General features: G+C 54.6%; 55 protein-coding genes and 1 pseudogene (1 of these 56 cut by a window edge). 23 read left to right on the forward strand and 33 right to left on the reverse strand.

All coding sequences use genetic code 11. The features are described 5' to 3' along the window. Positions 1-27: 27 nt before the first annotated feature. Genes ACHZB8_RS21135 through ACHZB8_RS21155 form a run of 5 tightly spaced genes read right to left on the reverse strand, consistent with a single transcriptional unit; the run spans position 28 to position 4,187 of the window. Entirely contained in the window at positions 28-822 is a 795-nt protein-coding gene (locus tag ACHZB8_RS21135; RefSeq protein WP_316863216.1) for a transporter substrate-binding domain-containing protein, read from the reverse strand. 23 nt (positions 823-845) lie between these two features. After that, entirely contained in the window at positions 846-1,496 is a 651-nt protein-coding gene (locus ACHZB8_RS21140) for an amino acid ABC transporter permease (protein WP_316863217.1), read from the reverse strand. Positions 1,497-1,506: 10 nt separating this feature from the next. Next, on the reverse strand, positions 1,507-2,178 hold the full coding sequence (locus ACHZB8_RS21145) for an amino acid ABC transporter permease (RefSeq protein WP_316863218.1): 672 nt from the start codon (positions 2,176-2,178) through the stop codon (positions 1,507-1,509). A gap of 21 nt (positions 2,179-2,199) precedes the next feature. Further along, entirely contained in the window at positions 2,200-3,240 is a 1,041-nt protein-coding gene (locus ACHZB8_RS21150; RefSeq protein WP_316863219.1) for a tagatose 1,6-diphosphate aldolase, read from the reverse strand. Then, a complete protein-coding gene (locus ACHZB8_RS21155; RefSeq protein WP_316863220.1) occupies positions 3,237-4,187 on the reverse strand; it encodes a PfkB family carbohydrate kinase in 951 nt (316 codons plus the stop codon). The genes ACHZB8_RS21150 and ACHZB8_RS21155 overlap by 4 nt, the downstream gene beginning before the upstream one ends. A gap of 332 nt (positions 4,188-4,519) precedes the next feature. On the opposite strand from ACHZB8_RS21155, the gene ACHZB8_RS21160 reads away from it, so the two are divergent. After that, positions 4,520-5,314: a FadR/GntR family transcriptional regulator gene (locus tag ACHZB8_RS21160; RefSeq protein ID WP_316863221.1), complete on the forward strand. Its 795-nt coding sequence runs from the start codon at positions 4,520-4,522 to the stop codon at positions 5,312-5,314. Between the two features lie 355 nt (positions 5,315-5,669). On the opposite strand, the gene ACHZB8_RS21165 is transcribed toward ACHZB8_RS21160, so the two are convergent. Continuing rightward, a complete protein-coding gene (locus ACHZB8_RS21165; RefSeq protein WP_394706243.1) occupies positions 5,670-6,818 on the reverse strand; it encodes an alkene reductase in 1,149 nt (382 codons plus the stop codon). Positions 6,819-6,857: 39 nt separating this feature from the next. On the opposite strand from ACHZB8_RS21165, the gene ACHZB8_RS21170 reads away from it, so the two are divergent. The 3 genes from ACHZB8_RS21170 to ACHZB8_RS21180 all read left to right on the forward strand — a co-directional run bounded on the left by ACHZB8_RS21170 (position 6,858) and on the right by ACHZB8_RS21180 (position 9,705). After that, on the forward strand, positions 6,858-7,415 hold the full coding sequence (locus ACHZB8_RS21170; RefSeq protein WP_316863223.1) for a helix-turn-helix domain-containing protein: 558 nt from the start codon (positions 6,858-6,860) through the stop codon (positions 7,413-7,415). A 224-nt stretch (positions 7,416-7,639) separates the two neighbouring features. After that, positions 7,640-8,182, forward strand: coding sequence for a TetR/AcrR family transcriptional regulator (locus tag ACHZB8_RS21175; protein WP_316863225.1), 543 nt, complete (start codon positions 7,640-7,642; stop codon positions 8,180-8,182). Then, positions 8,179-9,705 carry an MFS transporter gene (locus ACHZB8_RS21180; RefSeq protein WP_316863226.1) on the forward strand — a complete coding sequence of 509 codons (1,527 nt, stop codon included), beginning with the start codon at positions 8,179-8,181 and terminating at the stop codon, positions 9,703-9,705. Before ACHZB8_RS21175 ends, ACHZB8_RS21180 begins: the two co-directional genes overlap by 4 nt. A 4-nt stretch (positions 9,706-9,709) precedes the next feature. Here the strand turns inward: ACHZB8_RS21180 and ACHZB8_RS21185 are convergent, their stop codons facing one another. The 5 genes and pseudogenes from ACHZB8_RS21185 to ACHZB8_RS21205 all read right to left on the reverse strand — a co-directional run bounded on the left by ACHZB8_RS21185 (position 9,710) and on the right by ACHZB8_RS21205 (position 17,370). Continuing rightward, positions 9,710-10,630 (reverse strand): calcium/sodium antiporter, encoded by a 921-nt coding sequence (locus ACHZB8_RS21185; RefSeq protein ID WP_316863227.1) that lies wholly within the window; start codon positions 10,628-10,630, stop codon positions 9,710-9,712. 194 nt (positions 10,631-10,824) lie between these two features. Continuing rightward, entirely contained in the window at positions 10,825-11,415 is a 591-nt protein-coding gene (locus ACHZB8_RS21190; RefSeq protein WP_316863228.1) for a ClbS/DfsB family four-helix bundle protein, read from the reverse strand. A gap of 333 nt (positions 11,416-11,748) precedes the next feature. Next, a pseudogene (locus ACHZB8_RS21195) lies at positions 11,749-14,819 on the reverse strand (efflux RND transporter permease subunit). Beyond that, entirely contained in the window at positions 14,816-15,871 is a 1,056-nt protein-coding gene (locus tag ACHZB8_RS21200; RefSeq protein ID WP_394706244.1) for an efflux RND transporter periplasmic adaptor subunit, read from the reverse strand. Before ACHZB8_RS21200 ends, ACHZB8_RS21195 begins: the two are co-directional and overlap by 4 nt. Before the next feature lie 56 nt (positions 15,872-15,927). Next, entirely contained in the window at positions 15,928-17,370 is a 1,443-nt protein-coding gene (locus tag ACHZB8_RS21205; protein ID WP_316863230.1) for an efflux transporter outer membrane subunit, read from the reverse strand. Between the two features lie 149 nt (positions 17,371-17,519). Between ACHZB8_RS21205 and ACHZB8_RS21210 the strand changes: the two genes are divergently transcribed. The 3 genes from ACHZB8_RS21210 to ACHZB8_RS21220 are packed head-to-tail and all read left to right on the forward strand — an operon-like array spanning position 17,520 to position 19,811. Next, positions 17,520-18,206 (forward strand): response regulator transcription factor, encoded by a 687-nt coding sequence (locus ACHZB8_RS21210; RefSeq protein WP_316863231.1) that lies wholly within the window; start codon positions 17,520-17,522, stop codon positions 18,204-18,206. Next, the gene (locus ACHZB8_RS21215) at positions 18,203-19,474 is read left to right on the forward strand and encodes a HAMP domain-containing sensor histidine kinase (protein ID WP_316863232.1); all 1,272 of its coding nucleotides are present in this window, start codon (positions 18,203-18,205) and stop codon (positions 19,472-19,474) included. The genes ACHZB8_RS21210 and ACHZB8_RS21215 overlap by 4 nt, the downstream gene beginning before the upstream one ends. A gap of 4 nt (positions 19,475-19,478) precedes the next feature. Beyond that, positions 19,479-19,811 (forward strand): hypothetical protein, encoded by a 333-nt coding sequence (locus ACHZB8_RS21220; RefSeq protein ID WP_316863234.1) that lies wholly within the window; start codon positions 19,479-19,481, stop codon positions 19,809-19,811. Positions 19,812-20,076: 265 nt separating this feature from the next. Here the strand turns inward: ACHZB8_RS21220 and rraA are convergent, their stop codons facing one another. From rraA to acnA, 3 genes are read right to left on the reverse strand one after another with little or no spacing between them, the layout of a single operon-like run. Further along, entirely contained in the window at positions 20,077-20,577 is a 501-nt protein-coding gene (gene rraA, locus ACHZB8_RS21225) for a ribonuclease E activity regulator RraA (RefSeq protein WP_316863236.1), read from the reverse strand. Further along, positions 20,574-21,725, reverse strand: a complete 1,152-nt coding sequence (locus ACHZB8_RS21230; RefSeq protein ID WP_316863238.1) for a PrpF domain-containing protein — start codon at positions 21,723-21,725, stop codon at positions 20,574-20,576. The genes rraA and ACHZB8_RS21230 overlap by 4 nt, the downstream gene beginning before the upstream one ends. Further along, positions 21,722-24,307 carry an aconitate hydratase AcnA gene (acnA, locus tag ACHZB8_RS21235; RefSeq protein WP_316863240.1) on the reverse strand — a complete coding sequence of 862 codons (2,586 nt, stop codon included), beginning with the start codon at positions 24,305-24,307 and terminating at the stop codon, positions 21,722-21,724. Before acnA ends, ACHZB8_RS21230 begins: the two co-directional genes overlap by 4 nt. 92 nt (positions 24,308-24,399) lie before the next feature. Here acnA and ACHZB8_RS21240 point away from each other — a divergent pair, with 92 nt between their 5' ends. Beyond that, positions 24,400-25,080, forward strand: a complete 681-nt coding sequence (locus tag ACHZB8_RS21240; RefSeq protein ID WP_316863242.1) for an IclR family transcriptional regulator — start codon at positions 24,400-24,402, stop codon at positions 25,078-25,080. A 74-nt stretch (positions 25,081-25,154) separates the two neighbouring features. Here the strand turns inward: ACHZB8_RS21240 and otnC are convergent, their stop codons facing one another. From otnC to ACHZB8_RS21270, 6 genes are all read right to left on the reverse strand, one after another. Further along, on the reverse strand, positions 25,155-25,793 hold the full coding sequence (otnC, locus tag ACHZB8_RS21245; protein WP_316863244.1) for a 3-oxo-tetronate 4-phosphate decarboxylase: 639 nt from the start codon (positions 25,791-25,793) through the stop codon (positions 25,155-25,157). Beyond that, entirely contained in the window at positions 25,780-27,072 is a 1,293-nt protein-coding gene (gene otnK, locus ACHZB8_RS21250) for a 3-oxo-tetronate kinase (RefSeq protein WP_316863246.1), read from the reverse strand. The genes otnC and otnK overlap by 14 nt, the downstream gene beginning before the upstream one ends. A 60-nt stretch (positions 27,073-27,132) precedes the next feature. Then, a complete protein-coding gene (locus ACHZB8_RS21255) occupies positions 27,133-27,795 on the reverse strand; it encodes an aspartate/glutamate racemase family protein (protein WP_316863248.1) in 663 nt (220 codons plus the stop codon). A gap of 82 nt (positions 27,796-27,877) precedes the next feature. Beyond that, the gene (locus ACHZB8_RS21260) at positions 27,878-28,813 is read right to left on the reverse strand and encodes a TIM barrel protein (protein WP_316863249.1); all 936 of its coding nucleotides are present in this window, start codon (positions 28,811-28,813) and stop codon (positions 27,878-27,880) included. Continuing rightward, entirely contained in the window at positions 28,810-29,826 is a 1,017-nt protein-coding gene (locus ACHZB8_RS21265) for a 4-hydroxythreonine-4-phosphate dehydrogenase PdxA (RefSeq protein ID WP_316863250.1), read from the reverse strand. Before ACHZB8_RS21265 ends, ACHZB8_RS21260 begins: the two co-directional genes overlap by 4 nt. 41 nt (positions 29,827-29,867) lie before the next feature. Continuing rightward, complete coding sequence (locus ACHZB8_RS21270) at positions 29,868-30,587, reverse strand: FCD domain-containing protein (RefSeq protein ID WP_316863252.1); 720 nt, start codon at positions 30,585-30,587, stop codon at positions 29,868-29,870. Between the two features lie 350 nt (positions 30,588-30,937). Between ACHZB8_RS21270 and ACHZB8_RS21275 the strand changes: the two genes are divergently transcribed. The 4 genes from ACHZB8_RS21275 (at position 30,938) to ACHZB8_RS21290 (ending at position 35,136) form a co-directional block, all read left to right on the forward strand. Further along, positions 30,938-31,912 carry a tripartite tricarboxylate transporter substrate binding protein gene (locus ACHZB8_RS21275; RefSeq protein ID WP_316863254.1) on the forward strand — a complete coding sequence of 325 codons (975 nt, stop codon included), beginning with the start codon at positions 30,938-30,940 and terminating at the stop codon, positions 31,910-31,912. 78 nt (positions 31,913-31,990) lie between these two features. After that, a complete protein-coding gene (locus ACHZB8_RS21280; protein ID WP_316863255.1) occupies positions 31,991-32,491 on the forward strand; it encodes a tripartite tricarboxylate transporter TctB family protein in 501 nt (166 codons plus the stop codon). Between the two features lie 78 nt (positions 32,492-32,569). Beyond that, the gene (locus ACHZB8_RS21285) at positions 32,570-34,090 is read left to right on the forward strand and encodes a tripartite tricarboxylate transporter permease (RefSeq protein ID WP_316863257.1); all 1,521 of its coding nucleotides are present in this window, start codon (positions 32,570-32,572) and stop codon (positions 34,088-34,090) included. 11 nt (positions 34,091-34,101) lie between these two features. After that, complete coding sequence (locus ACHZB8_RS21290) at positions 34,102-35,136, forward strand: AbrB family transcriptional regulator (protein ID WP_316863260.1); 1,035 nt, start codon at positions 34,102-34,104, stop codon at positions 35,134-35,136. 43 nt (positions 35,137-35,179) lie between these two features. Here the strand turns inward: ACHZB8_RS21290 and ACHZB8_RS21295 are convergent, their stop codons facing one another. Next, positions 35,180-35,491, reverse strand: a complete 312-nt coding sequence (locus tag ACHZB8_RS21295) for a hypothetical protein (protein ID WP_316863261.1) — start codon at positions 35,489-35,491, stop codon at positions 35,180-35,182. Between the two features lie 40 nt (positions 35,492-35,531). Here ACHZB8_RS21295 and ACHZB8_RS21300 point away from each other — a divergent pair, with 40 nt between their 5' ends. Beyond that, positions 35,532-36,947, forward strand: coding sequence for a Glu/Leu/Phe/Val dehydrogenase (locus tag ACHZB8_RS21300; RefSeq protein WP_316863263.1), 1,416 nt, complete (start codon positions 35,532-35,534; stop codon positions 36,945-36,947). 235 nt (positions 36,948-37,182) lie between these two features. Here ACHZB8_RS21300 and ACHZB8_RS21305 read toward each other — a convergent pair whose 3' ends face one another. The 6 genes from ACHZB8_RS21305 to ACHZB8_RS21330 form a co-directional block, all read right to left on the reverse strand. Continuing rightward, complete coding sequence (locus ACHZB8_RS21305; RefSeq protein WP_316863265.1) at positions 37,183-38,130, reverse strand: 2-hydroxyacid dehydrogenase; 948 nt, start codon at positions 38,128-38,130, stop codon at positions 37,183-37,185. Positions 38,131-38,325: 195 nt separating this feature from the next. Beyond that, on the reverse strand, positions 38,326-39,534 hold the full coding sequence (locus tag ACHZB8_RS21310; protein ID WP_316863267.1) for an aspartate transaminase: 1,209 nt from the start codon (positions 39,532-39,534) through the stop codon (positions 38,326-38,328). 28 nt (positions 39,535-39,562) lie between these two features. Next, entirely contained in the window at positions 39,563-40,867 is a 1,305-nt protein-coding gene (locus ACHZB8_RS21315; protein ID WP_316863268.1) for a TRAP transporter large permease subunit, read from the reverse strand. A 4-nt stretch (positions 40,868-40,871) separates the two neighbouring features. Further along, positions 40,872-41,477 (reverse strand): TRAP transporter small permease, encoded by a 606-nt coding sequence (locus tag ACHZB8_RS21320; RefSeq protein ID WP_316863271.1) that lies wholly within the window; start codon positions 41,475-41,477, stop codon positions 40,872-40,874. A 2-nt stretch (positions 41,478-41,479) separates the two neighbouring features. Beyond that, complete coding sequence (locus ACHZB8_RS21325) at positions 41,480-42,484, reverse strand: TRAP transporter substrate-binding protein (protein WP_316863273.1); 1,005 nt, start codon at positions 42,482-42,484, stop codon at positions 41,480-41,482. 116 nt (positions 42,485-42,600) lie between these two features. After that, complete coding sequence (locus ACHZB8_RS21330) at positions 42,601-43,347, reverse strand: SDR family oxidoreductase (RefSeq protein ID WP_316863275.1); 747 nt, start codon at positions 43,345-43,347, stop codon at positions 42,601-42,603. Between the two features lie 222 nt (positions 43,348-43,569). Here ACHZB8_RS21330 and nac point away from each other — a divergent pair, with 222 nt between their 5' ends. From nac to ACHZB8_RS21370, 8 genes are all read left to right on the forward strand, one after another. Beyond that, entirely contained in the window at positions 43,570-44,508 is a 939-nt protein-coding gene (gene nac, locus ACHZB8_RS21335; protein WP_316863276.1) for a nitrogen assimilation transcriptional regulator NAC, read from the forward strand. Between the two features lie 105 nt (positions 44,509-44,613). Next, positions 44,614-45,288 (forward strand): 4-carboxy-4-hydroxy-2-oxoadipate aldolase/oxaloacetate decarboxylase, encoded by a 675-nt coding sequence (locus ACHZB8_RS21340; RefSeq protein WP_316863278.1) that lies wholly within the window; start codon positions 44,614-44,616, stop codon positions 45,286-45,288. Between the two features lie 39 nt (positions 45,289-45,327). Beyond that, positions 45,328-45,780, forward strand: coding sequence for a biotin/lipoyl-containing protein (locus ACHZB8_RS21345; RefSeq protein ID WP_316863279.1), 453 nt, complete (start codon positions 45,328-45,330; stop codon positions 45,778-45,780). Then, entirely contained in the window at positions 45,777-47,123 is a 1,347-nt protein-coding gene (locus ACHZB8_RS21350; RefSeq protein ID WP_316863281.1) for an acetyl-CoA carboxylase biotin carboxylase subunit, read from the forward strand. Before ACHZB8_RS21345 ends, ACHZB8_RS21350 begins: the two co-directional genes overlap by 4 nt. Next, complete coding sequence (gene pxpB, locus ACHZB8_RS21355; RefSeq protein ID WP_316863282.1) at positions 47,120-47,806, forward strand: 5-oxoprolinase subunit PxpB; 687 nt, start codon at positions 47,120-47,122, stop codon at positions 47,804-47,806. The genes ACHZB8_RS21350 and pxpB overlap by 4 nt, the downstream gene beginning before the upstream one ends. Further along, entirely contained in the window at positions 47,803-48,804 is a 1,002-nt protein-coding gene (locus ACHZB8_RS21360; protein ID WP_316863283.1) for a biotin-dependent carboxyltransferase family protein, read from the forward strand. Before pxpB ends, ACHZB8_RS21360 begins: the two co-directional genes overlap by 4 nt. Continuing rightward, entirely contained in the window at positions 48,801-49,250 is a 450-nt protein-coding gene (locus tag ACHZB8_RS21365; protein WP_316863284.1) for a hypothetical protein, read from the forward strand. The genes ACHZB8_RS21360 and ACHZB8_RS21365 overlap by 4 nt, the downstream gene beginning before the upstream one ends. Positions 49,251-49,304: 54 nt before the next feature. Beyond that, a complete protein-coding gene (locus ACHZB8_RS21370) occupies positions 49,305-50,072 on the forward strand; it encodes a 5-oxoprolinase subunit PxpA (RefSeq protein WP_316863286.1) in 768 nt (255 codons plus the stop codon). Positions 50,073-50,153: 81 nt separating this feature from the next. On the opposite strand, the gene ACHZB8_RS21375 is transcribed toward ACHZB8_RS21370, so the two are convergent. The 3 genes from ACHZB8_RS21375 to ACHZB8_RS21385 form a co-directional block, all read right to left on the reverse strand. Then, positions 50,154-51,203, reverse strand: coding sequence for a LacI family DNA-binding transcriptional regulator (locus ACHZB8_RS21375; RefSeq protein ID WP_316863287.1), 1,050 nt, complete (start codon positions 51,201-51,203; stop codon positions 50,154-50,156). A 192-nt stretch (positions 51,204-51,395) separates the two neighbouring features. Further along, positions 51,396-52,823 carry an NADP-dependent phosphogluconate dehydrogenase gene (gndA, locus tag ACHZB8_RS21380; protein WP_316863288.1) on the reverse strand — a complete coding sequence of 476 codons (1,428 nt, stop codon included), beginning with the start codon at positions 52,821-52,823 and terminating at the stop codon, positions 51,396-51,398. A 116-nt stretch (positions 52,824-52,939) separates the two neighbouring features. Further along, the gene (locus ACHZB8_RS21385) at positions 52,940-53,971 is read right to left on the reverse strand and encodes an L-idonate 5-dehydrogenase (RefSeq protein ID WP_316863289.1); all 1,032 of its coding nucleotides are present in this window, start codon (positions 53,969-53,971) and stop codon (positions 52,940-52,942) included. Between the two features lie 142 nt (positions 53,972-54,113). Between ACHZB8_RS21385 and ACHZB8_RS21390 the strand changes: the two genes are divergently transcribed. Beyond that, a complete protein-coding gene (locus ACHZB8_RS21390) occupies positions 54,114-54,884 on the forward strand; it encodes an SDR family oxidoreductase (protein ID WP_316863290.1) in 771 nt (256 codons plus the stop codon). Further along, entirely contained in the window at positions 54,853-55,395 is a 543-nt protein-coding gene (locus ACHZB8_RS21395; RefSeq protein WP_316863291.1) for a gluconokinase, read from the forward strand. The genes ACHZB8_RS21390 and ACHZB8_RS21395 overlap by 32 nt, the downstream gene beginning before the upstream one ends. 187 nt (positions 55,396-55,582) lie before the next feature. On the opposite strand, the gene ACHZB8_RS21400 is transcribed toward ACHZB8_RS21395, so the two are convergent. The 3 genes in view from ACHZB8_RS21400 to ACHZB8_RS21410 are tightly spaced (at most 25 nt apart) and all read right to left on the reverse strand, a layout consistent with a single transcriptional unit that may run on beyond the window. Beyond that, positions 55,583-56,350, reverse strand: a complete 768-nt coding sequence (locus ACHZB8_RS21400; RefSeq protein WP_394706236.1) for a tripartite tricarboxylate transporter permease — start codon at positions 56,348-56,350, stop codon at positions 55,583-55,585. Between the two features lie 25 nt (positions 56,351-56,375). Next, the gene (locus ACHZB8_RS21405) at positions 56,376-57,122 is read right to left on the reverse strand and encodes a tripartite tricarboxylate transporter permease (RefSeq protein WP_316863293.1); all 747 of its coding nucleotides are present in this window, start codon (positions 57,120-57,122) and stop codon (positions 56,376-56,378) included. Between the two features lie 5 nt (positions 57,123-57,127). Beyond that, on the reverse strand, positions 57,128-57,479 hold the 3' portion of the coding sequence (locus ACHZB8_RS21410) for a tripartite tricarboxylate transporter TctB family protein (RefSeq protein WP_316863294.1). It continues 191 nt past the right edge of the window; the window shows 352 of its 543 coding nt (coding positions 192-543); its start codon lies beyond the right edge, outside the window — the gene reads right to left on this strand; it ends in the stop codon at positions 57,128-57,130.

A 57,479-nucleotide genomic window follows, 5' to 3' on the forward strand; every position in this document is an offset into this window, starting at 1 on the left:
CGCAAGCAGTTTGGGACAAGTATTTCACTAGAAGCGTGGCAACTCTTCGTTGACAACACCCAGCCATTCTTTCTGAGCGGCTTGCAATTCGCCCGAATTCCAGAGCATCAGCAGGTCAGTGTTGAGCCATTGACGCAGATTGAATTCACCGTGACGAACGCCGATTGCCATCGGAGACTGACGGACCGCAAATTTACGATCGAATTTATCAGTATGTTTGCTGATCGCGATAGCTGCGGCAACGCCGGATACGATCGCATCAACCTTGCCGGTGAACAGGGCCTGGTTGGTCGCTGCATCATCTTCGAAGCGCTGAATGATGGTGCCTTCAACTGCCCGTTCGGTGATCAGTGTGTCATTTGTGGTTGATCTGGTCACGCCAACGCGTTTACCAACAAGATCTTTGAGATTTTTGAGATCAGCTTTTGCCGGAGCAAGGATCATCTGTTCGTCAACATAGATCGAGTTGGTATACATGACCGTTTTCGCGCGTTCCGCAGTGACCCCGAAAGAAGAGATCAGAATGTCGACTTTGCCGCTGGTCAGGTTTGGAATGCGGGCCTGGGAAACCTGGTCAACAATTTCAAGCTCGACGCCAAGGTCGCGAGAAATCAGTTTGGCCATGGCGACGTCGAAACCGGCAGGTTTCATGTCTTTGTCGGTCATCCCGTATGGGGGTGTAGAGAGCGAAATACCAACAATCAGTTTTCCGCGCTGAATGATTTTCTGTAGTGACTCGTCCTGGACTTGAGCCAACCCGGCGGTGCAAAGCAGGGCCGTTGCGACCACACTTGCCAAAGCGGTTTTTACGAATTTGATCATCTGTTAAACTCCTCCTACGATAATCAAGATTTGTGGAGCCGACGTTCGAGCTTGCGGCTAACGATCGTCAGCGGAAAGCACACAAGGAAATAGAACAAAGCAGCAAGAAGATAGACTTGAAGAGGCTTGAAGGTTGCGTTGCTTACGATCTGGGCCGTGCGTGTCAATTCGGTGATGCTAACAACAGAGGCAAGAGACGTGTTCTTGATGAGCATCACGAAAAAGCCAACTGTTGGTGGGGTTGCGATCTTAACGGCCTGAGGAATGATGATATATCTCATCGCATCAAACCGGCTGAGCCCCAAGGCATGAGCCCCCTCGCTTTGTCCAATCGGAACAGAATGGATCGAACCACGCCATATCTCTCCCAGAAAGGCGGCGGCATAAAATGAGAAGGCTATTGATATCGCCACAAGTGGCGGTACTTCGAAACCAACATAGTTGGCACCGAAATAGGCGATGAACAGGGTAACCAGCAGGGGCGTTCCCTGAACGACAAAGATATAGAGTTTGGCAACTCTGCGAACCCAGCGGTTCCGCGACACTGCCATGAGGGCAAGGAGCGACCCTGCGATAGATCCACCGGTCAAGGCGATGACAGCCAGTCCTATGGTCCATGCAAGACCTTGGAGCATAAAGTAAACATGCGGCAGGCTGAACTCTTGGAACATCATGACAGCGTCCTTACCCCTTTAGGAATTTGAAAGGAAAAACTCTGCGCTCAATAAGCGTCAAGCCACCTTTGAGCAGGGCGACAAGCGCGACATACATCGCCGCGATCACCAGATAGACTTCCATGTTGCGCAGCGTGATGCCCTGGATGTCGTTACCAATTCCGGTCAATTCGGGAACAGAAATGGCCGAGACCACGCTCGACGACAGAAGCAACAGAATGAACTGCGATACCATGGATGGATAAACCGCTGCGATTGCCGGCTTGATGATGATGTAGCGGAAAATGTCGAGCGTCGACATGCCAAGCGATTTTCCCGCTTCAATCTGGCCTTTGGAAACGGCCTGAATGCCGGCCCGAATGATCTCCGAGGTGTAGGCACCACCATAGAATGTCATCGCCAGAATGGCAGAAGGCAGCGGTTCAAGGCTCATGCCGATCGCGGGCAAACCGAAATAGATGACGAACAGCTGGACAATGAACGGTGTATTTCGGATGGCTTCGATATAGGCCACTGCGACAAATCGAACAGTCGCAAACCGACTGAGCTGCATGACCGCAACAAGCGTTGCCAAACACAGCGCAAACAGCATCGCAAGAAGCGAAACCTGCATCGTCAGGATTGCACCCGATATCAGCAAATCCATTCGAGAGAAAACACCGCCAAAGTCCAGATAGTTCATTCCATCTACTCCGATCCAGTTTTAGAAACCTGCCGCCAGTCGGCTGGAATAGTCATTCGCGAAAGTTTCCCCACCGGGAGCCATCTCGACCTTGCCATTCCATGGAGCGGCTTCTGTCCATGGCGTTGCCATTTCATCGGTCATCGCGTTGAGTTGATCCATCAGGGCAGGAGCGGTTTCTGAAAGTTCCTTTTCCATCTTGGAAATATCAGGGAAGTTGGAGAAAGGTTGCAACCAGATCGCCCGACCTGCAAGATATCCATTGGCCCCGGCGCGATAGGCATAGGTCAGCAACCGAACGAAATCTTCCGGTGTGGAACCGGCGCTCAGCAGCACCCAGGGCCGCCCCAGATCCTTGGCCATATCATCAAATCTGGCCTGAATTTTTGATGCTTCGGGTCCGTCAGGATCCGGCACATTGATGGTTTCGGTTGGCGGTTCAAGCTTGAAGACATCCACGCCTTCCGGATCCATGATCGCCTTGTCAGCCAGAGACCCCTTTACGAGTTCAATACGCTTTGCCAGAAACTCCTCCTGACTTTCGGAGGGGAAAGGATAGACCAGATATTCGAGAATGAACGGGATATCATTCTCCCGGCAGGCTTTTTTCACGCCGTTCAAGTAGCACAACTGATGCTGTTTGACATCTTCGGAAGCATCGGCGCGATACCAGAGATTGACTTTTACACCATCGCCACCGATTGTGCGGATGACGCTGGGATCCCAACCCGGAACGTTCGAGGATTTGCGGCCCGTTTCCAGTGTTTGCCAAGTCGCCCACTCGGTGCCGATCAGAAGGCCGGTACGGGCTGGTATGTCCGCAATCGTGGGCGCATAGCCGTACGGAGCGTCAACCAGCACCGCCGACGCCTTGGGAGCAAGATAGCGGCCAAGCATGGATTTGACAGCTGACACATCGGCAAATGGCGCCTTGTCGGTTTTACGGATCTCTTTGATTGGATTGACGATGGGCCCGGTCTGGTCCATGGCCAGCATCTTGAAGCGACCATTGTCATCCGCCAAACGGCGCATTCTCCAATATTTACCAGGGGTGATAGTCATGCTTGTCCTCCGTTAAGAAATGCTTCGACCTGTGAACGGTCAGGAATGCTTTCCCAGCCACTGCCATGCGCACATTTGAGTGCGGCAGCGGCGCTTGCAAATCGCGCTGCGTCCTGAATTGACATGCCTTCGGCAAGAGCCAGGGTGAAAGCGCCATGAAAGATGTCACCTGCACCATTGGTGTCGACTGCTGCCACTTCAAACGCAGGCACATGGTTGATTGAGCCTTGCTCGCACCAGAAAAATCCTCTCGCCCCATCCGTGACAGAAACCGTGCCGCGGCTCATGTCATCTGCGACCTGCAAGGCGTCGCCGAGGTCATCCCGGTCGGTAAGGCGTCTCAGACACGCGGCGGAAAAAACGAGATGATCGGGGTAGGCAAGAAGATTGTGAACCGCGTCGAGGTCGCCCACATCGGCATCAAGCACCGAAACGATCCCTTTCTCCGAAGCGGCTTCAAACAAGGCGCGCGCCCCTTGCCACCAGCTGTAATCGGCAAGCACCGCCGAAACGTCATCCAGACGGCCAAGAGGCAACCATTCGGCTTCGTCACCCAGATCAGCACCAATGAAACCCAGAGCTGTACGCTCTCCGTCAGGCGCCACCAGAATCGTGCCCATCGGGCTTCGCCCTCCTTGCACGCGGGAGACAAAATCTGTCCTGACCTTGAATTGAGTAAGGCGATCAATGATGCGATCCCCGATGTCATCAACCCCCAACCGACCCCAGTAGGTGACATCTGCACCCAGCTGTGATGCAGCACAGGCAGCAGTGGCCGCAATGCCTCCACCTGTAAACTTAACATCCAGGACGCGCATTTTCAGAGGCTTGTCAGGAAGCTCCGGCAGAAAGAGAATTGTGTCCAGAAATGCATTTCCGAGCGTTACGATACGCTTGGGTTGCGAACAGTCAGACAGAGGGGAATTTTCAATTTCTGGCGGATTCATTGGCCTTCCTTCATGAACGAGTTTGGGTTCAAGCATATTTTGTTCATGCTTGATCTGTTCATTTGTCGTTAGGCCAGAGCTTAGTCCGAACTTGACTTGTTGTCAAAATAATTTACAAGTTACTTGTAAAATAAATTATCAAGTTAAGAAAAGGCAGGCGAATCCTACACCTTCACTTGTGGGAAAGAAAGGTCGACTTTCGGTGAGAGCGAGGACCTCGACCTTGAAAATCCGAAGGCCCGAAAGAGACCGCTTGTCATTTGAGTTATCAACTGACCGGCTTTCGCTCTGGCCTAAAAAATGGATTTCAACTAAAAGGAATGACCTTCTCGATGTCGAACGCTTCACACAACCAGATGGGATTGAGAAAAGCAATCATGGCCAAGATACCTGTTGTTCCTGCACGCAAGCAAAAACTGTCTGACACCATTTACGCTCAGATCCTTTCGCAAATAACGACAGGTGAATATTCGGCAGGAGACAAGTTGCCCTCTGAATCAGAGTTGTCGAGCGCGTTCCATGTCTCTCGTCCGATCGTAAGGGAGGCTTTGTCCCGCCTGTCGACCGATGGCCTGATCTACTCAAAAAGAGGGCTGGGCTCCTTCGTGGCACTCAAACCCTCCAAACGCCTGACCGATTTTGCCAACGTGTTTGATCTGTCACGTTTCATTCGATCTTTCGAACCCAGAATGGTTTTGGAAATAGAAGCCACAAGGCTTGCTGCGACAAGACGCTCCCGGGCTCAGGTGGAGGAAATCGCCGATGCGGTCGATGCTCTGGACAACGCAATTGCCAAGGGCGAATTGGGTCAGGACGAGGATATTGCCTTTCACGACGCCATCGCACGTGCTTCCGGCAACGACTTTTTCGTGCAGCTGCTGACAGATCTTAGACTGCCCGTTCAGGAGACCATGCATATCGGTCTTGAACTTGCGCGCGAGGGAGCCCCTGCCCGCCGCATTCGTATCATCGAAGAGCATTCGCGCATTCGCGATGCCATCGACACCAAAGACAGCGATGCGGCCGCCGGATACATGAAATATCATCTGTTGCAAGCCCGCGCCGCCATCTTGGACGCCCAGCATCTGGAAACCAGTTTTTCTGTAGACAAGAAGGATCAGGACTAGCAATCAAGCCAGCCCCCCAACTCGCTTGCCCTCCCAAAGAGGAGGGAGGAGCAACATCAGAGATGCAGGGCATATCGATAGAAAAGGCCGTGTTTCTCGCCTGACGAGGCAACTCGTTCAAAGCGATCCTCGCAAAATCAATCAGCAGATCGATCGGTCCCGCCCCTTGTATTTGGCAGTCAAATACAAGGGAACGAGCATGAGGGATTGGGCCGATGACGTGCCAGATATCAAATCTGCGTTCGCAGCCGCCTCCCCTGTTGTCCAACAGGATCTCCGCTGAGAGGTGTAGTCTCCGATCAGGTGCAGAGCTCACCCCTTATTGCATTTGTCCAATATCCAGCTTTTCATGGTCTTAGGCATCAGACGTCATGAATGGATAGTCGGTGTATCCCTTTTCGCCTCCTCCATAAAGGGTTGCCTGATCAAGGTCCGTCAGACTTGCGCCAGATTTGAGGCGGGCGACAAGATCGGGGTTGGCAATGAAGGCACGACCGAAGGCGACGAGGTCAGCGTCGTTTGCTGCCAAAGCCTTGTCTGCCAGAGCAAGATCATAGCCGTTGTTGGCAATATAGGTGCCATGGAAACGGGAGCGCAGCGCCCCGAAATCGAACGGTGCATTGTCCCGAGGACCACCCGTTGCCCCTTCGATCACATGCAGATAGGCAAGCTTCAGACCGTCCAGCTGCTCGGTGATGTAATTGAACAACGGCTGCGGATTGCTGTCGGAAATGCCATTGGCCGGCGTCACGGGAGAGAGGCGAATGCCGGTGCGCCCTGCTCCGATTTCATCGACGACGGCTTTTGTGACGTCAAGCAACAGACGGGCGCGGTTCTCGATACTGCCACCATAGGCATCCGTACGATGGTTCGAGCCGTCTTTGGAGAACTGGTCAAGCAGATAGCCATTGGCTCCGTGCACTTCCACACCGTCGAACCCTGCCTCGATGGCATTGCGGGCTGTGCTGCGGAAGCTCTCGATGACGTCAGGAATTTCGGAAAGCTCCAACGCGCGTGGCATTGACGTGGGCACGAAGCTGTTATTCACGAAGGACATGGTCTCGGCCTTGATCGCGGAAGGTGCGACGGGAGCCTTGCCGCCCAGCAAGTCGGAATGGCTCACGCGCCCGACATGCCAGAGCTGCACAAAGATCTTGCCGCCCGCGTCATGAACGGCGTCCGTCACCTTGCGCCAGCCTGCGATTTGCTCGGCCGTATAGAGGCCGGGTGTATTCTGATAGCCTTGCGCCATTTCAGACACCTGCGTTGCTTCAGTGATGATCAGGCCCGCTGTGGCCCGCTGGCCATAGTAGAGCGCGGCCAACGGATTGGGGACCAGACCTTCCACCGCACGACTGCGGGTAAGAGGCGCCATGACAACGCGGTTGGAAAGGCTGATATCGCCCAGAGAATAGGGTTCAAAGAGTTTGTTTGTCACATCAGGCTCCAGAGAGTAGGGTTTTCTTACATGATACTCATCATTTTCAGTATAAATGATAGCCATCATGTAAAATTCAAGGGCACTTGAGAAGGAAATGTCGGAATGAGAGTCTCGCGGGAAAAAATGGCAGAGAACCGCCAGCGCATCCTCGCCGAAGCGGCAAGATTGTTTCGAGAAAAGGGTGTCGATGCGGTTTCTGTCGCAGAGATCATGCAAGCGGCAGGGCTTACCCACGGCGGATTCTACGGTCATTTCCGGTCCAAGGACGAGCTTGTTTGCAAAACGATGGAGCAAATGACGGATCAGGAAGAAACTTATCCCTCTTTCGAAGAATTTACGAAGCACTATCTCTCTTGCGAGCACAGGGACAATGCTGGTGAGGGGTGTGCCACTGCCGCGCTCGGGCTGGAATTCCGCCATCAAACCCAGGAAGCACGTGCAGAACTGACCCGTGTCATTGAGACGCAACTGGCCCGCCTGACCGATGCGCTTGCCAAAGAACAGGGCGAGGAGACTGATCCCGCACAGGTGCGGCGCGAAGCGATTGCCACATGGTCAGCCATGGTCGGCGCCCTGATCTTGGCGCGCGCCGTCAATGATACCAGTCTTTCGCAGGAATTCCTGGAATCGACACGGGACTGGATCATGCGCAAGGATTAGCTGCTGCTGTCGTCCCCATCCAACTCATGACTATCATAATATCGTCAAGGGTATTCGAATGGTGAACCGATTGCAAAACCCATTGCTTTCGCACTGTCCGAGCCTTCATCCAATTCCAATTTCAGCAACGTGCCACCCTTCAAAAAGAGCCCTGCGAGTGAGACCAATAGAACCTCATGAGAAAAATGTGTTGACTCAAAAATACCAATCGGTATGTTTCCGTCATGACAAAAGCACATCATCGCGAAAAGAACCCGCAAAAGGTTCGTCGTCTCCTCATTGAAAACGCGTTAAAGCTGGCCTCGGAAAAGGGGCTGGCTCTGGTAAGCATACAACAGGTCTGTCGCGCTTCAGGTGTTACGAAGGGAGCGTTTTTCCATCATTTCACCAACAAGCAGAGCCTGCTCGATGCGGTGTTTGCCGAAATGATTGATGAACTGGACAGGGAAATTGACGCATATATCGAGGATGATCCCGTCCCCCATGGGCAGTTTACCCGTGCCTACCTTCAATCTGTGAAGGCAAGCGTAAAAGATAGTCCTTCGGCGGCCATCTGGATTTCAGCCATCACCGATGCGTCGCTGCAATCGGTCTGGAACAATTGGCTGAACCAGCGACTTGTCCGCCACCGGCAAACAGATGATGGCGAAGTGCTGCATGCGGTGAGAATGGCCGCAGATGGCATCTGGTTTGCGGTGTTCACCGGAAGCGATGCAAACCAATTCTCGACGCTTTATACCCAATTGTTCAAGATGACACAGCAATGAATAATCCATCCTCTCTGAATGCGGCCAATCCCTGGACGGGGCTTGCTGTCATTTCACTGGCACTGCTGCCCATTGGCATCGACATGACCGTGCTGAATGTTGCCCTGCCACGCCTGACCATCGAGTTGGGATCGACCAACGCCGACAAACTCTGGATGGTCAACGCTTACAGTCTTGTCATGGCCGGACTGTTGCCGGGATTTGGCGCCCTGTCAGACCGGATCGGCCACAGGACACTCCTGCTGATCGGCCTGGCCCTGTTCGGAATGGCATCCCTGGGCGCAGCTTTTGCGCCAACAACTGGCTTGTTCATCGTGTTGAGAGGGACGCTGGCCGTTGGGGCTGCCATGATCCTGCCATCCACCATCTCCATTGTTCGGCTCATCTTCACCGAGGACAGCCAAAGGGCAACCGCCATCGGGATCTGGGGTGGCGTTTGGTCGGGATGCGCGGCTCTCGGGCCAATCGTCGGCGGGCTTTTGCTCAATCATTTCTGGTGGGGATCGGTATTCCTCATCAATCTTCCAATCGTTCTGTTGACGATGATTCTGACGCTGGCAAAGATACCTCATTTACCTGCCAACAAAGACAGGCATTGGGATCTGTTGACATCCCTCTATTTGATGGTCAGCCTGATCGGTCTGCTTCTGGCAATCAAGGGAGCGCTCAAGGCTGATGCTGTCTGGAGCCATGTCACGCTGGCCTTTGTCCTTGGGTGTCTCTTCGGCTTCCTATTCTTGCGTCGCCAGGCGCATTTGCCCTCTCCACTGGTCGACTTTTCGCTCTTCCGGAATACCCGCTTTTCCGCCGGAGCCTGCATTGCGGTTCTTGCCACTTTCGCACTGATGGGGATGCAATATATCGTCAGCCAGGAATTGCAGTTGGTCAGGGGCTTCTCGCCGCTCACCGCCGGTATTTATCTGCTTCCCGTTGCCATCGCTTCATTCTGTTCTGGGCTGGGGGCTGGCAAACTCATGATGGGCTTTGGCATTGAGCGGATGATGGTCGCGACATGTGCCCTTGGGGCCTTCGGTACCATCCTCTATCGCTTTGGCGGACATATGTCGCAGCCGTGGCTGGAACTGACCACCCTTGCCCTCATCGGCTTTGCTGCCGGAGGAGCCATGGCAGCAGCCTCCACGGCCATCATGATCAGTGCCCCCAATGACAAGGCGGGCATGGCTGGTGCCATCGAATCCGTCGCCTATGAGTTGGGTGGTACGCTTGGGGTGGCTATTCTGGGCAGCGTGATGGGCTACATCTATAGCAGCACTCTGTCCACCGCAGCATTGCCTGTTCTGCCGCAAGCTGCCCGGACGAGCATGGAGGAAGCGATAGGGGCGGCCGCCCATCTGCCTCCCGATGCGGGAGAGGCATTGATCACGTCGGCCAAGACCGCCTATCTCAGTGGTGTCAATGCCAGCCTCGCACTGGCCGCCCTCGTGATGGCAATTCTGCTTGTGATGATGACAGGTCTGGTCATCAGAAATGAGAGGAAAAGCCCTGCTTCAGGAGGTCGTTGATGGCTTACATCATCGAGATCACATACGCTATGTATGCAACAAGAAACCCGCCTCCGACCACTCGACCAATCCGGCGACAAGAGAACAGCAGAACAAACAGCAACAATGTACTTCCAAGCATCACCCAACCATCAATCTGTGCAAATCGGTCCGCAACCGGGATGGGGCAAATCAACGAGGTGAGCCCTAGAATTCCAAGAATATTGAATATGTTGGAGCCAATGATGTTGCCGATGGCAATGTCAGACCTGCGATGCACGGCCGCCACTACGGACGTGGCCAATTCGGGGAGACTGGTTCCCACAGCCACCACTGTCAGCCCGATTACGGCAGACGATACTCCCAGATCCTGAGCAACGATTGTAGCCCCCCTCACAAGCAGATCTGCACCGACGACAAGCAAAGCGAGCCCAAAAACCAGCAAAGCCAAAACAAGGTACGGAGAAACGGGCAATGCCAGCTGGTCACTTTCGCAACAGCCAGCGTTTTTGTCCTGCATGTAAGCCATCGCAAGATAGGCAACCAAAGCCAGCAGCATCAACACGCCAATCAGCGGCGAGATCGTTCGGAAAATGAGCACAATCACAAGCACAATGGCTGATAGGACCATGGTCACCGCATCCCGTCCGGACATGCTCCGTATCACCTGAATGGGGGCGATCAAAGCTGCCAGTCCCACGATCAGCAGGATATTGGCGATGTTCGAGCCTACGACGTTGCCAAGAACAATACCCGGATACCCTCCGATCGCCGCTTTCAATGAGACGAGCAGCTCGGGCATCGACGTGCCAAACCCAACAACAGTCAGCGATATCAGGAAAGCTGGTAATCCAAGCTTGCGTGAAACCCCGATTGCCCCCTCGACCAGCCATTCCCCACCGAAATAGAGACATACGAGACCGGCTACGACAAAAAGATATTCCATATATTCTCCAATGGCATCTCTCGTCTGGCAACCATTGCAAGAGGTGAGAAATACTCGATGATATATGGAGAGAGAGCGTTTGTTTGCAATGCCTGACGTGAGTCTTTATTTGACCGGACAGATTTGCCGTTGCCATGGCCCTCATTCAGCTTTCCGGCATCCGGATATCCAATTGCAGGCAATTGACCGTCAGCTCAGTTTTTGCCCCTTTGCCCGGCGCGGTCTTGAAGTGCGGTGCGCTCACCTTCTGCTTTCAGGGCTTTGATATGCGCCCGGAGTTTCTTCATCGCCCAATCGTAATGGCTTGATGTAGCCGATATGCAGTAAGAACCGAGCGTTGTCGTACCGGTCCAGGTAAAACAGCCCTTTTCGAAAAGCTCTTTGTCGCTGAAGCTCTTGATGAGTTCCATGACCTGATCATGGCTCTTGCAGACCATTTCCATGGACTTGTCATAAGGGGTGTCCTGGTGCTTGCGCCAGAATACGACATTCAGCTCGCCATAGGTCTTCCAGTTATAAGGAGCAGGCAAAAAGGGCTGACTGGGCCCAGTCCGGTTTGCGTCAACCCAATCGAGCAAGAGCTGATGCCATTCATACAAGTGCACCAGAATGTCTCGCAGATTTTTGTCACGAGCCCAATGGGCTTCCTTCCCGACAAAACCGGGGCCATAAAACAGAGCCGCATTGCGCGTGCCAGCCTCCATCGAATGGATCAAATTCAGCAATTTTGCAAACTGGTTGTCGGCTGCATCAATCAGTTCGCATTTGGATTTTGGTCTTGCCATCCTGCTTTTCTTCCAAGTGTCCAATGCCTGAGAATTATGCGCTACCATATCACCCGGCTTTGGTCTCGTGCTCGCCAGATCGAATCCACAATGTTCTCAAGCAGGCTTTTGGTCAATCCTGACCCAACGAACTTTGCGGGCGAAAGGTCTCGTTGCTCAGGGATAGATGATCGATTGCCCGACATACATACCCAGCAAGAGACACAAGACAGACAAAAAAACAAAAAGTAGGATCTCTTTTCTCATATTCCTCCAAACAGCAAACGCGCCTCCTGATCTGACCGGCGCATTTGCCAACTTGCGACACCTGTTTCGCTGGATGCTCGGGAAAATTCACTCTGCTTCCGTTTGCGGGTGCCTCAACATGATCCGTTTCAGAAAGATCAGAAAATCATCAACAAAGGTGAAGATGACTGGGATCACGATCAGGCTGAGAAAAGTGGAAGCCATAAGCCCGCCGATGACAACCGTTTTGCCATTGGTTGACGGAAGCTGGGATCCCCTCCTGTCATGTTGAGAGCCGCCGGAGCCATTCCACAGCCCATCGCAATACTGGTCATGATGATGGGCCGGGCCCGTTTGTGACAGGCATCGACAAGAGCCTCAATCCGCAGCTTGCCGGCACGAATAGCCATGATCCCATATTCCACCAGCAGAATGGAATTCTTCGTCACCACCCCCATCAGCATCAGCAGGCCAATGACCGCAGGCATCGAGAAGCTTGTCCCCGTCAGGACAAGTGGCATCAATGCACCTCCTAGAGACAGTGGCAAGGCCATGAGAATGGTGAAGGGTTGCAGAAAGTCATGAAACAGCAGCACCAGAACCGCATAGATACAGAAGATGCCAATCGCCATTGCGGTTCCGAAGCTGCTGAATAGCTCGGAGCTACGCTGAAGGTCGCCTTGCTCAACCATCCGGACGCCTTTAGGCAAATTTTGCATTGTGGGGAGGAGCTTGGCTTCCTTGTAAACATCGCCGAGAATAAGCCCGTTGAGTTCCACCGACAAGGTTACATTGCGAGACCTGTCAATGCGGTCGATTTCTGACGCGCTGCCACCAATCGAAATGTCGGCAATTGCGCCCAGATTGACAGCACCATTGTTGCCGTTCACCCTGAGATTCATGATGTCATCGAATGATGAGCGGATTTTCGGATCGAAGCGGACTCGGATGGAGATCTGACGCTGTGGTAGGTTCAGCTTTGACATCGAGGCTGAATAGTCGCCATTCGTTGCGACCCTGATCGCCTCGGAAATCGCTTCGGAGGTGATGCCAAGTGCAGCTGCGCGGGCAAAATCGGGCTTGATCTGCAATTCAGGTGCCTGAAGAGATGCGCTGGACGTGACAGCTCCTATGCCAGACAGGGTGCGCAATTCCATTTCCAGTGAGTTGGCTGTCTGCTCAAGGGTACCGCTGTCATCACTGGCGAGGGTAATGTCCAGTGCCGTTCCGGTTCCCCCAGAGCCAACCTCGATTCGCACACCGGGCAGCACAGAAAGAGCGTGGCGGATATCATTCTCGATCGCGGACTGTTTACGATCCCTCTCATCAATCTGGGTCAGATCCACAACAAGCGTTGCCGTCTTGACGTCACTTGTCATTGAAGAATCCATCCCCATTCCTGATGAAGAACTGCCGACTTTTGTGAATACGCTGGTTACATCGTGCAGTTTGGCAATGATATTTGCAGCCTTGCTTGCAGCTTCGCTCGTCTGCTCGATCGTGCTGCCCGGTTGCAGCGTCAGGGTAACCTTCGTTTGAGCCTCGTCCGATGCTGGAAAGAACCCCGTGCTGAGAAGCGGAATGGTTGAAAGTGAAAGCCCGAGAAAAATGAACACGCCAAGCAACGTCAGTTTTCGATGGGACAGGCAGGCCGTGACAAGCTTCAAATAGCTCCTCATAATCCAGCCGTCGCCTTTTTCCTCGATTGGCTTAGACTTCATCATGTAGGCCGCCATCATCGGGGTCAACAGGCGGGCAACAAGCAGGGAAGCCAGGACCGCAACAGATGCGGTAATGCCGAACTGTCGGAAGATCAGCCCCGGAATGCCTGCCATGAAGGCCGTCGGAAGGAAAACGGCAACAAGCGTGAAGGTGGTTGCGATAACCGCCAGTCCGATTTCGTCTGCCGCAACAAGCGCGGCTTCCTTGGGCGATTTGGCCGACTTGAGGTGACGTGAAATATTCTCGATTTCAACAATCGCGTCATCGACAAGAATCCCAACCACCAGCGACAGGGACAGAAGCGTGACCGTGTTGAGAGAAAATCCCCAAAGATAGATCGCAAGAAAGGTCGGGATGACCGAAAGAGGCAGGGCTGTTGCTGCCAAAATGGTAGCGCGCCAGTCTCTCAAGAAGACCCAGACGACGATAACGGCAAGCAAAGCGCCCTCATAGAGCATGTGCATGGAGCCGTTGTAATTCTCGATGATCGGGCCAACCGTACTATATGCTTCAACGATCTCGATATCAGGATTGCTCTGCGAAAAACGCGTCATGGCAGCGCGAATATCGGCAGCGACACCCGTATCAGAGAATCCATTGGAACGTTTGACCTCAACGCCAATAACAGGCTGGCCATTCAAATAGGCAATGGATGACTTGTCTGAAAAGCTGTCATAGATCTTGCCGATCTCATCAAGACGCACGAGCTGTCCATTGGAGAGAGGGATCTTGATCGTCTTGAGTTGATCAATCGAGGCAACCGCTCCGAGAGTCCTGATGGTCTGCCGACTGCCACCAATCTCGGTTCGCCCACCAGAGGCATTTTTCTGCACGGACTTGAGCTTGGAAGAAACGGATTCGGCCGTTAAGCCCAAAGACGTCATGAGCCTTGGATCAAGATCGACATGCACTTCACGGTCTATGCCGCCAACGCGCGAAACGTCACCGACACCTGAAACCGAAAGCAACGCTTTTGTCATTTCGTTGTCGACAAACCAGGACAGTTCCGTTTCGTTAAAGCGAGTGGATTTCACGGCAAAGGTGACAAGGGGCGAGTTCTGAATCGTGACCTTGGAGACACTTGAAGACTCCATCTCCGAAGGCAGATCAGTTGTGCTGTCAACTGCATTGCGAACCTCGTTGAGCGCCTCATCACTGTCCTTCTCGAGCTCGAAAGACACACTGATCGAAACAGCACCGTCCGTAATGGTTGTAGTGATGTGATCCAGAAGACTGAGCGAAGCCAGATTGTCCTCGATCTTGCGGGCAACTTCGGTTTCCAACTGGGCTGGCGCCGCCCCTTCCAGAGAGGCTGATATGCTGATCGTCGGCAGGTCCATGTCTGGAAAATTCTGCACAGCCAGTCTATCGAAGGCCAGAAGACCACCAATTGTCAGCAGAGCAAAAAGCAGGATGGGCGGGATCGGATTATGGATTGACCATGCTGAGAAATTCACTGGGCTTCTCCCACGACCTTGACAAGAGCACCATCGGACAGGAACGCCCCGCCGGACTCGACAATATTGGCTGCATCTTCAATTCCGGAAAGAATTTCCACCTCCTCGTCAAAACGTCGTCCTGTCTTGACGAGAAGCCGTTTGGTACGTTTGTCGGGCCCGACCGAGAAGACATAATTGATCCCATCGCGGAAAACCAAAGCAGACTCGGGCACAGTCAGGGCATCCTTGGAGCCCAGAAGGATCACCCCTGAAGCATATAACCCCACACGCGGACTGCTCTCCGGAGGCAGGGACACATAAATGATGGCGCGCCCGGTATCCGTATTGATGGTCGGACCCACAAGTCTTACCGTTCCCTTGATTTCGTTCCCATCCGGTCCTTCGATGACGGCATCAAGACCCGACCTCAGGCGCGGGAGATAAAGCGCCGGGACTTCTGCCTGCCACTCGACCTTGTTCTGACGCAGCAGGCGAAACAGCTCGGTCCCGGAGGAAACAACTTGCCCCAATTGTGCCGAACGGGACGTGATCTGACCATCATCCACCGCCCTGATCGTTGTATGATCCACCTGAATGCGCTGGTTTTCCAGATCCGCCCTTGCCGATTCAAGGCTGGCCTGGGCAGTTTGTTCCGCGATCAGATATTCTGTTACCTTTTCATCCGAGAGCGCGCCGCTACCCTGAACCTTTCTTGCCCGATCCGCATTCGTTTTCGCTTTTGCCAGATCGGCTTCGGCAGATTTCAGTTGAGCTTCCTGCTTCTTGAGATCTGCCAGTACGCTCTCCCTGGCCAGAAAGGCAAGCGGATCACCCTTCTCGACGTCCGAACCGACGTCAACCACCAGGTCATCGATACGCAACCCGCCGATTTCCGAGGCAATGATTGCCTCATGCCACGGCTTGAGCCAACCGCCAGCGGGGACGGATTCCGGCCAGTTGCGAACCTGCGGGTGAACCAGTGATACACTAAGCACGACGGCTTCTTCCACTTTGGCGTTTGCAGCCCCTTGAGCCAATGCAGGAACGCTAGTGGCAAAGTTGGAGACCATCGCTCCGGCAAGACATGCCGCGACCATTATTTTGTAAGACATGATTGCCTCTATCCTTATTTTTGACGGGAGCCGATATTCTTCTCTGGGAATGCGGAATCCTTGCCCGATTGCCATCCTCCCCCTAGAGCCTTGTAGAGAGAAATCCAGTAACGGGTCGCATCTCGGCGTATCTCGATAAGTGTCACTTCCGCAGACAGGGCCGAACGTCGGGCATCTTCGCGATCCAGAAGGCTGGCATTTCCGGCTTTCCAGTTCGTGTCGATGGCAGTGAAGTGGGAGCGATAATTCTCTGCTGCATCCTTCACATCGCTCATGCGCAGGCTTGTACTATTGACATGGACAAGCGCTGTCTCCACTTCCCGAACAGCGCTGAGCACACCAGACTTGTAAGAGGCAACAGCAGAATGATAGTCGGCGATCGAACTTTTGACAGCGGCTCTGCGGGTTCCTCCATCAAAGAGGGGCAGCGACAAGGCCGGTCCGAACGACCATGGCGCGGATTGCCCGATCAGTGTTGAAGTTGAAAGTGTAATTGATCCTCCCAAGGTGAGACTGGGATAGAGATCGGCATTTGCTGCACCGACTTCGGCCATCGAGGCAGCAACCTCTCGCTCGAGCGACTGGATGTCCGGCCTCTGCCGCAAGGCATCTGCGGGCACTCTGTTCACGTTGAAAGTCTTCGGATGCGGGATTGACGAGCGCCCCTTGTCCAGCAGGCGGATCACCCTGGTCTCATCACCACCGGTAAGCTGGGCGATTGTCTTGACCAGAATCTTGCACTCGGCTTTCTGCTCGGTGAGCGTCGAGGCGGAAGAGGCGGCACTGGCTTTTGCCAAGGCCAGATCAGACGAGGAGGAAAAACCGGATCCGACTGCCTTGGCAGTCGCATTGATGGTCTCCCGCTGAGAGACGAGTTCTTGCTGATAGATGCCGACCAACTGACGGCAGGCCCTGTATTGAACGTAATCATCGGCCACTTCCGCCGCCAGAGAAACCCTGGCGTCATGCCAATTTGCAACCTGTTTTCCCAGACGTTCGCGCGCGGCTTGCCGCTTGCTGCGATTCTTGCCGAAGAGGTCCAACTCCCAGGACGCATCGAGACCGCCACTTGTTGTTGTCGACTCTGTGACACGGTTGGCACGGTCCCCTTCGGTGCCCGAGACATCGACAGCACCCGAACCGTCAAGAGATGGCAACAGAGCTGCCCGTGAGGATGCCAAGGTCGCCCGTGCCTTCTCGATGTCTGCTGCTGCAGAAGCCAGATCCGGATTTTCGTTCTGAGCCAGCTCAATCAGTTGCAAAAGAGAGCTATCCCCGAAGCTCTGCCACCAGGACAGCATATTTGCGGACTGACCACCATGGGGCAATGTTTCGTGCCACCTGGCCGCAATTGCAAGATCCGACTGCCCCAGATCCGTCTTCATGGAACAACCAGACACCATCAAACTGACAGCTACGATGACCGGTAAAATGTGAGTGAATTTGAGTGCCGCCATGCCTATCCTCTGTCTGCTCGTCGCGCTTGACTGAGGATTAGACTATTGAATGTAAAGTGGGGTCAAAGTTACGTTAAGATATGTAAATGTCCGTGCGAACCGGTGTTGAGGCTGCAATATTGCCCGATAACGATAAGGAGACATCCGGCATGATTAGCGTTCTTCTGGTTGACGATGATACCGGGCTCACGACGCTGTTGAAGGAATATCTGATTGAGGAGGATTTCACCGTTCATACAGCCGAAGATGGTCGTACAGCCCTTCAAACCATTTCCAAGAATATCATCGACATCATCGTTCTTGATATCATGATGCCCAAAATGAATGGCATTGAACTGTTGCAGCGCATCCGCAAGACCAGTTCGGTTCCTGTTCTGATGCTGACAGCCAAAGGGGATGATGCGGATCGTATCGCCGGCCTCAATCTGGGGGCCGATGATTATGTCACGAAACCCTGTTCCCCCGGAGAACTACTCGCGCGTCTGCGTGCCATCATGCGCCGGGTTGAGCGTATGAATTCTCCGGCAGAGACCCTGCAAATCGGCAATCTGGTTATCCATCCAGGCCAGCGCATTGCGGAATGGAACAGCAAGCCGCTCGAATTGACAGGCACGGAATTCAACCTTCTGGAAGTATTGGCGCGCAGCGCCGGACAACTCATTTCCAAACAGGATATTTCTAAACAGGCCTTTGGTCGCCCCTTGACCGCTTATGACCGCCGCATTGATGTCCACATCAGCAGCGTTCGGCAAAAACTAGGCAAGAGGGCAGACGGTCAATCCTGGATTCAGTCCGTTCGGGGACAAGGGTACCAGTTGATAAGAGACAAAGAATGAACAAGCTTTTCTGGAAATTCTTTCTGGTGATCTGGCTGACACTGACGGCTTCCGTGATGCTGCTGTTCCTGCTGACCAAGACATTGCAATTGGCTCCTCTGCCCCGAGAGATCGCGCATCAAAAGGAGTTGTTCGCGCTTCACACTGCAACGGCACTGTTGCATGAGAATGGGCTGGATGCGGCACAGACCTTCATCAATGCAGCCGACCAGGTCCCCACCTCACTTGTGATGCAAATCATCCCTCTGGAAGGGGAAACGCATTGCCCGACACATATTGTGAACTATACCGCAACCACACTGTCGAAAGATCTATGCTATCAGATCACGGTTGAACCGGAGATCGAGGATCCGCTCTCAGTGGCCTGGATGCGTTTTGCTCCGATCACGTTTGTATTGATGGCAGCCGCTCTGGCCGCCTTCTGGCTAACTCGCTATCTCGTAACACCGATATTCAAGATCCGAATGGGATTGAAAAGGCTGGCCGGTGGGCATTTTGATACGCGCATTGCGCATACCCTCGGTCGCAGAAATGACGAATTGGTTTCGCTTGCTCATGATTTTGACATCAGCGCCGAGCATTTGGAAAAATTTCAGAAATCCCGCGAAAGGCTCTTCCACGATGTTTCTCACGAGCTCCGCTCGCCTCTTTCAAGGCTTCAGGCGGCAATCGGGGTGTTGCAGCAAAATCCGGCCAAGCTTGAAGCGATGGTTCCGCGCATGGAAGCCGAGGTCGAGAGAATGGACGGCCTGATCGGAGAAATTCTCACGCTCGCCAGACTGACGAGCCGATCAAAAGAGGAATTCGAGCTTCAGACACTCGATATTATCGACTTGCTGAATGATATTGTTGCGGATGCGGCCTTTGAAGCACAAGCACGGAACATTATATTAGAAACTCAGGGAGAAGACTCTTTCATCGCCAAAGTCAATGGCGAGCTGATCTACCGTGCCCTGGAAAATGTCATCCGCAATGCGGTCAAATACTCGCCCGATGACACAATCGTCACGATCCGGTCTTTGGCTGCCAATGGTTGGCTTGATATTGAAATATCTGATCAGGGAGCCGGAGTGAACAGAGAAGAGTTAAGCAAAATATTTCAACCCTTTTCCCGTGGAGAAGGCAACAGCAATGGCTTCGGTCTCGGATTGGCCATTACCAGACAGGCAATCGAGAAAAATGGCGGCAGGATTGCTGCCACACTCCCGGACAATGGGGGCCTGTCCGTAACCATATCAATTCCAAATGAACATTCAGCTCGAGATTAGTGAAATGCAAAATACACTGAGTGAACGGCTTGATCGGTTTTTCATCGAGCAAGGTTCTCTTTCTTTTGATCAGATGGAGCATTTCCCGGTTGAATTTGGCAATGCTGAAGAAATGGATCCTCTGGCAGGCCTTTTTGATGACGATGAAGTGCAAATTGAACTGTCTTCAGTCTTTCAGCCATTTACGCAAAAAATGGAATCCTGCGGTGTCACCCCAGATACTGTTGCCAGACTGGTCAGAGTGGCCTGGTCTGGCATCGAAAGACTGAAACAACCAGAAGACAGGATCCGCATGTATGACACCCTGAAGGCCCTCTTGATCGGGGCCATTTCCTGATCGGATGATGGCCAATTGCTCCTTGTCCGGAATCTGTGGACCGCAGCTTGCCAATGCCGGACTCCGTATCTGTATTTGTCAATTACACCATCAAAGCCCAATAATCTGATTTGCAGAGAATTATCCTTGCCGTGAAGGCTGTTTCAGATCCGTTTCTCTCCCCTTGTTTTGATTGTTGATCCAAGCATCATCATTGAGTTCAGGGTCACGCTCGCAAAGCGCTCAAGCTCGTCCATGATCATCAAAAAAGAGAGTACGGCGCCCCCTACGGGGTCAAAGGATCATCAGAAACAAGAACGCCATCCTCATCACAATAGATGCATTGGCCCGGCTCGAACAGAACATTTCCGAAAGCAACGGGCACGTCGATGGCACCGATACCGGTCTTTGCGCTGCGAACCGGCGTGACACCCAGCGCCTTGATGCCCAGATCGATTTTCGCCAGCCTAGCAACATCCCGGACAACACCGTTGATGATGATCCCGGCCCAGCCATTTGCTTCAAGCAGACTTGCATTTATGTCCCCAAGCAGGGCGCTGCGGAAAGAGCCGCCACCATCCAGCACGATCACGCCGCCCTCTCCGGACAAACTGAAAAGAGCCTGCTGAACCAGTTTCGTATCCTCCATGGTAACGGCCGTGCGAACGCGGCCTGCGAAGCGGCGTTTCTTGCCAAAGTCGAGCAAGGGCAGCATTACTTGACGCACTTTTTCAGGATTTGCATCATTAAGATCCGTCGTCGGATAAGCCTGCAAGGAACATCTCATTTGCTTCTCTCCAGCAACGAAGTTGGATAGTGAACCAAGCCGCTCATGATGCGGCGCTGGGTGCGAAAGGTGGTTGTTGAAAGAGCTTTCAATCCCCGACCGTCCGTTTCGACCCGTGCCTTGACCGGCAATATCCCCGAGGGGTTGGCCACAAGGATATTTTCGCTAACATCCGCTTTGACTATGGAATGAACAAGCGTACCCGGAATCCGGGCGGCAACGGCAACACACATCGCTCCGGTCAGCGTTATCGCGCGGTGGACATTGCCCATCGAGACAAGACGCACAGAAAGGTGTCCTTCTGACGAAGCATAATGGTGGCCATCCAAAGCATCAAAGGTGTGAGGGGGAGCGATCAGCGCAATTTTCGGATTGGACAACAGGGCGTCTTGCGGGCTTTGCGCCATCCCCATCGCCACCGCAGCAGATCGCCTGATCTGGTCCAGCCGCATCATCAAGGAGGTCGCGACGTCCAGGGCATCCGGGCTTTCGGTTCCAGTGAGTCCCACATCCTCGGCACGAATGAAGACAACCGGATTGGAGGCGTCGACCATCGACGCCTGAATTTCTTCCTCCCCCACGATCAGGCGGTCAATCACATTGCCTGTTGGCAGAAGCTTGCCCGTTGCTGCGCCACCGGGGTCGAGAAAGTCGAGCTGGATGCGCGCACCAAGCTGGGAAATGCCGGGGATCGAAAAATCACCGACCTCGACAGTCTTGCCGTTTGCCACCTCGAAACGGGCGTCAAACAGCTTTTTGGTGTTGGTATTGTGAATTCGGACTTTCACCAGTCCATCCTCGGCCTTGATGATTCCCTCATCGATGGCAAAGGGACCGACGGCAGAGGCCATGTTGCCACACATGGCGCCATAGTCCGCGACAGGTTTGTCGACGGCGATCTGCACGAAGGTATAGTCGAGATCGGCATCCGTGCGCGCGGACCGCTCGACGATGACCACCTTGGAGAGAGAGGACAGACCGCCGCCCATGCCGTCCAGCTGGCGCCCATAGGCGTCGGGGCTGCCCAACACATGCAGAAAGATCCTGTCCCGGCTTGCTCTGTCTTCTGGCAAATCCGCACCATTGAACAGCACCGCCTTGGAGGTGCCTCCACGACAGAATGCGGCTTTGAGTGTTCCGTTTGTCATGATGAAGCCTCCGAAATGCAGGTACGTAAAAACCGTGGCAGCAACCCGCCATGGCGGAAAATTTCGCGTTCCGCATCATTGTAAAGGCGCAGATCAAGGGCAACCTCGTCCGTGCTGCCATCCTTGCGATGAATGGTCATCCGTGCCGACCGCAGATCCTCGGCCAACGCGATGTCGAACAGTTCCGAGCCATCCAGTTTCAGGGACAGTCGGCTCACCCCTTGCGGAAAACAGAGCGGGGCGATGCCCATATTGACCAGATTGGAGCGGTGAATGCGTTCGAAACTTTCGGCAACAACCGCTCGGATGCCGGCAAGCCAGGGCGCTTTGGCTGCGGTGTCGCGCGAGGAGCCACAGCCATACTCCTTGCCGCCGACGGCAATCAGGGCCTGATTGCGCTTTTGATAGGTCTCTATGGCCTTGAAGATGGTCATAATCTCGCCCTCAGGCTCGAGACGGGTCCATGATCCTTCCTGATCCGGGACCATTTCATTCTTGAGCCGGTTGTTGCAGAAGGTCGAGCGGATGACGATATCCGATGAGCCCCGCCGTGTTCCAAAGGAGTTGAAATCGCGCGGCTCCACACCGTGGGCGATCAGAAATTGACCGGCATCACTGTCTTTGGGAATGCTGCCTGAGGGGGAAATGTGATCTGTGGTGATCGAATCCCCGAGCAGGCAAAGAGGACGAAGACCCTTGAGGGACGGCAGGGGGGATCGATCCTCGCCAATCTCTCTGATGAAGGGCGGGAAGGTGATGTAGGTCGAGGGTGCCCACTGGTAACTGCCACTGCTTGGCTGCAACCCATTCCAGTGGGGATTGATCCTTGAAATATCTTGGTAATTGGCCTGATAGGCCTCCGGCAGAATGCAAGCGGCCAAGATGGCATCAAGCTCGGATTGATCCGGCCACAGATCGTCAAGCATGACCAGATTGCCATCGGCGTCCTGCCCGAGCGGCTCCGTGCCGATATCCAAGAGGATCGTTCCAGCCAAGGCATAGGCGATGACAAGCGGTGGTGAGGCGATCAGGTTTCGGCTGGCAAGCGGATGTATGCGGCCGGGAAAATTCCGGTTGCCGGACAGCACCGCAACACCCTTGATGTCTTGCGAGACAATGGCCTTTTCGTTGGCCGGATCAAGAGGGCCGGACATGCCGTTACAGGTGGAACAGGAGAAGGCAACAATATCAAAACCGAGTTGGCAAAGTGGTCGCAGCAGTCCAGCTTTCTCAAGATAGTGCGCAACCACGCGGGAGCCGGGGGCGAGCGAGGTCTTTACATGCGGCTTGATCGTCATCCCTTTGGCCACAGCATTGCGGGCAATCAGTCCTGCGGTGATCATGTTGCGGGGATTGGCGGTGTTGGTGCAGCTGGTGATCGCGGCAATGATTACATCTCCATCCCCGATATCATGCTCACCTGCCTTGACCGCAACACGGCGCCTTTTGTTCATTTCGTCCCTATCGACCAGACGGGAGGGGACATCTTCCAGAGTGATGCGCTCTTCGGGCTTTGACGGCCCGGCAACCGATCGGGCAATCCGGCCAAGATCAAGGGTGACCACCTGATCAAAGTCGATGGAGCGATTGTCCGGATCAAACCAGAATCGCTGCTGCTTGTTGTAGGCTTCAACAAGGGCCACATGGTCTGGCTTGCGCCCCGTTTCGCGCAGGTAACGCAAGGTGTGGTCATCGCAGGGGCAGAAGAGCGTGGTTGAGCCATATTCCGGAGACATGTTGGCGATGGTCGCTCGGTCCGCAACATCAAGCTGATCATAGCCCGAGCCGAAAAGCTCGACGAAGCAGTCCACGACACCGACATTGCGCAATTTCTCGGCAATTGTCAGGGCAATATCCGTCGCGGTGATGTGATCTGGACGTGTGCCAATCACCTCCAGACCGATGACGCGCGGCACATTGACGGTGGTAAATTCTCCAAACATGATGGCTTCGGCTTCCAGCCCTCCAATGCCCCAACCGAGCACAGAAAGCCCGTTGATCATGGTGGTGTGACTGTCGGTGCCCAGACATGTGTCTGCTATCAGCAGATTGCTATCCTGCCCGTCGATGGAGACGACCTGCCCAAGATATTCCAGATTGACCTGATGCATGATGCCGCCGCCGGGCGGGACGACCCTGAGATTGGGAAACTGCTCTTCGCAGGCCTTGATAAAGGCAAACCGCTCCCTGTTCACCTCGAACTCCCGCTTCTGGTTGAGCGCTAACGCGCTCTGACTTGCCCAGTGGGCAACGGTCATGGAGTGGTCGACCATCATGTCAACCGGCAGGCGCATGTCGACCCGCGCCGGATCACCTCCAGCCTCTTCGATCCGGCTTTTCATTGCCATCATGTCAACCAGCAGGGGCAGACCCAGCATGTCTTGCAAAATCAGACGGGAGGGACGAAAGGCAACGGTATGTGCCATACGACCGGTTATGGCGTCGAGCTGACCGACATCCTGTCGCATGACATTTTCCGCCAGAATGCGCAAGGAAATCGGAAGGCGGGGCACCCCGGAGCCAATCACTGCGGCATAATCCATGATGCTGAAAGCTGTCCCTTGAAACGGTGTCATTTGCATGACGTGATCCTCGATTGTTTATGAAGATCATAGTTGACGCGTCAGCTGCACATCAAAAAAAAGAAACAAACGTTTCGCCAGAGAGAACAGTCATGGGAGCCATCAGAACCGAATCCGTTGAACGCGCCATGTCGATCTTGCAGGCCTTTTCAACACAAAGGCCGCGCATGTCACTGGCTGATTTGGCTCGCGAAACAGGCTTGCACAAAAGCACGATCCTGCGCTTGACCAATTCCTTGCAGATTTACGGGTTCATCAATCGCGATGAAGGCGGGGTTTATTCAATTGGTGCCAGCATCTGGCGGCTCGGCGTGATTTTCAGGCAGGATTTCAACGATGGCGAAGACATCCGCCCGATGCTGCGCGAGCTGGTCAAGCTGACCGGCGAAACCGCATCCTTCTATGTGCGGGCTGGCAATGAGAGGGTCTGCCTCTATCGGGAGAACTCCCCCAATCTCATGCGCTTCCATCTTGAGGAAGGCATGCGGATGGATTTGTCTACAGGTGCGTCCGGGATGGTCTTGCGGCGCTATTCCGGCGAGGCCGTTGAAGATTTGGCCCTATTCAGCGACCGGGGAACGGTGCAGTCGGTTGGCAAGCGCAATCCCGACATCGCATCCATCTCCACCCCCGTTTTCAACTGCATCGGGGTCTTGCGCGGAGCCTTGACGGTATCGGGCCTGATCGATCGGTTTGATGAGAGTGCCCGGCAGGCAGCAATCGCACCTCTGGAGCATTTTGCAGCAAGATTGCAGCAGATCTTGCCGGGATAGACGAGACGACAGGAATCGCTCTCGTCATATTTTATAAAATGTGTTCGAGCGGTTCGAAGGACCGGGAAGCCTGCCTAATCGGGAAAGCGCCGACGAAGCTCGGCAACCTGACCGGCGCTCAGTGGAGACACCTGACTGTTTTTGAGAAGGAGCGAAAGCTTTGCCGTTTCTTCCAGCTCTTCATAGCACATGACAGCATCCTGAAGTGACGAACCGGACACCACCGGGCCATGATTGGCAAGCAGCATTGCCTTGTGAGATACAGCACAGTCCCCAACGGCCGCAGCAAGCGCGGCATCTCCGGGCGCAAAGTAGGGGAGAAGGGGAAGAGATCCTATTTTCATGACATAGTATGGAGTGAGCGGCTGAAAGACATCCTTCTCATTGGCATGGCGCTGACAGGCAATTGCGACACAATTTGTCGAGTGCAAATGCACCACGGCCTGCGCCTTTTCACGCGCACTATACAGAGCCATATGGAACAACGATTCCTTGGTGGGTTTGTCTCCACCGATGTGGTTCCCTTGAAGATCAAGCAGGGATAGGCGCTCAGGGTTGAGGTCGCCGAGGCAAGAATTGGTAGGCGTGCAAAGCACATTCCCGTCTTCAAGACGAATGGAAAGGTTGCCCGATGTCCCCTGCGCCAACTGTCTGTCCTGCAAGTATTTTCCCAGTCGCACCATTTCCTCGCGCGCATGGCTATAGCTGTTCACTGGATGGTTCCCCCTTGTTCGACAGCGCCTCGAGCGCCTTTTCAAAAAAGTCTACCGTGCCAAAATTGCCCGACTTGAGCGCAAGGGCTATCGGTCTATCTCTTCCCAGCAAAATGGGAACGCCCGGATCAATTTCGGCGCCGATGCGCAGAGGACCGGTCTTAAGCCGCAGCGCAACTGCGCTAGAAGTCTCCCCTCCGGCGACAACAATACGATTGAAGCCTTTTTCCGCCGCCAATGCTGCGGCCTGAGCAAACAGACTTTCCAACTGGGCCGAAACCCGTTCACGACCATATTCTTTCTGAGCTCGCGTCACCTCTTCTGGCGTGTCTGACGAGTAGACCAACGGCGATTTCGAAAGATTCTCGCTAAAAAATTCGACCAGGCTTTCTGGCGTTATCACCTCACGCATCGCATCTTTTGCAGTTACCCGAAGCGAAGGATAACGCCGGGTGTGATAGTCGATTTGACCACGCGTTGCCCCCGAACAGCTGCCGGCCAGAATGATACCAGGTCCATCCTGCCCCGCAGTTGGTGGCCTCTTGCCAGTGGCAAGGCCCTGACGGATGAAATTATGTGGAAGCCCCAGTGCTATCCCAGAGCCGCCGGTAATCATCCGGGTGCCATCAAGCGCCTTGCCAAGGGTGAGAAGATCGTCATCGGTCACCGTGTCTGTTATGACCAGTGTTTCCCCTCTTTGCGATGCCATCGACAAAGCCTCTCGGACAGCCTCACTGCCCAGATGGATGGTGCCTGCATCGACAAGCCCTACAGGGGTCTTGCATTGGAGAGAGAGCCAGCGGCGCAGATCCGGATCGGTCATCGGAGTCAGGGGATGATTCCGCATGCCGCTTTCGCTGATCAGGCGATCCCCGACGAATAGATGACCCTGATACACGCTGCGGCCCAGGGTCGGAAAGGCAGGACAGGCAACGACACCGGACACATCCAATGCCTGGGCCAGTGCCTCGGCCACTGGCCCGATATTACCGTCTTGGGTTGAATCAAAGGTCGAACAATATTTGAACAGAATTTGCCGACAGCCTTGCGCCTTGAGCCAGTCCAATGCGGCCAGGGATTGCTTGACGGCATCCTCGACTGCAATCGTGCGGGTCTTCAACGCGATCACGGCCGCTTCCACCTCCGGATCTGCCGGCTCGTCCGGAACGCCAAGATACTGAAGAACAGAAAGCCCCCCTTCGTTCGGCAGTCCCTTGGCCAGGGTGTTGGCGATATCACTTGCTCCGGTGAAATCGTCGGCAATTACTCCGATCAGCATAATGTTCCTTTCCGTATCCGAGCCTCTTGCAAGAAGAGTTGGTCACTGACTGCATTTCTATCAGGAAGCACAAACCAGTTCACGCATCCGCAGAACGGCGGCATCCGGCGCAGCAAATACCGGACAGGAGACCCGCGCCTTGACGGCTTCCAGCGCGCATGACGTTGAAAAATGGGCCAGCATGATGGCGTCCTTGTCGGCAAACAAGGGCGCGGCCTCAACGACAAGATGATTGTGGGCCTCCACGTTGCCAGCCTTGATCAGATCGATCGCTTCGGGAACCACATATGTCTCCAATTTGGCAGAACTGGCCTGCGCATAATCTTCAAACTCGGCAACCATGGTGCCGACCGCAGGCTTGAATGTCGCCAGCATGCCGATCCTGTTGCCTGAAGCGATTGCCGCTCGGAACATGGCTTCGTTGGGGCGCAGCACTGGTATGTCCAGTATCTTTTCCAGTTGATCAATCGCCGGACCAAAAGCCGAGCAGGTCGCCAGAATGCCGTCGGCCCCTGTGCTGCGACCATATCGCCCGAACTCGACGAAGCGATTGAGAAGGCTTTCGGAAAGCTCATCGCCCTCGCGAGCGCGATCAATACTGAGACCATCATCAAGCAGATTGACCACTTCTGCATCAGGCCAATGGCGTTGCATGGCCATCAAAATAGGCTGCATGGCGACGGGAGTTGCGTGCAAAAGCACGATACGGGGACTGGTTTTCATCACGATCTCCTCCTGATCGTAGGTAGCTTTCAGACTGACATCGCAAGGCCGGAAACGGGGGTCACCGGGCGACGCAGCCGATTCATCTGGTGCTCGAGATTGCCGCACTGGCCTGGTAGAGCATGCGCAGCCCATTGGCGATCGAGATCTCGGGATCACCCCCTTTGGGCGTTTTCATCTCCACGCTGATCACGGCATGACCGGTCGGCAGTGCGCGTTTTGCAAGGCCATTGCGATCAAGTGCTGAGAGAAATTCAATCACATGCGTCAAGGTTACCGCGCTGCCCTCAACCCCGAAGCGACAATGGCTGTCGCCATAGACGGCAGGATAGGCAGGATCGAGACCGCAATTGGCGACATGGGCATGGATCAGCAGATCTCCGATGGCGTCTATGGACTGCGAAATCGTCTCCCCCAGTTGTACAAGATGGCTGAGATCAGCCAGCACACCTATATTGGGCACGTCCTTGCGAACGGAGCGGATGAAATCCACGGTCTCAGAGGTCGGCCCCAGAAGACGCTTCTGATCGAGTTCCCTGTCGAAATGTTCAAACGAGATCCAGAGAGGATCTTCGGGGCGGAGTTCCTTTGCTCGCTGGCAAAGAATACAGAGCATCTCGTGCAGATATTTCTTTGCCTCATCCCGATCATTGGGAAGGCAATCCGGCCCCGAACAAAGAACAAGCAACTTCGCCCCCATGTCACTTACCGCAGCGACAATCTGTTCCAGCCAGAAGAGCGCCTGAGCACGCTCCTGCCGATCAAGGGAATTGGGATTGATGCCCTTCTGTCTCATCTGGCCTCCCGCGGCATGAATGGCTGTTGCACCAACATCCTTCATGATCACCTGAAGCGGCTGACGGACGTCCGGCTCCAACGGCCAAGCCGCTTCGACAACATCCAGATGAGGCATCAAAGCCAGCTTGCGCACGGTGCTGACGGCATCGTGATCGATCCCGCCATATGCTGCATTATGCACAACACCAGTCGCAAACAGGCTGTCTCCTACCCTGATCATGCCACCATCCCCTGACTGCGCTGAGCCTTGGCGGCCGCCATGATGGAAAGCTCCATGTTGGTGGCATCGGCAATACCCTTGCCGGCAATATCGAAAGCCGTACCATGTGAAACGGTGAAAACCGGGATGGGCAGCCCGCCGATGAAATTGACGAGATGACCGAATTCCAGAAGCTTGATCGCTGCATTGCCATGATCGTGATACATGGAAAGCACGATATCGAAGCCATATTTCCCGTAATCGACAAATACGGTATCGCCAGGAATTGGACCCAGAACATCAAGCCCGCGTTCCCGTGCCATCTCGCAGGCCGGTTCGATTTCGTTCATATCTTCCGAGCCAATCAGCCCACGTTCACCATTGTGCGGATTGAGACCGGAAACTCCGATACGCGGCCTTGCGATCCCCACCATCTTGAGGCTTTCATCCAGCACTTCGATCTGCCCGAGAACCCGATCCCGGGTGCAAAGCTCAGAGACGCGGGAAAGCGGCACATGGTTTGTGACCCGAGCCATGTTATATTTACGACCCATGAGGATCTGGATGGACCTGTCGGCACCGGTATAATGGCGGGTGATTTCTTCAAAACCGGTATGCTCGTGTCCGCCGTCTTTCATCGCACGCTTGTTGTTGGGGGATACCACAACAGACTGGGCTTCGCCTTTCATGCCCAATTCAATTGCACGCGCGATGGAGGCTCCCGAATAGCGCCCCCCTTCTGCGGAAACCTTGCCCCGAGGACAGGCAGAAAGATCCAGACTATCAAAGGGCAGGATCTCGACAACGCCGGGATCACCGGAGGCGTCTTTCAAGGCAAAGATTTCACGAAGCTCGAGAGGAAGGTCCAACGCCTTGATTTCTCGGGCATAAAGTTCCGGACTGCCAATGACGACAGGAGCGGCTACAGCGCGAAGCTCTTCATTCAAATGCGCCTTGAGTGTGATTTCTGGCCCAACTCCAGCGGGATCACCATTGGAAATGGCGACAATTGATTTGCCATTATTCAGAAACATTATGCGGGTTCCTCCAAAAATTTCGATTTTTTCTTCTTGTTTCAGGCGAGATTTGACGAGCGCCGGAATTTGGCAGTCTGCTCGGGCATGGTGCGCTGAAGCCTGTGGAATCCTGCCAAACTGTGCTCAAGGAAAATGCTGGCACAGACCGTGCGATTGCCTCCCCGCAAGGCATCAAGGATCAGTTGATGCTCTTCAATCGAGTTGGACACGTTGCTGTCCAGTATGAGCGCGCGTTTGCGCCAGATATGCAGCTCTTTATCGAGCGACTTATAGATTTCGGTCATGCGCTGATTGCCCACAAAAGAAATTGTCAGCTCGTGAAACCTTCTATTGAGCAGATAGACCGCATCATTGTCCCCGGCTTTGTGAGCGGTCTCCATCTGCGCTTGCAGAGAGGCCAGCTCGTCTATTTGATCCTGGGTGATGGTTTCAGCCAACCTGCGCCCGGCGTCGGCAAAAAGAGCGGCACGAACTTCATAGATCTCAAAGACGTCCTGCAACTCGATGACCCGAACAAAAAAGCCACGATTGACCTTGAACTCGATCAGCCCGGCCTGCTGCAAAAGTCGACAGGCTTCTCTTACCGGGCCGCGGCTGATGCCTCTGGCTTCAGCAATGGCATTCTCATTGATCCGATCACCGGCATCCAGATCACCGTCGACAATCTTGCGCTCCAGTTCTTCATAAATGGAATTGGCGATGGACGCAGTCGACATGGCAGCGACCTTGCTGCTGCCCGTTTTCTTTTCCGAAATCATCAGTCCCCCTTATTGGCGCATCTCATGAAATTGCTAACAAAATTATCGAATTGTCGACAATAATAGCCATCAATTTGAAATTTGAGAAGAGAAATTTTTGCACATTTACAAAAATAATTGTTTCTAAATATTTTTATTATAATAATTTCAGATAGTTACATCGTTTCCACTGGCGTCACATACCCGAATCCAACCGTAAATGCCCACAAATATCCCAAAAGGATTGTTGACAATTAATCTGATTTAGCGCTTTTTTGATAGGGAATACACACCGGGAGGACCCAATTTGGTGTGTAATTCTTGCAAAAAGAGCCAAAACACGCTTGGTTACGCTTATAGGAGGACTAGTTTTGTCGACAATTTGTAAACGGATCGGCACATATGCCGTTGCAGCCATTGCCATCCCGCTCATCAGCATTACGGCTCAGACGGGATATGCCAAGGAATTCACTCCGGGAAAAACCGCCACCGTCATCGTGACATCATCCCCTGGCGGGGGAAGCGACACGGTCACGCGCACGCTGACTGACATCATTCGCGAAAACAAGCTTACCGACACCAATTTTGTCATCGAAAACAGAACCGGTGGCAGTGGCGCTGTCGGCTATTCCTATGTCACCCAGCATGGCGGCGACGAGAATATGTGGGCCAATATCGGGGTGAGCTTCTTCACGACACCTCTTCTTGGCAACTCACCAGTCAACTACAAGGATTTCACGCCACTTGCAGCCGTTGCAGAAGATGCCTACGTGATGGCCGTGGCAGCGAATTCTGAAATCACCGGCCTGGATTCCATCGCCAAATCCGGACGCATGCTCTCCGGTACAACCGGTATCGTGGCAGACCCGGCGCTCATCGCGCATCGCCTCGAAGAATCAATGGGTATCGAGGTCGATATTGTTCCGTTTGAAGGCGATGGTGAAGTCACCGCAGCCCTGCTCGGCGGTCATATCGATGTCCAGTTCGGCAATCCTTCTGAAATCCTGCCCCTCATCCAGGGCGGCGAAATGCGCGCCATTGCAGTGAGCTCGGATGAAAGACTTGAAGCTCTTCCAGACGTTCCCACGATGAAAGAACAGGGTTACGACGTTTCCCTGACCCAGTTGCGCGGCTTTGTCATGCCTCCCAAAGTATCCGCAGAGGCTGCGGCCTACTGGGCAGACATCATTGGCAAAGCATTGAAAAGCCCTCAGTGGAAAGAACGCTACATTGATCGGTACAATGTCGTTCCGAAATTCCTCTCTGGCCAGGAATTTGCCGCAGAAATGGATCGCCGTAACACGGACTATACCGCTCTGATGAAAAAGCTCGGTCTTCTGAAATAGATCTGTTCGTTCTACCACAGTCAGGCACCCGACAATGGGTGCCTGTTTCCCCAATCGCATTTTCTACAAGGCATCGACATGCGCATTTCGCAGATAGATAAGCTCTTTTCAGCTCTGCTCTTTTTTCTGGGACTCTATGTCATTGTCAAAGGCATGCAATATGGGCTCTGGATCCGGGGAGTTCCCGGCCCGGGCTTCTTTCCGCTATTGTCCGGCCTGATGATGTCGATCTTGTCGAGCGTGACTTTCCTGAAGCAGATCAGGCGGACCCCTGTCAGCGCTGTTGAAGCGGAGAACTCAGAAATCAAAGGCGAGCTCGACAAACGCACGCTTCTGGCAATTGCCGGTGTTATCGTCACGCTCAGCGGTTTCATCCTGCTTTCCCCTTATCTGGGAATGACGCTGGCGGGATTTTTCCTCATCTTTGCAATTGGCCTGCTGACCCAGCCTGAAGAACAAAAAGGCAAAGCATTTCTCGTTAAACTGACCGTCATTTCCCTTGGAACCATTATCGGGTGCAATTTGCTGTTTCGCTTTGTGCTTGGAGTGCCGGTATTGACCGGCCCGTTTGGTCTTTAACCTTCTGGCTCTCACCGGAATTTGACAGGCGCGTATCTTGTTTTGCTGCGCCAGACCGCTGATCTCAGGGAGGAGATTATGGAAACCCTATCGCTGCTGCTCACAGGCATCTATACCGCAGCAACTACCCCTACACTCTTGACGGCAGTTACCATGGGAGCAGTGCTGGGCCTTCTGGTTGGTGCTCTTCCGGGCCTCGGCCCCGCTGCCGGGGTCGCAATCATGCTGCCAGTTGCCGTCGGTTTTGAACCCACGATTACCCTCGCGTTGCTTGCCGGTGTCTATTACGGCGCCATGTTCGGCGGTGCCGTCACCGCCATTCTGATCGGCATTCCGGGTGATGCACCCGCCGTCATGACCGTTCTTGATGGTCACCCGCTTGCCCTTAAGGGAGATGCGGGACGAGCGCTTGGCGTTGCTATCTATTCTTCCTTCTTCGGTGGTCTTGCAGGCTTGATCGGTCTGACCTTGCTGGCTCAGATCATCGCAAGATATGCGCTCATGTTCGGGCCGGCAGAAATGACTGCACTGATGGCCCTTTCTCTATCTCTTGTTTCAACCCTAGGCACCAAGGACCGGGCGAAAAGCTTCACAGCTCTGGCTCTGGGCCTGTGGCTTGGCACCATCGGGCTTGACCAGATCCGCGGTGGACCTCGCTTCACATTTGGTCAGATGGAGCTGTTTTCAGGGCTTGATTTCGCGGTGGTGGCCGTAGGCATGTTCGGTCTGGGACAGATGCTCCAGACCGTTGGATCGGCTCCAACCACCCGAACGCAATCGGCCAGCTATTCCTATCGATCCATGATGCCCAGACTGTCAGACTTGTGGATCTGTAGGAAAGTCATGTTCATGGGATCCATCATGGGCTTCATCATCGGCGTGCTGCCCGGCGTCGGCGCAACAGCCGCCACCATGATGAGCTATGCGACGGCTAAAAAGATTTCCAAAAATTCCGATCAATTCGGACACGGGGCTATCGAAGGAGTCGCTGCACCCGAAACCGCAAACAACTCGGCCTCCTATGGTGCAATGGTGACCCTCTTCACCCTTGGCATTCCCGCCTCCGCCACGACGGCCGTGCTGTTTGCGGGCCTTCTGATGGCAGGATTGCAACCCGGCCCGAGGCTCTTTCAGGAGCATTCGGAATTCGTCTGGGCGCTGTTCGGGACTTTTTATGTCGGCAACTTCGTTCTGGTATTCATCACCCTGTTCCTGACCCCTGTGCTTGCGGCAGCGATCTTCGTCTCGCGTGGCCTGCTCTTTTCAGCGGTCATCGGCATCGTCGTCTATGGAATGTTCTCGATCGACTATTCCCTCTGGGCTGTTGTCATCATGCTGCTGGCTGGCATACTGGGCTACATAATGAATCTGCTCAAGTATCCGTCTGTACCGCTCATTCTGGGACTGGTACTGGGGCCCTTGTTCGAGCTGGGCATACGCCGCACCTTGATTGCTTCTCGCGGTGATTTCACCGTGTTTCTGGATCACGCGATTGCAATGGTCGTGTTCGGGATCACCGCCATGGTTGTTCTCGTGCCCATACTAATCCGCAAGTGTCGACTGCCTCGCAACGAAAAAGCCGTTGCTACGGAAAGCTGAAAGTGCGGTTGATGGGCGATTGGAAGAAGCAGGCTCTCGGGTTGGGCATCGCCCTCTCGGGGGCCTTGGCCTTCGAGGCAACAGGGCTACCGCTGCCCTTTCTGTTCGGAGCGCTGGGAGCCTGTCTGGTGGCTGCACTTGTCGGCCTGCGTTTCCGCGATCTGGGAAATGTCTCCAAGGGAGCCCGGACCATTCTTGGCGTTGCGGCAGGGGCTTCCATCACGCCGCAGGTCCTCTCAGCCTTGCCGCAAATGGCAACAACAATCTTGCTCATTCCGGTCTTCATCGCGGTCATCGCCCTCGTCGGATTGCCGTTTTTCCGTGCCCTCGGCTTTGACAGGACAACAGCATGGTATGCCGCCATGCCTGGCGGCCTACAAGATATGGTCATTTTCGGCGAGGAGGCTGGCGGAGATCCTCGCGCCCTGTCACTCATTCATGCCACCCGTGTTCTGGTCATCATCACACTGACGCCGCTCGTTGCAACCAGGCTCTATGGTGTCAGCCTTGAGCACTCCATCGGCGATGCGGCTCTAGACACTCCGATCTCGGAATTGCTCATGATGACATTTGCCGCCATAGGCGGATGGAAACTTGCCGAACGGTTCAAGCTGTTCGGAGCAGCCATTCTGGGCCCAATGATCGTCGCGGCATGTCTGGCACAGTTCGGGCTGCTCCATGCCCGACCGCCTCGTGAGGCGATCATGGCTGCCCAATTGTTTATCGGGCTCGGCATCGGGGCACACTATGTTGGAATAACGGTGAGGGAGCTCGGCCGCTTCGTCACCTCGGGCATCATTTTCGTGATCATCCTGGCGATCCTGTCCGTCAGTTTTTCCGAAGCCATATCCCTTCTGGGCTTTGCTCCGCCGCTCGATGTCTTTTTGGCCTTTTCTCCCGGAGGACAGGCGGAAATGGCCTTGCTAGCCATGTTGATGGGTGCAGACTTGGGATTTGTGGTCGTTCACCATGCTTTCCGCGTCATCATCGTGATCCTCGGAGCCCCCCTGGCCGCTCACGTCATGAGACGGCAGCAAAAGAAATAGGGAGCGAACGGTCTGCACACGAAGAAACGTGACAAGCTCGCCATCACGATCTGGTGTTACGTGCCTGTTTTGCGCCGAAAACATTGCCATGCGCAACCTGCACTTTTTCCACCAAACCGGAGAGACCAGCCAACGCCTCACGCCAGGTCTCAAACGAAGCGGATGTTTCTCCCGATAGCAGGTTGCCCTCCCCGACCCTTGCCGGCAGAGGCACCTTTCTCTTCACATCATGAAACCGGTTGGCACCATAACCAAACAGTCTTGGAGCCCGTTTTCTCCCAGTATTAAGCTTGACTGCATCGGCTTTCTCGCGTGCTTTCTGCCAATTTCCGCATACGGGAATGCCGATCGACAAGCATTGAAATCTCCAATCCCGGAGCTCGGGAGGAAAAACCGTGTCCAATATTTCTGAGAACTCGATTCTACACAGTGTCGACAAGCTATTCGACCATTCATCGTCCTTGTGCCAATTGGAAGATGGCATCAGGGAACGCATCAAGTCCTGCAATCTGACCGTAACAATCCGCTTCGGTGTCAGACTGCGTGGGCGTGTCTTCAGCTTTACCGGCTGGCGCTCGGTCCACAGTGAACATCAGCATCCGGCGAAAGGCGGGATACGTTACGCGATGAAGGTAGATCAGGACGAGGTTGAAGGCTTGGCGGCCCTGATGACCTACAAGTGCGCCCTGATCGGCATCCCCTTCAGCGGTTCAAAAGGCGCATTGCAGATCAACCGCAATGATTGGGAACCGCATGAACTGGAGCGCATCACCCGCCGCTTCACGCAGGAGCTGGCGAAACGGAACCTGATCGGCCCGAGCCAGAATGTCCCGGCCCCGGACATGGGGACCAGCGAAGTGGAAATGGCCTGGATTGCTGACGAATATCAGCGTCTCAACCGCCTCGACATCAATGCCGCTGCCTGCGTCACCGGAAAGCCGCTCAACTCAGGCGGGATTGAAGGGCGTATCGAAGCCACCGGTCGTGGTACGCAATATGCCACTCAGGAGTTTTTCCGCTCATGGCCATATTTGCAGAAGTCCGGACTAACGCCCGAGCTGCGCGGCAAGCGCGTCATCATTCAGGGGCTTGGCAATGTCGGTCACCACGCTGCCAAATTCCTGTCCGAAGAGGACGGCTGCCTCATTCAGGGCATCATCGAGCGGGACGGCGCGATCTATCGGGAACAGGGGCTTCCCGTTGACGAGGTTCGTGCCCATATGAACCAGACCGGAGGTGTGCGTGGCTTCCCCGATGCCGACTATATCGAACATGGCCAGAGCCTGCTCGAAAAAGAGTGCGACATCCTTCTGCCCGCAGCACTTGAAAATGTCCTGACCTCGGAAAATGCTCCTCGCATCAAGGCCCCGGTTATCATCGAGGCGGCCAACGGTCCGACCACCTATGATGCAGACAAGATCCTCAAGGAGCGCGGCATCGTCATTCTGCCAGACATCTATGTCAACTCCGGCGGGGTTACGGTCAGCTATTTCGAATGGATCAAGAATCTGGGTCACATGCGTCTGGGCCTGCTGGATCACCAGCGTCAGGAATCCCAGAACCGGCAGATAGCCGAAATGCTCGAATCCATGACGGGCGTCAAGATTCCCAAAGAACAATGGAAGGCTTTTGTTCGCGGCAGCGAGGAAATCGATCTGGTTCGCTCCGGACTGGAAGAAATGATGCGCAAGGCATTTGGGCGCATGCTGTCGGTCTATCAGGAACGTAAGGGCGTGGACGATCTGAGAACTGCGGCCTATGTGCTGGCAATCGAAACGGTTGCCAATGCCTACAAGTCGAGCGGTATCTGATTTGGTGGTGAGATGTGCCGGAGGCCAGGTCTTGTTGCGGCCTCCGGCAGGGACATCACCCTTTGCTCTTCTCTGCACGGCCTCCATCATCGGTCGATAATCCTTTCCCCGAGCTGGAGACCACCCCCACCACAAGCGACAAAAGAGCAAGAGAAAAGAGGAATGAAAAAGCCCCGGTCACGAGCGGACCGGGGCTTTGTTGCTTCAAACTCACGGATCGTTATCGGCAACAACCTCAAAGTACGGGGGTTGGCAGCGGCTTCCTGTCGAACTGGGCGGCCAGATTATCATAGACAAGCTTGCCCATTGCCTTGCGCGTCTCGATGGTGCCGCTGGCGTGATGCGGCTGCAAAAGCACATTGTCCAGCGCCAGAAACCGTTCATCGACATTCGGCTCACCGTCAAACACATCAAGGCAGGCAAAGCCCAGAGCCTTGCTTTCCAGAGCATCCAGAAGGGCAGCTTCATCGATATTCGATGCCCGGGAAATATTGATCAGCATACCGTCCGGCCCCAGAGCCTCGATGACATCTCTGCCGACAATACCCTTTGTCGCCGGACCGCCGGTCAGGGTCACAAACAGGAAATCGACCTCTTTGGCCAGTGCGGCGGGATCGGCAACAAAGTGCCAGTCACCGGCAAAATCGCGCGGTTCAAGATCGTTATAGTGAATGTCCATATCAAAGGCTGCGCAACGACGGGCAACCTCATAGCCAATACGGCCAAGGCCCAGAATGCCGACCTTCTTGCCAAAGACACGGGTCTTCAGAGGAAAAAGCCCCTTGTTCTTCCAGTTGCCGGACCGCACCCAGTCCTCCGCCCCGACGAGCCCACGCGAGGCGGCTAGCATCATGGCAACGCCCAGATCGGCAACATCCTTGGTCAGCACATCTGGGGTGTTGGTAACCCGAACTCCAGCCGCTTCAGCAGCTTTGAGATCGACCGCATCATAGCCAACCCCGTAAACCGAGATGATCTCGAGATTGGGCAGTGCCTCAATCAGCGCCTTGTCTGCTCCCAGCTCACCACGCGTCGCAATGCCACGGATCTGCTCTGCACAACCGGACAGGAAGGAAGCCTTGTCGTCTGCCTCAAAATAGCGATGCATGACGAAGCGTTCTTCCAGCCGCTCCATGTCCCAGTCCGGGTAGGGACCGATTTGCAAGATATGTGGTTTTTCCATGAAACTTTTTTCCTCCTGAAGCCCCGGCCTTATGCGAACCCGGGCTGTGGTCCTAAGGGGTCAGCCCTTTTCAGGGCCGCGCCGCGCGCTGGCACAAAAAAAGACGCGCTTGATAGGGCCAAAGACCTGACAAAAAGTTGGAGCCAGCAGTTGGGAATTGGCTGCTTCGCTGGCTCCAATGTCAGTTGGCGATCATTAGGACAGTGCACTGCATGCCTTGATGATTCTCTCGCAGCCGTCGCGGATGACCGCTTCGCTGGTAGCGACCGAAATGCGGAAATAGGGTGAAAGACCATAGGCAGCACCGGCAATGACGGCGACGCCCTGGGACTCGAGCAGATAGAGCACGAAGTCTCCATCATTCTCGATCACCTTGCCATCCGGGGTTTTCTTGCCGATTACACCGGCGCAGTTTGGATAGACATAGAATGCACCATCGGAACTGCGGCAACTGAGACCGGGCGCCCGGTTGAGAAGCTCCACCGCCAACTCGCAACGCTTGCGATAGACCTTCAGCCACTCACCCACTTCTTTCTGATCGCCGGTCAGGGCAGCAACGGCTGCGGCCTGACTGACCGAAGAGGCACAGGACGCCATCTGGGACTGCAACGTGTTGATCGCCTTGACCAGAGGAGCCGGCCCGACGCCATAACCGATACGCCAGCCAGTCATGGCATAGGTCTTGGACACGCCATTGATCAGGAAGCTCCGGTCAATGAGACCGGGCTCGACGGAAACCGGGCTGGCAATCTGCGCATCGGTGAAGACGATCTCGTCGTAGATGTCATCGGTCAGAAGCCAAACCTGCGGATGGCGCATCAGCACATCGGTCACCGTCTTGAGATCTTCAGCGGTATAGACCGCCCCGGTGGGATTGCTCGGCGAGTTGAGGATAAGCCAACGGGTATTCGGCGTAATGGCCGCTTCCAGAGCCTTGGCGGTCAGCTTGAAGCCGTCTTCCTCGACACACGGAATGATCACGGGATTGCCACCACAGGCCAACACCATGTCCGGATAGGAAACCCAGAATGGAGCCGGAATGAGGACATCATCACCCTTGCCAACCGTCGCCATCAACGTGTTGAAAATGACCTGCTTGCCACCGTTGCTGACCGTGATCTGATCCAGGCCGTAATCCACTCCGGTTCGCTGCTTCATGCGGGCTGCAATAGCCTTGCGCAGCGGCACCGTGCCCGGCACAGCGGTGTATTTGGTCTCGCCCGCCATGATGGCAGCGCAGGCTGCTTCCTTGATGGACGGGGGCGTATCGAAATCGGGCTCTCCCACAGTCAGGTTGACAATATCCCGGCCTTCCTCGCGGAGTTGGCGTGCACGATCCGCTGCCGCAGTGCTGGGTGAAGGCTTGATACGTTTGATACGTTCGGCAAGTTTGAGTTCAGACACGATGTCCTCCTGTTTCTTATTGTCTCTATCAACCGTACAGGACAGTTGGCAGCCACGTTACGAATTCCGGGAACGCGGCAAGAAATGCGATGTAGGCAAGCATCAAGGCGACAAATGGCAGGGTAACGCGGGTAATGTAACCAATCCCGTCCCCGGTAACACCTTGAATGATAAAGAGATTGAAGCCGACGGGCGGTGTGATCTGAGCAAGTTCGACGACGATGACGAGAAAGACGCCAAACCAGATCTTGTCAAACCCTGCCGCTGTTACCAGAGGCAGCACGACGGGCAAGGTCGTCACAATCATCGAGAAGCCTTCGAGAAAGCATCCCAGCAGCAGATAGACGCACGTCAGAACGAAAATCAGCATATAGGGGGAAAGCTGAAGTTCGGAGACGAAGCTGGCCATAAAGGATGGAATGCCCAGGAACGAGGTGACGTTGCCCAGAATGGTTGCCCCGACAATGATCAGGCCGATCATGCTACAGGTCTGCATCGAGCTGAGCGCAACATCCCGCACGGCCTTGACACTGAGCCCACCTTGCAAGGCAGCCACCAACACGGCACCAAACACCCCAACGGCAGCGGCTTCCGATGGTGTTGCAAGCCCGCCATACATGGACCCCAGAACAACCAGGATCAGAAAGAGCGCCGGAGCCAGTTCCTTAAGTGCCATGAACCGTTCGGACATGGAGACATGGCGCAGTTGCTTCTCGGATTCCGGGATTGCATCCTTGTTGATCGTTGTGCGTATCATGATGGTTGCCATGAACAGCATGGCCATCAGAATACCGGGCAGAAAACCGGCGGTGAAAAGCCGCAACACGGATTCTTCCGCAAGAACACCATAGATGATCATCACGGTGCTCGGCGGGATGAGAAAGCCCAGCGTGCCAGCGCCGGCAAGGCTGCCGATGGCGATGTCACGCGAATAGCCACGACGCAGAAGTTCGGTCAGGGAGATACGGCCCACAACCTGGGTGGTCGCTGCGGACGAACCCGAGATCGCGGCAAAAATGGAGCATCCAACAATATTGACATGCAGCAGTCTTCCGGGAAGCAACCCCATCCAGGGAGCCAACCCGTTGAACAGAGAACGAGACAGCTTGGTACGAAAGAGAAATTCACCCATGATGACGAACAGGGGGAGAGCAACAAGCTCGCTCGTCGTCAGGATATTGAATACATACTGTGGCAGAAGTTTATCGATCGGGATATCGCGAAACAGCGAAATGACGGTCACGCCGGTGCCCATGAGGGAAAGCCCGACCCAGATTCCCGAACCAAGAACCACCAGCAGGGATACGAGCAGAGTTGTTATTATGAGACTCATGAAATCAGTCCTTCGTGATATCCAGATCGCTCGTGGAGACGACTTTCAGACCGTGGATCTCGAGCTCAAGTCCGAGGAAGCAACGGATCAGTCGTTCGATCAGGGCCAGCGTCAGAAACGATGCCCCGACGGCAATGGCAGTCTGCGGGATCCAGAGCGGAGTGTAGCTGGCGAAAGACACGTTCCCGTCAAGGAAGGATCTGTAGGCAGCCATTAGCAGCGCATAAGACAGGAAACCCGAAAACAGCATTCCGACAGCTGTGGTAAAGCACTCCACCGCGTGTCGTACCTTGGGCGTAAGCATGCCGATAAGCGCCGTTACCCTTACATGTCCACCAGCACGCATGGTGATGGAGGAACCGAGCATGAAAGCCGCACCCATCAGGTAACCGCTATATTCCCAGGCAACAGGAATGTCTGCATGAGCGCCCGGAAAGAGTTTTGTCCAGGCAGAGAGAATGACTTCCGCAAAGACAAGGAAAGTCAGGGTGACCAGACAGAGAGTTGCGAGAACTCCTCCAACTATGGCGAGCCAGTGAACGACCCGCACATAGAAGGAGAATAGTCCCGGAACCGTTGCTTCAGTAGAGCGTGTTTCCGGTTTCGACATGCTCAGTCTCTCCCGAGCTCTGCCAGATATGCATCAACAATCGGTCCGGCTTCAGGCACGCGAGCCAGATACTCATTCAGAAGACCTTTTGCCTTTGCCTGCATTTCAGCGAACATGGCAGGAGAAATCTTGACAATGTCCATACCGTGTTCCTGCATGGTGGCAACGCTTTCCAGATCTTTGTCACGAGCGACATCCCAGAAGCTTGGCTCCAGTTTGGTTGCAATGTCCATGACCGTTTTCTGGTCTTCAGCCGAGATCTTGTTCCATGCATCCAGATTGATGGACACGATGTTGCTGCCCCAGGTGTGGTTGGACGGATAGATATATTTCAGGAATTCCCAGAATTTGCCATCAACGCCAGACGTTGCAGAGGTCGCGACGCCATCAACACGCCCCGATGCCAGAGCCGGGATCAACTCACCCCATGGGATCTGAACGCCAGCCATGCCGATCGCTTTCATGGTATCGACCGTGGTCTTGTCTGCACCGCGGATTTTGATACCAAGCAGCTGATCAACAGAATCAGCCTTGATTTTCAAGTACATGTACTGTTTCGGAGACGGTACGTAGAAAAGGAATTTCTGATTATACTTGGTGGCAACTTTTTCGATTTCAGGGCGCCAGTATTTGTGCAGAACATGCAGGTCATCCATGGAGGAAACCAGGAACGGAACATTTTCCAGTCCGAACAGAGCTTCATCACCAATCTGCTGACTGCCAAGAACATCAGCCATCGGAACCAGACCGTCACGAACGGCACGCAGATGCTCGGGACCCTTGAAGCCAAGAGCGCCACCGGCATGAACCTGGATGTTGACACGTCCATCGGTTGCCGAGCGGACCTCATCGGCGAATTTCTTCACATTCTGGGTTCCGAAGTTGGATTCGGGCATGACTTCCGAGAGATCGAATGTCGCCGCATGAGACGCAGAAACTGGTGCGAATGCTGCAACTGCCAAGATGGCGACTGCACCATACGCTATATTTTTGATAGTTTTTAGCATAGTAGCTCCCTCATTTTTTTTAAGGTGATTGCTGGTATTTTTATTGTTCATCATTATTGCTCCTCCTGATTTAAATCCTCCCGGACCCGACAGTAATCATCCGGGTCCCGTCTCCTCTATTTCGATGTAAAGCGCTCGAACCTCAGGCCTCCTTCCACCTGGAAGGTCGAGAACACTTCGATATAACTGACATTGACATGGGACGGCGCGGCAACCGCGTTGGCAACCGCGTCAGAGATGTCTTCCGGCTGCAAGATCTCGTATCCGTCCACGAAGTCCTTCTGTGTTTGTTCGGGATTACCGTGTACCTTGCCGAATATCTCGGTAGCCACTCGCGCAGGACAAAGCTCTGTCACGCGGATCCGCTTGCCATAGACGTCGTGGCGCAAATTGTTGGTCAGGGACCGCACGCCAGCCTTGGTTGCATGGTAAATCGTGTTGCTTGGGAACGAATAGGCGGCAGCAATCGAGGTCATGTTGATGACATGACCACGGTCGCGTTCGATCATTCCCGGAAGCGCAGCGGAAATGCCGTGCAGAACGGCCCGGAAGTTGATGTCAACCTGAGCGTCGATCTGTTCGGGGGCAAGAGTATGGATGCTGCCGCTGTGATCGATGCCTGCATTGTTGACCATCACGTCGACATCAAGCGAGGCGACCAGCTCACGGTAGGAAACCGTATCCGAAATATCGATGGCATGGGGCACGCAGCCGCAGCGGCTGGCCAGTTCTTCGAGTTTCGCCTTATTGCGCCCGATAGCATGAACGGTCAATCCTTCTTTCGCAAACCGCTCTGCAATGGCCCCACCGATACCGCCGGACGCACCGGTAACCAACGCAACTTTATAATCTGAAAATGCCATCCTGACCTCGTTAGAAATTGGTGTTTTAAGAAATCGTAGATCGGACGCAATCGTGTGAAAAAGAATATTTCATTCTACCCATAAAAGATTCGGATATATTTCAATTTGCGCTGATCCGTGTATGCTTGTTCGAAGGGCGGCTAAATGGCCAAATTCTTGACCCCAGAGCCATGAAGTGACACGTTACTTGGTGCCGGGTGTTTATTGCCAGAAAGGATATCGATGGATACCAAACGGTTGAGCTATTTCCTGAAGATAATAGACAAGGGCAGCCTCACTCGGGCAGCGGATGCTCTCAACATTGCTCAACCGGCACTCAGTCAGCACTTGATCGGCCTTGAGGCGCATTTCAAGCAGCAGCTGGTCATTCGCAGCCGCCACGGCGTCACTCCGACCGAGGCAGGCAAGGCGCTCTACCGCCATGCGCAGATCATCCTCAAGCAGCTCGAATTCATGAATGCCGACGTCTCTGCCGCTGCCAAGATCATCTCGGGCAGTGTGTCCGTGGGTCTTGCCCCCTATAGCACGACCTCGACCCTGTCGCTGTCGCTGCTCAAGGAAGTGAAGCGCAAATATCCAGAAATCACGCTGCACATCAACGACAACTTTGGCAGCATCTTCAGCGAACTTGTCATGAATGGCCGTATGGATCTGGCGCTGATCTACGATCCGGGCATGATGCGGGGCGTCAATTTCCAACAGGTCGCCGTCGAAGAACTGTTCCTGATTTCACACCGCTCCCTTCTGAACGCCAAGGACGGAGCGACCGAGATCTCGGTCAAGTCAATCGAGAATGTCCCTCTTCTGTTACCCAGCAAGATTCATCTGCTGCGCTCGCTGGTGGATGCCGCCTTTGAAAAGGTTCAGATCTCTCCCCGTATCGTCGCCGAGATTGAATCGATGGAAACCCTGGGAATGGCTATTTCCGAGGGCATGGGCTCCACCATCCTGCCCTGGTCGGCGGCAAGCCGAATGACCGACTTCAAGCAGTTGATCCTCCTCCCCCTCAAGGAACCAAAGATCGAGGCCTCGATCTCTATCTGCGTGTCCGATTCCATCCCGTTATCCGAACCGGCCATGGCCGTTCACGACATTCTGTTCAAGCTGGTGCGAGAACTGATTGCCTCCAATCAATGGCCCGGCGTGCGACCACCCCAGTAGGTTCCATAAGGCGAATTGATCACCCCATTTTTGATTAGTGTTGGTCGGATGGCGACATTTCGACCTACCCTTTGCGTGAGATTTTTCAACGGAAAGGACGTCTAAATGGTGCACGTGATCAAAAACATCAAGCGCCCGGATGCCGCAGACATCAAGGCAATTGCCCAGTTCACGCCCGCTACCCTGCATGAAGCCCAAGGGCGCAAGGGTGCTTTGTCATCACGGATCAAACCGATCTACAACGGCATGACCGTCTGTGGCCCGGCCATCACAATCAAATCCCATCCCGGCGACAACATGATGTTGCAGCTCGCCATCAGCATCGCCAAACCCGGCGACGTACTGGTGTTTGCAACCGACGGCTCCAGCGAACAGGGCTGCTTTGGCGAAGTGCTCGGCACCTGGTGCCAGGCCCGCGGCATTGCCGGTCTGGTCACAGACAGTGGCGTCCGCGACGGACCGGCCCTGCACAACAACGGTTTCTCGGTATTCAGCCCGGGCCTTTGCATCAAGGGCACGGTCAAGGAGACCCTTGGCTATATCAACAAACCGGTCTCGTTTGGCGGTGAAATCATCAATCCGGGCGATATCATCGTTGGCGACGACGACGGTCTGGTCGTTGTGCGTCCTGAAGACGCCGGATGGGTTGCCAAGGAATCTCGCGCCCGCGATGACGCCGAGGCCAAACTGATGGAACAGCTCAAGCAAGGCACCAATCTTCTTGAAGCCGTTGGAATGGACAAAAGGGCGCTCGGCAAGGGTTGCACTTTCGACGACTAGTCCCTCCCGGAGAAAAGGCCATACAAGAAAAGGCTTCCGATGATCGATCTGGCAAGACTGAAACGCCTTCTGACTTTGGCGTCTGACCCTCAAATAGCTGAACTGGAAATCAGACAGGGCGACTTTCACGTGAAGGTTTCCCTTGATCGATCGGCGATAAGTCCTGCCGACGGTTCATCTTCCCTGGCACCAGTCGAAAGCCGGCATGACTCGGAGGAAGAGTGCATTTCCCTCCATGCGCATTCTTCCTCCGAAACAGTCATCCAGTCACCCTTGTATGGCCTTTTTCACGCTTCGGCATCACCGGCACTGCCGCCTTTTGTGTCTGCGGGAACGAAAGTCTCCGAAGGAGACACCCTGGGCATGATTGAATCCATGAAGATGTTGCACGCCGTAACGGCCCCCCGTGCAGGAACGATCACGCGTATCATGATTGAAGATGACGCGGACGTTGTTGCCAACCAACCCTTGTTTGCATTGAGCGCGGAATGAGTTTCAAGCGTATCCTTATAGCCAACAGAGGCGAAATCGCGGTTCGCATCATCAGGGCCAGCCGCTCGCTGGGTATCCAGTCTATTGTCGCCCACTCGACAGCGGACAGCATGGCCGACTTCGTCCAGCTTGCAGACGATGCGGTATGCATCGGTCCAGCTCCGGCATCCAGAAGCTATCTGAACATTCCAGCTCTGCTGTTTGCTGCGGAATGCAGCAAAGCCGACGCCATCCATCCCGGATACGGCTTTCTTTCGGAAAGTGCCACTTTCGCCCGGTGCGCAGAAGAAGCCGGTTTCGTCTTTATCGGCCCCTCCCCCAGTGCCATTGAGATCATGGGCGACAAGATCATGGCCAAGCAAACCATGCTGAAGGCCGGTGTTCCGTGCATTCCGGGCTCAGAGGGACGACTGCCCGACGATCCGGACGCCATAGCCACCATTGCCGAGAGCATTGGCTATCCCGTAATGATCAAGGCGGTTTCAGGCGGAGGAGGCCGCGGTATGCGCGTTGTCACGGAGCCTGAGAATCTGGCCTCGGCGATCACCTTGACCAGCGAGGAAGCCCGCAACGCCTTTGGCGATCCTGCCCTCTACTTGGAACGATATCTGCAAAAACCAAGACATGTGGAAATTCAGGTTCTGTGCGACAACCATGGCAATGCCTTCTGGGTAGGAGACCGTGACTGCTCGCTTCAGCGTCGCAATCAGAAGGTCATGGAAGAGTCCCCAGCCGTCGCCATCGATCGGAGCCAGATCGCGGAAATCGGCAACCTCTGCGTCGCAGCCTGCCAACGCATTGGCTACAGGGGCGTGGGAACTTTCGAGTTTCTCTATGAGGATGCCGAGTTCTTTTTCGTCGAGATGAACACCCGCTTGCAGGTCGAACATCCGGTTACCGAGTTGACCTCTGGGCTCGATCTCGTGCAGGCGCAGATTCTCGTTGCTCAGGGCGAGACGCTCAAGCTCAGGCAACAGCAGGATCCAGTGTCTGGACATGCCATTGAATGCCGCCTCAATGCCGAGGATTCGGAAACCTTCGTTCCCAGTCCCGGAACGATCTCGAACTGGCAAATTCCCGAGTATGACTGGCTTCGAATCGACACCCACATCTCAGCGGGCCAGAAGGTTCCCCCCTATTATGACTCGCTGATCGCAAAGATCATCACTCATGCCTCCGACAGAGATCAGGCGCTCGCCCGCATGGACAAGGCGCTTTCAGAAATCATTGTCGAAGGGGTCCGAACAAACCTTCCGCTGCTGCGAGATCTCGTCAGAGACCCCGATGTGCAACGCGGCGCAGTCGATATCCACTTCATTCAAAACAGGTCAATTGAAACATGAGCATCCGCCTCTCTGCTTTCAGCAAGTCGAAAGACCAAGCCAACATAAGTCTGCTTGGCACAACCGCCATGCTGTTCGAAGCCCCAGGAGCCTTCGATCTTTCAACCCAAAAGCGCATCTGGGCACTGGCCAATGATGTGCAAGGCTGGGACGGCATCAAGGAAGCCATTCCCGGCATGACCAATATGATGTTGACCTTCACCACCCCTTGCGAAGACCCCACAGGCCTCAAGAAGAAACTGCTCGGCGCATGGGAAAAGGCCACCGACTGGAAGATCGAAGGCAAGACCATCGAGATCCCGGTCACCTACGGTGGCGAACTTGGCCCGCACCTTGATGATGCCGCCAAGCTAACCGATATGTCCGTCGACGAACTGGTATCGCTGCATGCCAACAGGGACTACGCGGTCTTCGCCCTGGGAGCCCACCCCGGCCTTGGTTATCTGGGCATCACGGACAAGCGCATATGGGTGCCAAGACGCGAGGTTCCGGTGCTGAGCATCCCGGCCGGTTCCGTCTCGATCGGCGGAATGCAGACCGCCGTATCCGCTTCACCCGGTGCCAGCGGCTGGCACACGCTGGGGCACACCGACGTGGAATTCTTCTTCCCGCACAAGGAAAACCCGACCCTGTTGTCCGCAGGAGACACGGTTCGGTTCAGAGTTGAAAGGATCATCCCATGATCAGAATTGCCTATACCATCGGATTGTCCACCATTCAGGATCTGGGCCGTGATCACAATTATCGTCATGGTGTCAGCATCGGCGGTGCGATGGACCGACTGGCACTTGAAATGGGCAACGCCCTGCTTGGCAACAACCGCTCGGCAGCGGCCATCGAGGTCACACTGTTCCCGATCAAATTCGAGATTCTCGCCAACGTCAACATCGCAGTCACGGGGGCAGACTGTTCCATTGAGCTGGACGGACAGCAAATCAACCCGAACTGGGCGTTTCACGCCGTAAAGGGGCAGACCCTCTCGCTCAGCAAGCTCAATTCGGGCTCCTTTGCCTATGTGCATCTTGCCGGTGGCATTGATGTGCCGGAGGTGCTCGGTTCCCGCAGCACCTATCTGCGCTGCGCGTTTGGTGGTGTCGAGGGACGAATGCTGCGGAGTGGCGACGTCATCCACACGGTACCACAAACGGATCCCATGCCACCAATCGCGCGTGGCGGCTTTGGCGCAATCGCGCCTGATCTGGGTCTGACAAAACCAGAACGCGCTCCTTCCATCGCCGCGGATTCGGCCACCATCCTGCGCTATCTGCCAGCCGCCGAGCACGACAATTTCGACGATGCCTCTCTGGACGCACTCGTATCGGCACCATGGCAGATCACGCCCCAGAGCAGCCGGGCAGGATATCGCCTGGCTGGCCCCAACCTTTCGATGATAGACAAACTGGAGATGCGGTCCCACGGCATCGTCCCCGGTGTCATTCAGGTACCACCTGGCGGGGCTCCGATCATCCAGACCGCAGATTCACAGACCTCTGGCGGATATCCCAAGATAGGCACCGTCATCGAACCGGACATGTGGCGCCTGGCACAGACACGAATCGGCAATCCGGTACGCTTCCAGAAGACGACCTATGAAGAAGCGCTGGCCGCTCACAGGGAAATGACCGGCTTCCTCGACAAACTTCGTGCACTCTCGAAGGCCTACAGGGACTTGCTGAAATGAAAAAGAACGTTTCTGCTACCGACCTTTCACAGGACGAGATCGAACAGATCATCGCTCTGGCCAAGGACGCAAATGTGCGAGGACTAAGCATCGAGCAAAATGACGTTCTTGTGCGGGTTGTTCTGACAAAGAAACCGGACGGTACCAGAAACAGGGAAGGCATCGAAAAGGACCATGCTGGCGAGACGAAGGTCAAGGCGATCATGGCCGCAAGATTTTTGCCGCAGCATCCGGACCGCCATGGAACCACACCCCGGGTAGGACAGCATGTTCACAAAGGGGAAACGCTCGGCTATCTGAAGAGCGGTCCCCTGATCGTTCCCCTGCTTTCCCCCAAAGAGGGGACCATTGACAAGGAGCTGACCCATGCGAACCAGCGGGTGGAGTATGGAACGGCAGTCCTGACCATTTCGGAAGAACAGTCCCGTAACACAGTCCAACGATAGCCCTATCCCATCCCATGCCGAGCAATTCGTATTGCGCAAAGAAAGGATATTGTGATGAAAATCGATCTGAACTCGGACCTTGGCGAAGGCTTTGGCCCCTACAGGCTCGGAGATGACGAAGCCCTGCTTGAAATCGTGACATCGGCAAACATCGCCTGTGGCTATCACGCGGGCGACGCCGTCATCATGGACCGCACCGTCCGCTCGGCGCTGGCCAACAAAGCCGACATCGGCGCCCATGTCGGTTTTCCGGATCGTCTGGGATTTGGTCGCCATCCCATGCACATGGATCTGGCAGAGCTTGAAAAGCATGTGATCTACCAGCTCGGTGCTCTCTATGGCATTGCGATTGCCGCCGGACACAAGATGACACACATGAACTTTCACGGTGCCCTTGGCAACATGGCATTCGTTGACCGGGAACTGGCAGAAATGCTGGTCAATGCGGTCTATTCCTTTGACCCGAACCTCATCCTTCTGTGCCTGGCCAATACCGAATTCTCAAAAGCGGCGGAGAAAAAGGGGTTCAAGACCGCGAATGTCTTCTTGGCGGATCGCGCCTATGATGACAACGGAATACTGGTAAAACGGGGGCTTCCCGGTGCTGTCATCAAGGAACCACAGGCAGTCACCGAACGGGTTCGTCAGTTCCTCAATGATGGTTCCATCACCAGCATCAACGGCAAGCGTCTGTCTACCCCCATCCACACCATTCTGGTTCATGGAGATACGCCGGGATCTGTCACGCTGGCCCGGAACATCCGAAACCTCATATCTCAGGAAGGGCATAACCTGACCCCGCTTTCGGAAATGCTCGCCTAGCAAGACTGCAATCGTGCAAGGCCCCAGGGCTCTCGGCACGGCCCCGTCCCCATGCTTGACAGCAGTTCCGTCAGCGGTTCATCAGACGGTTTCCTTGACAGAGGCCCGGAACATCAGCTCCGGCCTCAATCGGATATGTTCCGAGAGATGCTGGTCATCTTCCTCCCCCTCATCCATGGCCAGAATGCGCAAAATCAGCTCGGCGGCCTTTCGACCGACCGTTGACGCATCCACGCCAACCGTACTGGTCGGCGGGTGAGTGAAACGGGAGATCTCAAAATTGCCAAATCCACACAATCCGATATCATCAGGCACGGCGATACCCTTCTCTTGCAGCAGGCTGAGGGCACCAAAGGCAGCCGGATCTGAAACACAGAAAATACAGTCCGTCTCTGGATAGTCGTCCAGTATGGTCTGGCACGCCTGTTTCGCTCCTTCAATGCTGATCGGCATGACATCATGTTGCACCACGCGATGTCCTTCCAGACCGGCCTCTACCATGGCAGCCTGAAAGCCGCGGCGACGCGCCCCGGCGCGTGTACCATCATCACTGCTCTCTCCCAGAAAGCTCAGTTTGCGGTAGCCCCGCTCAATCAAAGCCAGTGTCATGTCACGAGCAGCCTTGAAGTTGGAGAAGCCCACGGTGTGCTGAATGGGATCCTCAGGGTCTTCCCAGAGCTCGATCACCGGAACGGAAACCGTTTTCAGCATGTCGGCTGCACGTTCGGTATGCCCGTCATAACAGATAACGAGCGCCTCGGGCCGACGCCTCAACATCATTCCGATCAGCGCTTCTTCCTTTTGCGCAAGATAGTTCGTGTGACCGATCAACAGCTGCAAGTCTGCCTCGGCAAGCTCATCGGTCAGGGCATGGACCATTTCGGCAAGATGCTGGTTGTTGAGGGATGGCAGCAACAGAGCGATAAAACCGGAGCGCTTCGAAGACAGACTGCCAGCCGTCAAATCGGGAACATAACCAAGTTGCCGGACCGTCTTGAGGATATGTTTGCGCGTCTTTTCACTGACCCGCCCGTCCTTTTGCAGGGCGCGGGATACGGTCATCGTCGAGCAACCCGCAGCGGCGGCCACATCCCGCATGGTCACTTTTGAGAACTGTTTGGGTGGCTTCATTCAGATATTTGTTCCTTCTTTGGGACGGATCCCGGCGAAAAGCGAACCGGACAAAGAGACGTCAACTTGCAGGCATGTCTATCTATAGCCTTGATTCTCGTGCCAAGAAACAGCATGGCGCCACAAATCCCTTGCGGCGCCATACATTTCTCAACCAATCCAGCAGGTTGAAACGGGTGCTGACTGCACGGGCTATTCCCATTCGGTGTGGAACACACCTTCCCGGTCTGTCCGACAGTAGGTATGAGCGCCAAAGCAGTCTCGCAATCCCTGAATGAGATTGGCCGACGAGCGTTCCTTACGATAGCCATCATAATAGCTCAATGCCGCAGACATGACCGGAACAGCGATCCCATGCTCGGCACAGAGCCGGGCATTGCTGCGCCATTCAACCTGGCATTTCGCCAGCATGTCGGACATGCCATCCGAACAGACCAGATTGACCAGATCGGGTTCCGCCTCAAAGGCTTTGACGATGACATCGAGCAGTTTGGATCGCACAATGCATCCGCTGCGCCAGACTTTGGCCACGTCCACTAGCCGGACACCCCATTTTTCCTGCTCATTCGCTTCCCGGATCAACGCAAACCCCTGCGCATAGGCAACGATGACAGAGGCAAACACGGCATCGCGCAGGGATTTCAGTGAAAGGCTGTCAACCACAGCCGTCTGGCTGTCCGGCCCTTTCAGGCAAGAAGCAGCGATCACCCGCTGCTCCTTCTGCGCAGCCATCGCCCGCGCAAAAACCGCTTCGCTGATCATCGTGGCCGGAATGCCATATTTGAGCGCAGCCTCGACACTCCAACGACCAGTTCCCTTCTGCTCGGCAACATCAAGAATGGCCTCCACCAGAGAACCGCTTGACTTCAGATCATCAGGGCGAGCCAGAACCTTGGCGGCAATTTCCATCAAATAGGACCCCAACTGGCTGTCATTCCAGTCAGAATAGATCCGACTGCACCAGCGGCTATCCAGATGATAGACATCGCGCATCACCATATAGGCCTCTGCGATGATCTGCATGATCGCATATTCAATGCCGTTGTGAACCATCTTGACGAAATGGCCTGCGCCGCCTTCGCCGACATGGGCACAACAGGGCTGGCCGTCATAGCTGGCGGCAATTTTCTCAAGAACAGGCTGCATCAGACGATATGCGGCAGCATCCCCGCCAGCCATCATCGAGGGACCATGCCGCGCCCCTTCATATCCACCCGACACACCAAGCCCGATGAAGTGAATCCCCATTTCGTGCAGATTGGTCTGGCGTCGGATCGTGTCTTCATAGTGCGAGTTGCCACCGTCTATAACCACGTCTCCGCGCGATAGAAACGGTGCAATCTTGCCGATCAGGTCATCGACGGGATCCCCAGCCTTGACCATGAGCAGGATCACGCGCGGTTTGGTAAGGGAATTGATAAACCCGTCAAGATCTTCGGCAACCGAAAACATCTCGGACAATTTGCCATCAAGCTCGCCTTCGAGCTTGGTGCGGAACTCACCACACGCCTTTTCCCACGGATCGAAGACAGCAACTCCAAACCCCTTTTCTGCAATATTCAGCGCCAGATTCTGCCCCATCGGGCCCAAACCAATAATGCCAATTTCCCGTTGTTTCATGGACCTTCTCCAAGTCGCAGCTCTGTTGGATAGAAACACGTCATTGTTATGTTATCGATATCAATTCCAGAGCCATATTATTTGGTGGCATAAGTGAAATTTATGCCACCCTTGCATCAGAATTTCAGTTGTACCTTCATCGCCCTCTTGCGATCGGAAGCCAGCTCGAACGCATCGACCACCTCTTCAAGAGGAAACACCTTTGTAAGCAGAGGCGACAAGTCCACGCGCCCGGAACCGATCAGTTCCACCGCCCAGGCAAAGTCTTCAAAGAAGCGGAAAGAGCCGCACAACTCAATCTCTTTGGTCACGATGGCATTCTGCGGAATGGTTACATCCCCCCCGAGTGCCAGCTGGACGATACGCCCCTTCGGACGAACAACATCAAGAGCCGTGAGGATCGCGGCCTGACTGCCCGAACACTCTACCACCGCATCGAAATACCCCTTGTTTTCACCATAAGAGGCCAACGGGTTGTCGCCACGACCAACATTGAAAACCTTGTCCGCGCCCAGTTGGCTCACCCGCTCCAATGCCTCATCGGCAATGTCGGTCGACACGACCTCCAACGCACCATGAAGCTTTGCAGCAACCACCACAAGTGCACCGATCGGCCCAGCCCCGGTCACTAGAACGCGTTTGCCGATCAACGGCCCAATTCTGCTGACAGCATGCAAGGCGACAGAGAACGGCTCGGCGAATGCGGCATCCGACGCCTTGGCACCTTCAGGAAAAGCAAAACACTGGCTTCCCTTTGCCACGAGCCGTTGACTAAAAGCCCCATGAACATGCGGAACCCTCATGGCACTGCCGTAGAAACGCATGTCGAGACAATGGTTATACATTGCCTTCTTGCAGTAAGCACATTCGCCACAAGGCACGCTAGGATTGATAGCAACCAGATCTCCGACACGAACATTCGTGACCGCACCTCCAGTTTCCAGAACCCGCCCCGAAACCTCATGCCCCAGAATCATCGGATGCTGAATCCGAACCGCACCAAAACCGCCATCCTGATAATAGTGCAAGTCGGAACCACAGATCCCACCCGCCTCGACGGCGATCAGCACATCCTCTTGCCCAACCGCGGAGATCTCCGTTTCCTCAACATGAAGGTCTCGTGGCCCATGACACACAATCGACTTCATTTTCATTCTCCCGTATTCACCAAATTTCATGCAGGGCACATCACTTTGCACTTGACATCAGCCCCTTTGCTGAAGAATGTTATCGATAACACAAAATTCGTCAAGAAAATTCTAAAAATTAAACAGAGGAAAGGAAAAAACCGTGAATGTAGACAGTCTTTTCGGGCTCAAGGGCAAACGCGCTCTTGTCACCGGATCCGGACAGGGCATCGGGTTTGAACTGGCCAAAGGGCTGGCGCAGGCCGGCGCAGAAGTCATCATCAACGACATTGATCCCGAACGCGTCGATAATGCAGCCAGCAAACTCGCCTTGATCGGAGCAACCGTTCACATGCTGCCCTTTGACGTCACCGACCCGGAGCTTGTTACCGCCAAAATCGATGAATTCGAACAGCAGACTGGCCCGATCGACATTCTGGTCAACAATGCGGGCATGCAATATCGCGCTCCGCTGGAAGAGTTCCCAGCCGACAAGTTCGATTTCCTCATGAAGCTGAATGTCAATTCCGTCTTCTATGTCAGCAAGGCGGTCGCCCGCTACATGATCGAGAGGGGCAAAGGCAAGATCGTCAATATCTGCTCCGTGCAAACAGCACTGGCACGTCCCTCGATTGCCCCTTATACCGGCTCAAAGGGAGCCGTTGCCAACCTCACCAAGGGCATGGCCACAGACTGGGCCCGCCACGGATTGCAGGTCAACGGGCTGGCTCCGGGCTACTTCAAGACCGAACTGACATCGGCTCTGGTTGCAGACGAAGACTTCACCAACTGGTTGAGCAATCGGACGCCTGCCGGGCGTTGGGGCGATGTCTCCGAACTGGTTGGAGCATGCATTTTCCTGAGCTCTGAAGGCTCATCCTTCGTGAACGGACACATTCTCTATGTCGATGGCGGTATCACAGTCTCGGTCTGACCCTCTGCCGGTCATCATCGTCATGGGCGTCAGCGGTTGCGGCAAGTCTTCTGTCGGAGCGGAACTGGCAGCCAGACACGGCCTGCCTTTCCTTGATGCGGACGACTATCATCCCAAGGCCAATGTCGACAAGATGTCGAAGGGCATTGCCTTGCAGGATGAGGATCGCTGGCCCTGGTTTGAAATTCTTGCAAGCACAATCAACGAGAAAGCAGACCAGGCAGGAAGTGCAGTATGTGGCTGTTCCGCACTGAAGCGCAGCTATCGCACCTATCTTTCCGACCATATCGACCGGCCGGTTCTATATATCTTCCTGTATGGGAGCAAGAAACTGTTGTTCGAGCGCATGTCCGCCCGCAAAGACCACTATATGCCACCGAGCCTGCTGGAAAGCCAGCTGTCCACTTTGGAAGAGCCCGGAGACGACGAAAATGCCGTCGCCGTATCGATTGACAAGAGTGTTTCGGAAATCGTCAACGAGATCGAAGAGAGTCTGGCAAAATCCCGTTGATGCGTCCAATCCGGCACGCTTGGCACCTCAAACCTGTTTCCGGGAGACACCCCCCGGAACCTATTCTTTCAGTCTGGCGACACATGCCTGCCCACATTCGACGCGATGCCAGTTACACAGCAAGTGGCCACAGGCGGGGCAAAGCAATCGGAGCCGGGGCCATCCCATGGATATCCCCGGCCGGTCGTCATTTTGATCTCTCCTGCTCAAGCAGGTATGCAGCCTCGCTGCTCGATTTTCGTCTGTGCATGGCGTCTCGAGCGCTAAGAACGATCGTGATCAACAAGTATAGTGCGGCCAGTCCGAGAAACGCCAAAGAGAACGGGCGTTGAAAGAACGGAAGGGCCGATCCTTGCGACGACATCAGGGCAGACCTGAGATTGACCTCGATGATCGGGCCAAGAATGAAGCCAAGGATAAGTGGCGGAAACGGAATATCGAGTTTGTAGAGCACATAACCCAAAATACCGAATCCGACCAATGCATAGACATCGAACATCCTGTTGTTGGTCGCAAAGGCACCCACGACGCAGGTGATCATGATCACCGATAGCAAAAGGGGCTTTGGAATCGAAAGAATGCGAACAAAGACCCGAATACCCAGAATTGAGATGACGAGCATTGCAATATTGGCCACGATCATTGCCGCAAACAGGGCATAGACAAGCTGCCCATTCGCGGTAAACAGCATGGGGCCAGGTTGAATGCCGTGAATCATCAAGCCTCCAAGCAGCATTGCCGTCACGGAATCACCCGGTATGCCCAACGCCAGCAATGGCACCATGGCAGACCCGACATTGGCGTTATTCGCCGTCTCCGAGGCAATGATGCCGTCTGGAATGCCTGTACCGAATTTCTCGGGATAACGACTGGCACTGCGGGCGGCTGAGTAGGCAAGAAGGTTTGATGCACTTGCACCAATACCGGGCAACAGACCAACACCGATCCCAATCATCGCGGATCGCAGCATGTTCCACCAGTTATCGACCAGATCCTTCAGGGTGGCACCGGGAAAGCGTGGAGATGACAGGCTGACAGGTGCCGATTTTTTTTTGCCTGCCAGACTTGAGGGCTTCCGTGATGACCTCCGTCACAGCAAACAGACCCAACAGGACCGGCAGAAGCGAAAAGCCACCATCAAGCTCCGAGATTCCAAATGTAAAGCGAGGCACCGCATCTGTCGGAGCAAATCCCACGAATGCTATCAGAAGCCCAAGCAGAGCAGCCAGTATCCCCCGCATGATGCTTTTTCCCGCAAGCCCGGCAACAAGACACAGGGCAAAGACGGAAATCGAAAAATACTCATATGTGCCAAATGAGAGCGCGAAACGAGCCAGAGGGGGAGCAAGGAAGAACAGCATCAAAAAGCCCCAGATGCCGCCCATGAATGAGAAGAAGATGGCAAGACCAAGAGCGCGTCCTGCATGACCATTCTTGGCCATGGTATGGCCATCAAACGTCGTTGCAATTGAAGAAGGCGTGCCGGGAATGCCAATGATGATAGCAGACACAAGGCCACCGGAAATGCCCCCGATATATAGGGAAATCAACAGCACCAGAGCCGTGAGCGATGGCATTCCGAATGTCATGGGCAAACACAGGGCAACAGCCATGGTTGCGCTGAGACCGGGAACCGAACCAAAGATAAGACCGGTAAAGACACCAATGAGGATGGTGAGCATCGGCCCAACGGTGAATATTTGTTCTATTCCGGAAATCCAATACATGGTTCCTACTCCCATAGCCCGGATGGCAGAACGAGGCCGAAGCCTTTCACAAAAATCATCCAGATCAAAACACTCGTAACCACAGAGAACACAGCATTAAACACGAGAGACTTAAGCTTCTTTTCTCCACCAAGCAGCTGGATTTGCATCATCAGATAGGGGATTGTGCTAAGGATGAAACCAAGCAGGGGCAAGACACCAACATATGCAACGAGAAGCACGAAATTTGCTGCAAAAATGAACAGGCGCTTGGGATTGTCTTCTGAAGCCGACGAGGATAGCTCTTGGCTCTTCCCTTCTGTCCCACCCTGCGGTGTCGCAGCTCGTGCAGCTGTTCTTCTGCTGGTTTCCTTACGA

This window comes from uncultured Cohaesibacter sp. (genome assembly GCF_963556055.3).
In the GTDB taxonomy this organism is placed as follows: Bacteria; Pseudomonadota; Alphaproteobacteria; order Rhizobiales; family Cohaesibacteraceae; genus Cohaesibacter.

Bases quoted from the DNA above. Each gene is read 5' to 3' on its own strand.
- ACHZB8_RS21135 (WP_316863216.1), bottom strand. From the start codon at position 822: ATGATCAAATTCGTAAAAACCGCTTTGGCAAGTGTGGTCGCAACGGCC.
- ACHZB8_RS21140 (WP_316863217.1), bottom strand. From the start codon at position 1,496: ATGATGTTCCAAGAGTTCAGCCTGCCGCATGTTTACTTTATGCTCCAA.
- ACHZB8_RS21145 (WP_316863218.1), bottom strand. From the start codon at position 2,178: ATGAACTATCTGGACTTTGGCGGTGTTTTCTCTCGAATGGATTTGCTG.
- ACHZB8_RS21150 (WP_316863219.1), bottom strand. From the start codon at position 3,240: ATGACTATCACCCCTGGTAAATATTGGAGAATGCGCCGTTTGGCGGAT.
- ACHZB8_RS21155 (WP_316863220.1), bottom strand. From the start codon at position 4,187: ATGAATCCGCCAGAAATTGAAAATTCCCCTCTGTCTGACTGTTCGCAA.
- ACHZB8_RS21160 (WP_316863221.1), top strand. From the start codon at position 4,520: ATGTCGAACGCTTCACACAACCAGATGGGATTGAGAAAAGCAATCATG.
- ACHZB8_RS21165 (WP_394706243.1), bottom strand. From the start codon at position 6,818: ATGGCTATCATTTATACTGAAAATGATGAGTATCATGTAAGAAAACCC.
- ACHZB8_RS21170 (WP_316863223.1), top strand. From the start codon at position 6,858: ATGAGAGTCTCGCGGGAAAAAATGGCAGAGAACCGCCAGCGCATCCTC.
- ACHZB8_RS21175 (WP_316863225.1), top strand. From the start codon at position 7,640: ATGACAAAAGCACATCATCGCGAAAAGAACCCGCAAAAGGTTCGTCGT.
- ACHZB8_RS21180 (WP_316863226.1), top strand. From the start codon at position 8,179: ATGAATAATCCATCCTCTCTGAATGCGGCCAATCCCTGGACGGGGCTT.
- ACHZB8_RS21185 (WP_316863227.1), bottom strand. From the start codon at position 10,630: ATGGAATATCTTTTTGTCGTAGCCGGTCTCGTATGTCTCTATTTCGGT.
- ACHZB8_RS21190 (WP_316863228.1), bottom strand. From the start codon at position 11,415: ATGGCAAGACCAAAATCCAAATGCGAACTGATTGATGCAGCCGACAAC.
- ACHZB8_RS21200 (WP_394706244.1), bottom strand. From the start codon at position 15,871: ATGGTCTCCAACTTTGCCACTAGCGTTCCTGCATTGGCTCAAGGGGCT.
- ACHZB8_RS21205 (WP_316863230.1), bottom strand. From the start codon at position 17,370: ATGGCGGCACTCAAATTCACTCACATTTTACCGGTCATCGTAGCTGTC.
- ACHZB8_RS21210 (WP_316863231.1), top strand. From the start codon at position 17,520: ATGATTAGCGTTCTTCTGGTTGACGATGATACCGGGCTCACGACGCTG.
- ACHZB8_RS21215 (WP_316863232.1), top strand. From the start codon at position 18,203: ATGAACAAGCTTTTCTGGAAATTCTTTCTGGTGATCTGGCTGACACTG.
- ACHZB8_RS21220 (WP_316863234.1), top strand. From the start codon at position 19,479: ATGCAAAATACACTGAGTGAACGGCTTGATCGGTTTTTCATCGAGCAA.
- rraA (WP_316863236.1), bottom strand. From the start codon at position 20,577: ATGAGATGTTCCTTGCAGGCTTATCCGACGACGGATCTTAATGATGCA.
- ACHZB8_RS21230 (WP_316863238.1), bottom strand. From the start codon at position 21,725: ATGACAAACGGAACACTCAAAGCCGCATTCTGTCGTGGAGGCACCTCC.
- acnA (WP_316863240.1), bottom strand. From the start codon at position 24,307: ATGCAAATGACACCGTTTCAAGGGACAGCTTTCAGCATCATGGATTAT.
- ACHZB8_RS21240 (WP_316863242.1), top strand. From the start codon at position 24,400: ATGGGAGCCATCAGAACCGAATCCGTTGAACGCGCCATGTCGATCTTG.
- otnK (WP_316863246.1), bottom strand. From the start codon at position 27,072: ATGCTGATCGGAGTAATTGCCGACGATTTCACCGGAGCAAGTGATATC.
- ACHZB8_RS21255 (WP_316863248.1), bottom strand. From the start codon at position 27,795: ATGAAAACCAGTCCCCGTATCGTGCTTTTGCACGCAACTCCCGTCGCC.
- ACHZB8_RS21260 (WP_316863249.1), bottom strand. From the start codon at position 28,813: ATGATCAGGGTAGGAGACAGCCTGTTTGCGACTGGTGTTGTGCATAAT.
- ACHZB8_RS21265 (WP_316863250.1), bottom strand. From the start codon at position 29,826: ATGTTTCTGAATAATGGCAAATCAATTGTCGCCATTTCCAATGGTGAT.
- ACHZB8_RS21270 (WP_316863252.1), bottom strand. From the start codon at position 30,587: ATGATTTCGGAAAAGAAAACGGGCAGCAGCAAGGTCGCTGCCATGTCG.
- ACHZB8_RS21280 (WP_316863255.1), top strand. From the start codon at position 31,991: ATGCGCATTTCGCAGATAGATAAGCTCTTTTCAGCTCTGCTCTTTTTT.
- ACHZB8_RS21285 (WP_316863257.1), top strand. From the start codon at position 32,570: ATGGAAACCCTATCGCTGCTGCTCACAGGCATCTATACCGCAGCAACT.
- ACHZB8_RS21290 (WP_316863260.1), top strand. From the start codon at position 34,102: ATGGGCGATTGGAAGAAGCAGGCTCTCGGGTTGGGCATCGCCCTCTCG.
- ACHZB8_RS21305 (WP_316863265.1), bottom strand. From the start codon at position 38,130: ATGGAAAAACCACATATCTTGCAAATCGGTCCCTACCCGGACTGGGAC.
- ACHZB8_RS21315 (WP_316863268.1), bottom strand. From the start codon at position 40,867: ATGAGTCTCATAATAACAACTCTGCTCGTATCCCTGCTGGTGGTTCTT.
- ACHZB8_RS21320 (WP_316863271.1), bottom strand. From the start codon at position 41,477: ATGTCGAAACCGGAAACACGCTCTACTGAAGCAACGGTTCCGGGACTA.
- ACHZB8_RS21325 (WP_316863273.1), bottom strand. From the start codon at position 42,484: ATGCTAAAAACTATCAAAAATATAGCGTATGGTGCAGTCGCCATCTTG.
- ACHZB8_RS21330 (WP_316863275.1), bottom strand. From the start codon at position 43,347: ATGGCATTTTCAGATTATAAAGTTGCGTTGGTTACCGGTGCGTCCGGC.
- nac (WP_316863276.1), top strand. From the start codon at position 43,570: ATGGATACCAAACGGTTGAGCTATTTCCTGAAGATAATAGACAAGGGC.
- ACHZB8_RS21340 (WP_316863278.1), top strand. From the start codon at position 44,614: ATGGTGCACGTGATCAAAAACATCAAGCGCCCGGATGCCGCAGACATC.
- ACHZB8_RS21345 (WP_316863279.1), top strand. From the start codon at position 45,328: ATGATCGATCTGGCAAGACTGAAACGCCTTCTGACTTTGGCGTCTGAC.
- ACHZB8_RS21350 (WP_316863281.1), top strand. From the start codon at position 45,777: ATGAGTTTCAAGCGTATCCTTATAGCCAACAGAGGCGAAATCGCGGTT.
- pxpB (WP_316863282.1), top strand. From the start codon at position 47,120: ATGAGCATCCGCCTCTCTGCTTTCAGCAAGTCGAAAGACCAAGCCAAC.
- ACHZB8_RS21360 (WP_316863283.1), top strand. From the start codon at position 47,803: ATGATCAGAATTGCCTATACCATCGGATTGTCCACCATTCAGGATCTG.
- ACHZB8_RS21365 (WP_316863284.1), top strand. From the start codon at position 48,801: ATGAAAAAGAACGTTTCTGCTACCGACCTTTCACAGGACGAGATCGAA.
- ACHZB8_RS21370 (WP_316863286.1), top strand. From the start codon at position 49,305: ATGAAAATCGATCTGAACTCGGACCTTGGCGAAGGCTTTGGCCCCTAC.
- ACHZB8_RS21375 (WP_316863287.1), bottom strand. From the start codon at position 51,203: ATGAAGCCACCCAAACAGTTCTCAAAAGTGACCATGCGGGATGTGGCC.
- gndA (WP_316863288.1), bottom strand. From the start codon at position 52,823: ATGAAACAACGGGAAATTGGCATTATTGGTTTGGGCCCGATGGGGCAG.
- ACHZB8_RS21385 (WP_316863289.1), bottom strand. From the start codon at position 53,971: ATGAAGTCGATTGTGTGTCATGGGCCACGAGACCTTCATGTTGAGGAA.
- ACHZB8_RS21395 (WP_316863291.1), top strand. From the start codon at position 54,853: ATGTCGATGGCGGTATCACAGTCTCGGTCTGACCCTCTGCCGGTCATC.
- ACHZB8_RS21400 (WP_394706236.1), bottom strand. From the start codon at position 56,350: ATGATTGGGATCGGTGTTGGTCTGTTGCCCGGTATTGGTGCAAGTGCA.
- ACHZB8_RS21405 (WP_316863293.1), bottom strand. From the start codon at position 57,122: ATGTATTGGATTTCCGGAATAGAACAAATATTCACCGTTGGGCCGATG.